This is a genomic window from Ruegeria sp. B10 (assembly GCF_056539825.1).
On sequence record NZ_JBQFVP010000012.1, the window covers coordinates 1 to 54909 of the forward strand.

Annotated in this window: 56 protein-coding genes and 1 pseudogene (1 of these 57 only partly in view); 33 read left to right on the top strand and 24 right to left on the bottom strand. The window is 58.3% G+C overall.

Translation table 11 applies throughout. The features are described 5' to 3' along the window. Nucleotides 1-93 precede the first annotated feature (93 nt). Together ACR0J4_RS16580 and ACR0J4_RS16585 are read right to left on the bottom strand one after the other, a co-directional pair. The gene (locus ACR0J4_RS16580; protein WP_480668745.1) at nt 94-270 is read right to left on the bottom strand and encodes a hypothetical protein; all 177 of its coding nucleotides are present in this window, start codon (nt 268-270) and stop codon (nt 94-96) included. Nucleotides 271-324: 54 nt separating this feature from the next. Next, nucleotides 325-1038: a uroporphyrinogen-III synthase gene (locus ACR0J4_RS16585; RefSeq protein WP_170643393.1), complete on the bottom strand. Its 714-nt coding sequence runs from the start codon at nt 1036-1038 to the stop codon at nt 325-327. Nucleotides 1039-1135: 97 nt separating this feature from the next. On the opposite strand from ACR0J4_RS16585, the gene tsaD reads away from it, so the two are divergent. Genes tsaD through ACR0J4_RS16605 form a run of 4 tightly spaced genes read left to right on the top strand, consistent with a single transcriptional unit; the run spans nt 1136 to nt 3885 of the window. Next, entirely contained in the window at nt 1136-2233 is a 1098-nt protein-coding gene (tsaD, locus tag ACR0J4_RS16590) for a tRNA (adenosine(37)-N6)-threonylcarbamoyltransferase complex transferase subunit TsaD (protein ID WP_170643490.1), read from the top strand. Continuing rightward, on the top strand, nt 2230-3192 hold the full coding sequence (locus ACR0J4_RS16595; protein ID WP_170643394.1) for an NAD(P)H-dependent glycerol-3-phosphate dehydrogenase: 963 nt from the start codon (nt 2230-2232) through the stop codon (nt 3190-3192). The genes tsaD and ACR0J4_RS16595 overlap by 4 nt, the downstream gene beginning before the upstream one ends. Nucleotide 3193: 1 nt before the next feature. Further along, on the top strand, nt 3194-3463 hold the full coding sequence (locus tag ACR0J4_RS16600; RefSeq protein ID WP_170643395.1) for a YciI family protein: 270 nt from the start codon (nt 3194-3196) through the stop codon (nt 3461-3463). Continuing rightward, nucleotides 3463-3885 (top strand): EVE domain-containing protein, encoded by a 423-nt coding sequence (locus tag ACR0J4_RS16605; protein WP_170643491.1) that lies wholly within the window; start codon nt 3463-3465, stop codon nt 3883-3885. The genes ACR0J4_RS16600 and ACR0J4_RS16605 overlap by 1 nt, the downstream gene beginning before the upstream one ends. 219 nt (nt 3886-4104) lie before the next feature. Here the strand turns inward: ACR0J4_RS16605 and ACR0J4_RS16610 are convergent, their stop codons facing one another. Further along, nucleotides 4105-4446: a DUF2853 family protein gene (locus tag ACR0J4_RS16610; RefSeq protein WP_170380170.1), complete on the bottom strand. Its 342-nt coding sequence runs from the start codon at nt 4444-4446 to the stop codon at nt 4105-4107. Nucleotides 4447-4561: 115 nt separating this feature from the next. Beyond that, nucleotides 4562-5452, bottom strand: a complete 891-nt coding sequence (locus ACR0J4_RS16615) for a LysR family transcriptional regulator (protein ID WP_170643396.1) — start codon at nt 5450-5452, stop codon at nt 4562-4564. Between the two features lie 91 nt (nt 5453-5543). Between ACR0J4_RS16615 and ACR0J4_RS16620 the strand changes: the two genes are divergently transcribed. After that, the gene (locus tag ACR0J4_RS16620) at nt 5544-6620 is read left to right on the top strand and encodes an L-dopachrome tautomerase-related protein (protein WP_170643397.1); all 1077 of its coding nucleotides are present in this window, start codon (nt 5544-5546) and stop codon (nt 6618-6620) included. 35 nt (nt 6621-6655) lie between these two features. On the opposite strand, the gene ACR0J4_RS16625 is transcribed toward ACR0J4_RS16620, so the two are convergent. The 3 genes from ACR0J4_RS16625 to ACR0J4_RS16635 all read right to left on the bottom strand — a co-directional run bounded on the left by ACR0J4_RS16625 (nt 6656) and on the right by ACR0J4_RS16635 (nt 9223). Further along, complete coding sequence (locus tag ACR0J4_RS16625) at nt 6656-7402, bottom strand: extensin family protein (RefSeq protein ID WP_170643398.1); 747 nt, start codon at nt 7400-7402, stop codon at nt 6656-6658. A gap of 13 nt (nt 7403-7415) precedes the next feature. Further along, nucleotides 7416-8804 carry an adenosylhomocysteinase gene (ahcY, locus tag ACR0J4_RS16630; protein WP_170551106.1) on the bottom strand — a complete coding sequence of 463 codons (1389 nt, stop codon included), beginning with the start codon at nt 8802-8804 and terminating at the stop codon, nt 7416-7418. 104 nt (nt 8805-8908) lie between these two features. Further along, nucleotides 8909-9223, bottom strand: a complete 315-nt coding sequence (locus ACR0J4_RS16635; RefSeq protein ID WP_170380174.1) for a hypothetical protein — start codon at nt 9221-9223, stop codon at nt 8909-8911. Between the two features lie 201 nt (nt 9224-9424). On the opposite strand from ACR0J4_RS16635, the gene ACR0J4_RS16640 reads away from it, so the two are divergent. After that, nucleotides 9425-10021, top strand: coding sequence for an HD domain-containing protein (locus tag ACR0J4_RS16640; RefSeq protein WP_170643399.1), 597 nt, complete (start codon nt 9425-9427; stop codon nt 10019-10021). 958 nt (nt 10022-10979) lie between these two features. Beyond that, a complete protein-coding gene (locus ACR0J4_RS16645; protein ID WP_480668746.1) occupies nt 10980-11339 on the top strand; it encodes a CHAP domain-containing protein in 360 nt (119 codons plus the stop codon). 44 nt (nt 11340-11383) lie between these two features. Here ACR0J4_RS16645 and ACR0J4_RS16650 read toward each other — a convergent pair whose 3' ends face one another. Both ACR0J4_RS16650 and ACR0J4_RS16655 read right to left on the bottom strand, forming a co-directional pair. Next, complete coding sequence (locus tag ACR0J4_RS16650; RefSeq protein WP_050604676.1) at nt 11384-11938, bottom strand: ActR/PrrA/RegA family redox response regulator transcription factor; 555 nt, start codon at nt 11936-11938, stop codon at nt 11384-11386. 81 nt (nt 11939-12019) lie between these two features. Beyond that, on the bottom strand, nt 12020-12646 hold the full coding sequence (locus tag ACR0J4_RS16655) for an SCO family protein (RefSeq protein WP_170643400.1): 627 nt from the start codon (nt 12644-12646) through the stop codon (nt 12020-12022). Between the two features lie 90 nt (nt 12647-12736). Between ACR0J4_RS16655 and regB the strand changes: the two genes are divergently transcribed. The 10 genes and pseudogenes from regB to ACR0J4_RS16705 all read left to right on the top strand — a co-directional run bounded on the left by regB (nt 12737) and on the right by ACR0J4_RS16705 (nt 25352). Continuing rightward, the gene (gene regB / locus ACR0J4_RS16660; protein ID WP_170470634.1) at nt 12737-14134 is read left to right on the top strand and encodes a sensor histidine kinase RegB; all 1398 of its coding nucleotides are present in this window, start codon (nt 12737-12739) and stop codon (nt 14132-14134) included. A gap of 66 nt (nt 14135-14200) precedes the next feature. Then, entirely contained in the window at nt 14201-15709 is a 1509-nt protein-coding gene (locus tag ACR0J4_RS16665; protein WP_170643401.1) for a PAS-domain containing protein, read from the top strand. Nucleotides 15710-15750: 41 nt separating this feature from the next. Then, nucleotides 15751-16224 carry a tRNA (adenosine(37)-N6)-threonylcarbamoyltransferase complex ATPase subunit type 1 TsaE gene (gene tsaE, locus ACR0J4_RS16670; RefSeq protein ID WP_170643402.1) on the top strand — a complete coding sequence of 158 codons (474 nt, stop codon included), beginning with the start codon at nt 15751-15753 and terminating at the stop codon, nt 16222-16224. After that, nucleotides 16221-17225: a phosphotransferase gene (locus ACR0J4_RS16675; protein ID WP_170643403.1), complete on the top strand. Its 1005-nt coding sequence runs from the start codon at nt 16221-16223 to the stop codon at nt 17223-17225. The genes tsaE and ACR0J4_RS16675 overlap by 4 nt, the downstream gene beginning before the upstream one ends. Continuing rightward, complete coding sequence (locus ACR0J4_RS16680; protein WP_170643404.1) at nt 17222-17908, top strand: nucleotidyltransferase family protein; 687 nt, start codon at nt 17222-17224, stop codon at nt 17906-17908. The genes ACR0J4_RS16675 and ACR0J4_RS16680 overlap by 4 nt, the downstream gene beginning before the upstream one ends. Then, the gene (gene addB, locus ACR0J4_RS16685; RefSeq protein ID WP_170643405.1) at nt 17901-20825 is read left to right on the top strand and encodes a double-strand break repair protein AddB; all 2925 of its coding nucleotides are present in this window, start codon (nt 17901-17903) and stop codon (nt 20823-20825) included. The genes ACR0J4_RS16680 and addB overlap by 8 nt, the downstream gene beginning before the upstream one ends. Beyond that, nucleotides 20822-24181 carry a double-strand break repair helicase AddA gene (gene addA, locus ACR0J4_RS16690; protein WP_170643406.1) on the top strand — a complete coding sequence of 1120 codons (3360 nt, stop codon included), beginning with the start codon at nt 20822-20824 and terminating at the stop codon, nt 24179-24181. The genes addB and addA overlap by 4 nt, the downstream gene beginning before the upstream one ends. 39 nt (nt 24182-24220) lie before the next feature. Next, nucleotides 24221-24562: pseudogene (trxA, locus tag ACR0J4_RS16695) on the top strand (thioredoxin); the annotation flags it as partial. Between the two features lie 80 nt (nt 24563-24642). Next, nucleotides 24643-24993: a Lin0512 family protein gene (locus ACR0J4_RS16700; RefSeq protein ID WP_170643407.1), complete on the top strand. Its 351-nt coding sequence runs from the start codon at nt 24643-24645 to the stop codon at nt 24991-24993. Beyond that, nucleotides 24990-25352, top strand: a complete 363-nt coding sequence (locus ACR0J4_RS16705; RefSeq protein WP_170643408.1) for a Lin0512 family protein — start codon at nt 24990-24992, stop codon at nt 25350-25352. Before ACR0J4_RS16700 ends, ACR0J4_RS16705 begins: the two co-directional genes overlap by 4 nt. 57 nt (nt 25353-25409) lie before the next feature. On the opposite strand, the gene ACR0J4_RS16710 is transcribed toward ACR0J4_RS16705, so the two are convergent. After that, on the bottom strand, nt 25410-25604 hold the full coding sequence (locus tag ACR0J4_RS16710; protein WP_170380185.1) for a DUF1127 domain-containing protein: 195 nt from the start codon (nt 25602-25604) through the stop codon (nt 25410-25412). Nucleotides 25605-25801: 197 nt separating this feature from the next. Here ACR0J4_RS16710 and hslV point away from each other — a divergent pair, with 197 nt between their 5' ends. Further along, a complete protein-coding gene (gene hslV / locus ACR0J4_RS16715) occupies nt 25802-26353 on the top strand; it encodes an ATP-dependent protease subunit HslV (protein ID WP_170462831.1) in 552 nt (183 codons plus the stop codon). Between the two features lie 95 nt (nt 26354-26448). On the opposite strand, the gene ACR0J4_RS16720 is transcribed toward hslV, so the two are convergent. Both ACR0J4_RS16720 and ACR0J4_RS16725 read right to left on the bottom strand, forming a co-directional pair. Next, on the bottom strand, nt 26449-27690 hold the full coding sequence (locus ACR0J4_RS16720) for an MFS transporter (RefSeq protein WP_170470654.1): 1242 nt from the start codon (nt 27688-27690) through the stop codon (nt 26449-26451). A gap of 105 nt (nt 27691-27795) precedes the next feature. Continuing rightward, the gene (locus ACR0J4_RS16725; RefSeq protein WP_480668747.1) at nt 27796-28194 is read right to left on the bottom strand and encodes a DM13 domain-containing protein; all 399 of its coding nucleotides are present in this window, start codon (nt 28192-28194) and stop codon (nt 27796-27798) included. A gap of 203 nt (nt 28195-28397) precedes the next feature. Here ACR0J4_RS16725 and hslU point away from each other — a divergent pair, with 203 nt between their 5' ends. Then, nucleotides 28398-29705 carry an ATP-dependent protease ATPase subunit HslU gene (gene hslU / locus ACR0J4_RS16730; protein WP_170643409.1) on the top strand — a complete coding sequence of 436 codons (1308 nt, stop codon included), beginning with the start codon at nt 28398-28400 and terminating at the stop codon, nt 29703-29705. A 181-nt stretch (nt 29706-29886) separates the two neighbouring features. Continuing rightward, nucleotides 29887-30915, top strand: coding sequence for an alpha/beta hydrolase (locus ACR0J4_RS16735; RefSeq protein WP_425084054.1), 1029 nt, complete (start codon nt 29887-29889; stop codon nt 30913-30915). A gap of 52 nt (nt 30916-30967) precedes the next feature. On the opposite strand, the gene ACR0J4_RS16740 is transcribed toward ACR0J4_RS16735, so the two are convergent. The 3 genes from ACR0J4_RS16740 to ACR0J4_RS16750 are packed head-to-tail and all read right to left on the bottom strand — an operon-like array spanning nt 30968 to nt 33248. Then, the gene (locus ACR0J4_RS16740; protein WP_170640851.1) at nt 30968-31555 is read right to left on the bottom strand and encodes a Smr/MutS family protein; all 588 of its coding nucleotides are present in this window, start codon (nt 31553-31555) and stop codon (nt 30968-30970) included. Continuing rightward, complete coding sequence (gene mltA / locus ACR0J4_RS16745; protein WP_170643410.1) at nt 31555-32592, bottom strand: murein transglycosylase A; 1038 nt, start codon at nt 32590-32592, stop codon at nt 31555-31557. The genes ACR0J4_RS16740 and mltA overlap by 1 nt, the downstream gene beginning before the upstream one ends. After that, nucleotides 32589-33248: a Tim44/TimA family putative adaptor protein gene (locus tag ACR0J4_RS16750; RefSeq protein WP_170643411.1), complete on the bottom strand. Its 660-nt coding sequence runs from the start codon at nt 33246-33248 to the stop codon at nt 32589-32591. The genes mltA and ACR0J4_RS16750 overlap by 4 nt, the downstream gene beginning before the upstream one ends. A 108-nt stretch (nt 33249-33356) precedes the next feature. Here ACR0J4_RS16750 and ACR0J4_RS16755 point away from each other — a divergent pair, with 108 nt between their 5' ends. Together ACR0J4_RS16755 and secB are read left to right on the top strand one after the other, a co-directional pair. Further along, the gene (locus ACR0J4_RS16755) at nt 33357-33857 is read left to right on the top strand and encodes an FxsA family protein (protein ID WP_170380194.1); all 501 of its coding nucleotides are present in this window, start codon (nt 33357-33359) and stop codon (nt 33855-33857) included. Between the two features lie 54 nt (nt 33858-33911). Beyond that, nucleotides 33912-34421: a protein-export chaperone SecB gene (gene secB / locus ACR0J4_RS16760; RefSeq protein ID WP_170380195.1), complete on the top strand. Its 510-nt coding sequence runs from the start codon at nt 33912-33914 to the stop codon at nt 34419-34421. Between the two features lie 25 nt (nt 34422-34446). Here the strand turns inward: secB and dnaQ are convergent, their stop codons facing one another. Genes dnaQ through ACR0J4_RS16780 form a run of 4 tightly spaced genes read right to left on the bottom strand, consistent with a single transcriptional unit; the run spans nt 34447 to nt 37181 of the window. Continuing rightward, nucleotides 34447-35169: a DNA polymerase III subunit epsilon gene (gene dnaQ, locus ACR0J4_RS16765; RefSeq protein ID WP_170643412.1), complete on the bottom strand. Its 723-nt coding sequence runs from the start codon at nt 35167-35169 to the stop codon at nt 34447-34449. Continuing rightward, entirely contained in the window at nt 35162-35755 is a 594-nt protein-coding gene (coaE, locus tag ACR0J4_RS16770) for a dephospho-CoA kinase (RefSeq protein ID WP_170643413.1), read from the bottom strand. Before coaE ends, dnaQ begins: the two co-directional genes overlap by 8 nt. After that, complete coding sequence (locus tag ACR0J4_RS16775; RefSeq protein ID WP_170643414.1) at nt 35752-36585, bottom strand: shikimate dehydrogenase; 834 nt, start codon at nt 36583-36585, stop codon at nt 35752-35754. Before ACR0J4_RS16775 ends, coaE begins: the two co-directional genes overlap by 4 nt. Further along, nucleotides 36582-37181: a nucleoside triphosphate pyrophosphatase gene (locus ACR0J4_RS16780; RefSeq protein ID WP_170643415.1), complete on the bottom strand. Its 600-nt coding sequence runs from the start codon at nt 37179-37181 to the stop codon at nt 36582-36584. The genes ACR0J4_RS16775 and ACR0J4_RS16780 overlap by 4 nt, the downstream gene beginning before the upstream one ends. 404 nt (nt 37182-37585) lie before the next feature. On the opposite strand from ACR0J4_RS16780, the gene ACR0J4_RS16785 reads away from it, so the two are divergent. From ACR0J4_RS16785 to ACR0J4_RS16815, 7 genes are all read left to right on the top strand, one after another. Beyond that, a complete protein-coding gene (locus tag ACR0J4_RS16785; protein ID WP_170550835.1) occupies nt 37586-38035 on the top strand; it encodes a CopD family protein in 450 nt (149 codons plus the stop codon). Between the two features lie 135 nt (nt 38036-38170). Further along, on the top strand, nt 38171-39442 hold the full coding sequence (gene rho, locus ACR0J4_RS16790) for a transcription termination factor Rho (protein ID WP_170462843.1): 1272 nt from the start codon (nt 38171-38173) through the stop codon (nt 39440-39442). A 30-nt stretch (nt 39443-39472) separates the two neighbouring features. After that, the gene (mnmE, locus tag ACR0J4_RS16795) at nt 39473-40759 is read left to right on the top strand and encodes a tRNA uridine-5-carboxymethylaminomethyl(34) synthesis GTPase MnmE (RefSeq protein WP_170643416.1); all 1287 of its coding nucleotides are present in this window, start codon (nt 39473-39475) and stop codon (nt 40757-40759) included. A 12-nt stretch (nt 40760-40771) separates the two neighbouring features. After that, nucleotides 40772-42640 (top strand): tRNA uridine-5-carboxymethylaminomethyl(34) synthesis enzyme MnmG, encoded by a 1869-nt coding sequence (mnmG, locus tag ACR0J4_RS16800; RefSeq protein WP_170643417.1) that lies wholly within the window; start codon nt 40772-40774, stop codon nt 42638-42640. Beyond that, nucleotides 42637-43248 carry a 16S rRNA (guanine(527)-N(7))-methyltransferase RsmG gene (rsmG, locus tag ACR0J4_RS16805; protein WP_170643418.1) on the top strand — a complete coding sequence of 204 codons (612 nt, stop codon included), beginning with the start codon at nt 42637-42639 and terminating at the stop codon, nt 43246-43248. Before mnmG ends, rsmG begins: the two co-directional genes overlap by 4 nt. Then, a complete protein-coding gene (locus tag ACR0J4_RS16810) occupies nt 43241-44044 on the top strand; it encodes a ParA family protein (RefSeq protein WP_170643419.1) in 804 nt (267 codons plus the stop codon). The genes rsmG and ACR0J4_RS16810 overlap by 8 nt, the downstream gene beginning before the upstream one ends. A gap of 20 nt (nt 44045-44064) precedes the next feature. Then, the gene (locus ACR0J4_RS16815) at nt 44065-44961 is read left to right on the top strand and encodes a ParB/RepB/Spo0J family partition protein (RefSeq protein WP_170470703.1); all 897 of its coding nucleotides are present in this window, start codon (nt 44065-44067) and stop codon (nt 44959-44961) included. On the opposite strand, the gene ACR0J4_RS16820 is transcribed toward ACR0J4_RS16815, so the two are convergent. The 4 genes from ACR0J4_RS16820 to rph are packed head-to-tail and all read right to left on the bottom strand — an operon-like array spanning nt 44951 to nt 47776. After that, nucleotides 44951-45304 carry a YbaN family protein gene (locus ACR0J4_RS16820; RefSeq protein ID WP_170643420.1) on the bottom strand — a complete coding sequence of 118 codons (354 nt, stop codon included), beginning with the start codon at nt 45302-45304 and terminating at the stop codon, nt 44951-44953. The genes ACR0J4_RS16815 and ACR0J4_RS16820 overlap by 11 nt on opposite strands. Nucleotides 45305-45307: 3 nt before the next feature. Next, complete coding sequence (hemW, locus tag ACR0J4_RS16825) at nt 45308-46462, bottom strand: radical SAM family heme chaperone HemW (protein ID WP_170643421.1); 1155 nt, start codon at nt 46460-46462, stop codon at nt 45308-45310. Next, nucleotides 46452-47066 (bottom strand): RdgB/HAM1 family non-canonical purine NTP pyrophosphatase, encoded by a 615-nt coding sequence (gene rdgB / locus ACR0J4_RS16830; protein WP_170550816.1) that lies wholly within the window; start codon nt 47064-47066, stop codon nt 46452-46454. The genes hemW and rdgB overlap by 11 nt, the downstream gene beginning before the upstream one ends. Next, entirely contained in the window at nt 47063-47776 is a 714-nt protein-coding gene (gene rph, locus ACR0J4_RS16835) for a ribonuclease PH (protein WP_170643422.1), read from the bottom strand. Before rph ends, rdgB begins: the two co-directional genes overlap by 4 nt. A gap of 112 nt (nt 47777-47888) precedes the next feature. On the opposite strand from rph, the gene hrcA reads away from it, so the two are divergent. Both hrcA and ACR0J4_RS16845 read left to right on the top strand, forming a co-directional pair. Continuing rightward, the gene (gene hrcA / locus ACR0J4_RS16840) at nt 47889-48953 is read left to right on the top strand and encodes a heat-inducible transcriptional repressor HrcA (RefSeq protein ID WP_170470711.1); all 1065 of its coding nucleotides are present in this window, start codon (nt 47889-47891) and stop codon (nt 48951-48953) included. A 10-nt stretch (nt 48954-48963) separates the two neighbouring features. Then, on the top strand, nt 48964-49527 hold the full coding sequence (locus tag ACR0J4_RS16845) for a nucleotide exchange factor GrpE (protein WP_170470713.1): 564 nt from the start codon (nt 48964-48966) through the stop codon (nt 49525-49527). A gap of 58 nt (nt 49528-49585) precedes the next feature. On the opposite strand, the gene mutS is transcribed toward ACR0J4_RS16845, so the two are convergent. Beyond that, nucleotides 49586-52201 (bottom strand): DNA mismatch repair protein MutS, encoded by a 2616-nt coding sequence (gene mutS, locus ACR0J4_RS16850; protein ID WP_170643492.1) that lies wholly within the window; start codon nt 52199-52201, stop codon nt 49586-49588. Nucleotides 52202-52362: 161 nt separating this feature from the next. Here mutS and ACR0J4_RS16855 point away from each other — a divergent pair, with 161 nt between their 5' ends. Both ACR0J4_RS16855 and ACR0J4_RS16860 read left to right on the top strand, forming a co-directional pair. Continuing rightward, nucleotides 52363-54624 carry an NADP-dependent malic enzyme gene (locus ACR0J4_RS16855; RefSeq protein ID WP_170643423.1) on the top strand — a complete coding sequence of 754 codons (2262 nt, stop codon included), beginning with the start codon at nt 52363-52365 and terminating at the stop codon, nt 54622-54624. After that, nucleotides 54621-54909, top strand: the beginning of a protein-coding gene (locus ACR0J4_RS16860) for a ribokinase (protein WP_170643424.1). Its footprint extends 584 nt past the window's final position; only the first 289 of its 873 coding nucleotides appear in the window; the start codon lies at nt 54621-54623; its stop codon lies off the right edge, out of view. The genes ACR0J4_RS16855 and ACR0J4_RS16860 overlap by 4 nt, the downstream gene beginning before the upstream one ends.

Sequence of the window (54909 nt, forward strand, 5' to 3'; positions counted from 1 at the left end):
GGTCGGTTCAGCGGGTTTCTCATCGGCCTGCATAGGTTCCGACGGCTCGACGGACGCTTCGGCTTCGGCTTCGGCTTCGGCTTCGGCTTCGCCTTAGGCTCTGGCTTGGGCCTCGGCTTCGGCTTCGGAAATCAGGTCCTCATTCGGCGCATCTTCGTCAACAGGCGACCCTTCAGTTTCACCGCCAGGTTCAACGCTTACATCTTCGACCACATCGTCTGTTTTCGGGGTTTCCACCGGTTCCTGATCGGATTTCTTTTTGCCCGCCACCGTCAAATTCCCCTTATCGATTCTAAAATCACCAGAACTACAGACTGTTCCAAGTTAATCTGCACCCGGCTCTCTCTCAACCCGCAACGCGTGTTTCACAAGCTTTTTAACGGCCTTACGCATCTTCTTGGGCGTCGGTTCCTTGGCGATCCTCAGACGTTCATACCCCAAGGATTTAAGGGGTTCCGCCGTTGCCTCGCTGATTGCGGCCAGCCATAGCGGGGCAGTGCCCGCCCAAATGTCGGCAAATTGTCGCGCGGTGCGGGGTGAGAAAATAGGCGCGATCACTGGCCTGTCGCCCTCGGATGCGGCCTTTGCCTCGGGGCTGAGAGGCAGCAGAAGTTGCTGGTACACCGCCTGTTCGCGCGTGGTTAAGCCCATCTCGGTCAGACGCTCGGCGATGTTGCCCCGGCTGTGTTCGCCGCGCAGATGCAACAGCGGGCTTGTTGGTCTGATCTGCAGTAGACCGGCCACAAGCTCTTCTGCCGTGCCACCGACCATACGCGCATCCCAGCCCGCGCCTTCGGCGGTCGCAGTCGTGGTCGGACCCACGCAATAGGCAGGCAAATCCTGACGCACACCCGCCGAGGCTGCCGCATTCACTGCATTGGAAGACGTGAATATCAGCCCCTGCGTCTCGGCCGTGCAGATCGGAACCGCCAGCGGTTTAATTTCCAGAATGGGGGAATGGATGACTTCAACACGCGATCTGACGCGGGTGGGAAGCTGCGCAACGAACCTCTCCGAGGCGGCGCGAGGGCGGGTCATCAACAAATACAACTATCGGCGCCTTCGGCCTTGGGATTGTTTGCGTCCGCGCAGGGTGGTACCCCGCTTGGCAATCATGATGCAACGGATCACGCCAATGGTGCAAACACTTACCGTCCTTGGATTGGAAAGCAGCTGTGACGACACAGCCGCCGCCGTCGTGCGCCAAACCGACGGCAAAGAGGCCGAAGTGCTGTCGTCGATTGTCCATGGCCAAACCGAGCTGCACAGCGCTTATGGGGGTGTCGTCCCCGAAATCGCTGCACGTGCCCATGCGGAAAAACTAGATATCTGCGTCGTACAGGCGCTAGAGGATGCGGGTCTAACACTGGCCAATATGGACGCTATCGCGGTCACCGCCGGGCCCGGCCTGATCGGAGGAGTCATGTCCGGCGTCATGTGCGCCAAGGGGATTAGTGCTGCGACCGGCCTACCTCTGATCGGGGTAAACCATCTGGCCGGTCACGCTCTGACCCCGCGCCTGACGGATGGAGTAGCCTTTCCGTACCTGATGCTGCTGGTCTCGGGCGGGCACTGCCAATATCTCATCGCCCACGGACCCGAGCAATTCACCCGTCTGGGCGGCACTATCGACGATGCCCCCGGCGAAGCCTTTGACAAAACGGCCCGCCTTCTGGGCCTGCCGCAACCTGGTGGACCCTCGGTTGAGGCCGAGGCGCGCCAGGGCGATCCAAAGCGGTTCCGCTTTCCGCGGCCCCTGCTGGACCGGCCCGGATGTGACCTGTCTTTCTCGGGGCTGAAAACCGCGCTGATGCGGATGCGGGATCAGATCGTCGCGGAGAAAGGCGGCCTGACCCGTCAGGATCGCGCCGATCTATGCGCCGGGTTTCAGCAGGCAGTCGTGGACACTTTGGCCGAGAAAACAAGTCGCGCCATGGATCTGTATCTGGCCGAGACCCCATCGGACCCGGTCATTGCCGTCGCGGGTGGTGTGGCTGCAAATTCGGCCATTCGTTCTGCATTAGAGTCTGTTTGTGCCGAAAAAGGCGCACGTTTCACCGCCCCACCCCTTGAGCTTTGCACCGACAATGCGGCCATGATCGCCTATGCGGGGATGGAACAGTTTCGCACAGGTGCGCGCGACGGCTTGGATCTTGCAGCGCGGCCACGTTGGCCTTTGGACCAGACCAGTCCAGCCATGCTGGGTAGCGGTAAAAAGGGCGCAAAGGCATGAGCGTTTCGGTTCTCGGATCAGGGGCGTTTGGCACGGCTCTGGCGATTTCGCTGGCCGGTAACGGGCCGGTCACCCTGTGGTCGCGAAGCGCCGAGCAGGCGAAAGCCATGCAGGATAATCGGATCAACAAGAGCCGATTGCCCGATGTCGCCTTGCCCGATGCCATCACCGTCACCTCTGATATCAAAGAAGCGGCGGCAAACGATGTCCTTCTGGTGTCTGTGCCGATGCAACAGTTGCGCCATGCACTGCAGGAACACGCGGCGGTGCTGGCCGGGAAAACCCTGGTTGCGTGCTGCAAGGGGATTGAACTGTCCTCGGGCCTCGGTCCGATTTCCGTGATCCGGGAAACCATTCCGGACGCACAACCAGCGCTTCTGACGGGCCCTAGCTTTGCGGATGACATTGCGCGTGGCCTGCCGACAGCGCTGACTTTGGCCTGTGCAGATGCCGATCTGCTCGGAACACTGCAAGCCGAACTAACTACCGCCAATCTGCGCCTCTACCGCACCACCGATGTGATCGGAGCGGAACTCGGCGGCGCATTGAAAAACGTTATGGCCATCGGATGTGGCGCTGCCATCGGGGCCGGTCTAGGCGACAGTGCCCGTGCTGCCCTGATGACGCGCGGCTTTGCTGAGATGCAGCGCTTTGCCCTCATGCGCGGCGCACAGCCAGAGACGTTGATGGGGCTCTCTGGCCTGGGAGATCTGGTGTTGACCTGCTCGTCCGAGCTGTCCCGAAATTATCGTTTTGGCTTGTGTTTGGGTCGAGACGAACCTTTTGACACCACAACAACTGTCGAAGGCGTCGCCACCGCCCGCGCCATGGCCGACATCGCCAAGGCCGAAGGTCTGGACATGCCCATCAGCGCCACTGTGGCCGACCTGAGCCAAGGCGCCTACAGTGTGGCGCAAGCCATCGAAACCCTGCTCAACCGACCCCTCAAGGAGGAATAACATGCTGATCGCCCTCATCGCCCGTGACAAACCCGGCGCGCTGCAAACCCGTCTGGACAACCGCTCGGCCCATTTGGCCTATATCGAGTCAACTGGCGTTGTGTCTCAGGCAGGCCCTTTGCTGAACGGAGATGCGATGATCGGCTCGCTGATTATTCTCGATGTCGAAGATCTGGCCGCCGCGCAAAGCTGGGCCGACAATGACCCCTATGCTAAGGCAGGCCTATTCCAGTCCGTTGAACTGATCCCATGGAAAAAGGTGATTGGCTGATGGCGTACTGGCTGTTCAAATCCGAGCCGTCGACCTGGAGCTGGGACCAGCAGGTTGCCAAAGGGGATGTGGGCGAAGAATGGGACGGCGTGCGCAACTATCAGGCGCGCAATTTCATGCGGCAAATGGCAATCGGTGATCGCGGGTTCTTTTATCACTCGCAAAAGGACAAGGCGATCGTTGGCATCGTCGAGGTCTGCACCGAGGCCCATCCCGACAGCACCACCGATGATGAACGCTGGGATTGCGTGGATATCAAGGCGGTAAGGCCGTTTGAAGTTCACGTCACGCTCGACCAGATCAAAGCGGATGAGCGTCTGGATCAGATGATACTGGTGAAAAACTCTCGCCTGTCAGTACAGCCGGTTACCGAGGCGGAATGGCAGGTGATCTGCGCCTTGGGTTCGACTGAGGCCGATTAAAGTAGAGGGAAGGCCCTGCACGGTGCAGAACCTTCCCTACCCCACGTGCTCCCTACTCACCACACGCGTACTGGAATCTGTTGGTTCTGACCGTCCTGGCCACATAAGGACCATAGCCTGTTTTCTCAGGCCGCTTCAAACACCAAGTCCTTAAAATATAACTCAAAACAAAAACGCCCGCCGATGGGGAGGCGGGCGTTTGGGTGGAAAACGTAACGTTTAGCCGTAAACCGATTCTTTGCCGAAATGCTTGGTCAGCATGTAGTAGACCACCGCGCGGTACTTGTTGCGCTCAGACATGCCATAGGTTTCCAGAACCGAGTTGATGGCCTCCATCAGCTCGGGCCCGTCGGCCAGACCCAGCTTTTTGATGAGGAAATTATTTTTGACGGTCTCCAGCTCACCGTCCTGGCTGGCTGCCACGGTCGACGCGTCGGCGTCATAGATCGCCGGACCGCACCCGATGGTGACCTTGGTCAGCAGGTCCATATCGGCATCCATGCCGCATTTGTTTTTCAGATCATCGGCGTATTTGGCGATCAGATCGTCGCGTTTTCCCATAAAACAGTCTCCCTATCAGCAGTCCTGGCTGCGGTTACTCAAATCCTAAAAACAGGTGTCGGAAGCCTAGCCATTCCTCCTATTCCCACAAAGGGAAAAATTCCGTGCTTTCCCCCTAAGCGGAGGAGCGCCTTTGCCGCGCGCCTTGAAAGGCTCGATCTGCAAGGTCCGAAAACACGCGAACCTTGCGCCCCGGCGTGCTGCTGCCCGCGTGAACAAAGGCAATTGGTGCAGATGGGGATTTCAACGCACCCGGCAAAACCTCGACCAGCGTACCCTGCTGCAATTCTCGCTGAACGGCCAGACGGGACTTGACCGCCAGCCCCAACCCCTGCACTGCGGCTTCGGTCAGCATGTCCGAGTTGGAAACGGCAATACGTCGTGTGACGGACAATTGCCCCTCATGGGTGTCGAACCGCGTCTGCCAAGGCAAACACGCCCAGCGCATCTTGCGCAGGTCTTCGACGGATTTGGGCATCTCGTATCGTGCAATGAAACCCGGCGCGGCGCAGATGATCCGGTCGTTGTCGCAAAGCTTGCGCGCCTTCAGGGTACTGTCCGCCAACTGACCGACGCGAATGGCGCAATCGACGCCCTCATCGACGAGAGAGACATAGCGGTCGACGGCCAGAAACTCGATCGTCAGGTCCGGGTGATCCTCCTGAAAGCTGTCCATCAACGGCATGATGAACCGGGACAAAATCCACGGCGACAGGGTCACACGCAGATGGCCGCGCAGCGCGCCCTTGCCGCTTCCGGCCTCCAACTCGGCCTCGCGCAGATCGGACAGCACAGGCTCGATCCGATCCAGAAAGATCAGACCTTCATTGGTCAGCTGCACCCGGCGGCTGTTGCGGTGAAAGAGTTTGAGGTTCAGCACCTCTTCTAGTTTCGCAATCCGGTGGCTGACCGTCGCCGCCGAAATGCCCAGCGCCTTTGCAGCCGATCCGACCCCTCCGGTTTTGGCGACTGAGACAAAGGTCAGCAGATCATTCACATGGTACATTCGAAAATTCCTAACACTGGTTTCGAAATTGAGCCAGTTATCCGCGAAAATTTCAAATGGTATCTGATCGGGCACATCAGAGGAGGACCCGATGAAATCGCTCTATGCAGCTACATGCGCCTTGGCGCTGGCTTTGCCCGCGGCAGCAGCCGAATTGGAAACGTATCTTGAGTTCGAGAAGGCCATGCCTCCGGGCAATCTGGCGATTGGACCGGATGGGCGCATGTTCATGTCGGTGCATGAATTCTACGGGCCCGAGTTGCGCGTGGTCGAAGTAATGCCCGACGGGTCAACCAAGCCCTACCCGACCGAGGACTGGGCCCGTGCCCCGCAAGACGATGCCGATGGGTTGAACGGCGTTCTGGGCCTGCGGGCAGATCGCGATGGTATCCTGTGGATGCTGGACGGACAGGGTGAAAACCAGACCGGGCGTATTGTCGGTTGGGACACCAAGACCGAAACACTACATGCGATCCACTATATCGGCGCCCCGGTCGCGCGGCCGACCTCGTTCCTGAACGACCTTGCAGTCGACCGCGATCATGGGGCGATTTACATCTCGGATACGGGTGACGGTCAGAACTCGGCCATCATCGTGGTTGATCTTGAGACGGGCCGCGCGCGGCGCGTTCTGGAAGGGTCCCAATACACGATCCCCGAGGATACTCCGATGGTGATTGACGGGCGCGAGATCACGCTGGGCGGCAATCCGGCCAAGATCGGTATCAACCCAATCACCGTCGATCCGACCAATACCTGGGTCTATTTCGCCCCGATGACGGCAAGCGCAATGTACCGTATCCCCACGGCGGCATTGCTGGATGAAAGCCTATCGGATGCCGATCTTGAGGCGCAGGTGGAACGTTATGGCGACAAACCGATCTCGGACGGCTCGACCGTCGATACCGGCGGCAATGTCTATATCACTGCGATGACGGACAGCGCGCTGGGTGTCACCAAACCGGACGGCAGCTATGAGGTTCTGTTCCAGTCGGATGATGAGTTGCCGTGGCCGGACGGCTTCTCGATCGGTGCGGATGGGTATGTCTATGCCACGATTAACGAGTTGCACCGCTCACCCGTTCTGAACAATGGCGAGGATGCCTCCAAGGGGATCTACAAGATCGTCCGGTTCAAGTCACTGGCGGATGCGGTCAGCGGACGCTGATCCTGGCCCGGCCCTGTTCTGCGGGTCCGGGATACCTACCGGCAATAGCCCCAGCCGGGGCCTTGAAGGTGAAAATGGTCCGCGTGCAGTCGGTTGAAATTGGGGCTTAAAACCACGCGGAACCAGTCACAGGCCCCCTTTCCGATCCGCTGTAGAAACGCAGCCTCAGACCCCGGCGAGGACCAATCCTGCAACAGGCTGAGCGTCCTCCCATCCGCCAGTTCCACCCCGATGATATCAATCGAATCCGCTGTTGCATGGCTGCTCCAACCGCTGTTCTCACCCTGCGCGGTCCGCATACGGCGGCAATTGTAGCTGCCAAGATGGCGCAGGGCGCGCACTTGAGTACCCAACAGATCCTGCGCGGCAGGTTGAACCACGTGATGCTCCCACATCGCCAGACGAAGGGCCGTTGTACAGCGGGTTTCGACCCCGCCCACCTGGGCACTGACCAGGCGGGACAGCTCACCCCGTCCGGAGATGCCACAGTTCTGATCAACCACCAGATCCTCCATCTCCGAGAACGCAACACCGGCCTCAGACATTGTGGCCCGGCACTGCGCCTCATCCGCCAATGCCCGGTTTAACTGATACTTGGTGACGGGCGTGACCGGCGCGGTCAGTGTCAAATCCCGCAAAGGATTCCAGTGATCGGGCACCGGCGATTTGGGATGCGACAGCACCACATACCCGGTCGACCCAACAAGAAATAGAAATACGATGATCGAAAAGAAAGACGCCGCCAGATACAATATCCGGCGGCGTCCTGAACGTTTGGTCATACCCGATCCGCAATCAGTAGCGGTAGTGCTCGGGCTTGTAGGGGCCTTCCGGCGCAACACCTATATAGGCCGCTTGTTCATTGTCCATCTTGGTCAGCTTCACGCCGATACGATCCAGATGCAGGCGGGCCACTTTCTCATCCAGATGCTTGGGCAGGATGTAGACCTTGTTTTCGTACTGATCCCCTTTGGTGAACAGCTCGATCTGCGCCAGAACCTGGTTGGTGAAGGACGCCGACATCACGAAGGACGGGTGACCGGTGGCGTTACCGAGGTTCAGCAGACGGCCTTCGGACAGCAGGATGATGCGGTTGCCCGAGGGCATCTCGATCATGTCCACCTGTTCCTTGATGTTGGTCCATTTGTGGTTCTTCAGGCTGGCCACCTGAATTTCGTTGTCGAAGTGACCGATGTTGCCAACGATGGCCATGTCCTTCATCGCGCGCATATGCTCGATGCGGATCACGTCCTTGTTGCCGGTGGTGGTGATGAAGATATCGGCTGTCGCGACTTCGTCTTCCAGCAGGGTGACTTCGAACCCGTCCATCGCGGCTTGCAGCGCGCAGATCGGGTCGACCTCGGTCACTTTCACGCGGGCACCTGCGCCACGCAGCGAAGCAGCCGAGCCTTTGCCCACATCGCCATATCCGCAGACCACGGCAACCTTACCAGCCATCATGGTGTCGGTGGCGCGGCGGATACCGTCGACCAGCGACTCTTTACAGCCGTATTTGTTGTCAAACTTCGACTTGGTAACGCTGTCATTCACGTTGATCGCCGGGAACGGCAGGTGGCCGTCTTTAACCAGTTGATACAGACGGTTCACACCGGTGGTGGTTTCCTCGGACACGCCTTGAATCTGATCACGCATCTTGGTGAACCAACCCGGGCTAGCCGCCATACGCTTGGCGATCTGCTTCTTGATCACCTCTTCCTCTTCCGAACTCGGAACGGGGATAATGTCTTCACCCGCTTCGGCACGAGCGCCCAGCAGGATATACAGCGTCGCGTCGCCGCCATCGTCCAGGATCATGTTAGGGCCATCTTCGAACAGGAAGGATTTGTCCAAGTAGTCCCAATGCTCTTCCAGCGTCTGACCTTTGATGGCGAAGACAGGGATACCTGCTTCGGCAATGGCCGCTGCCGCGTGGTCCTGGGTCGAGAAGATGTTGCACGACGCCCAGCGCACATCCGCGCCCAGGGCAACCAGCGTTTCGATCAGAACGGCGGTCTGGATGGTCATGTGCAACGACCCAACGATCCGCGCACCGCTCAGAGGCTTGCTTTCACCATATTCCGAACGCAGCGCCATCAGGCCCGGCATTTCAGTTTCGGCGATATCCAGTTCCTTGCGGCCAAACCCGGCCAGCGAAATGTCTTTGACGATATAGTCCCCGGCCATAAGGCGCTCCATTTTTGCGGTCAATCACAGTTCCGGCTGCCCCTAGCATCCCTTGGGGCAGGTGGCAATGTGGATGACCGAAAACGGGATGTTACGCCACAAAATCAGCTGGGCGTGCCGTCAACCTTGACCTTCGGAATCGCTTCGAAAAAATCGGTGCCAACGGCGACAATACAACTTAAGCCGTTCGCATGGGTCACCAAAACGGTGTAGCTACCCGTTTCTCGTGAGGTCCAGACCTCCATGACCGATTGTGCGCCGCGTGTTTTCTGCAAACCCCCAAAAACCAGCTCTTCCGAGTAGCTTTTCTGCAGCTTGTCAACCACATGCTCGCGCTCTGCACAATTCTGGGCAAAGGCGGGCGGGGCCGTGGCGGCCATGCCAAAGGTCAGGGCGACTGCGAATATACGTTTGAACATAGCAAACTCCTTTCGTTTTACTTTGTGAGAGGAGCGCACCGGGAGAAGCCAGTGCCCCCCTCGGTTTGAATGTCGGGATCAGTTGGTGTGGTTTCAAAGCACGAATGCTCAAGAAAACGTTGGCAGCTGGTGATCCTGACAGGTACATCATAGCAGAAACAATTTGGTTTTATTGTGTCCCACTTCACAAGGCATGGCAGAATGGCAACACAACCCCGCGCATGGCAGAGGATGCTGTCGGGCCGCAGGCTGGACCTGCTGGACCCGACCCCGGTCGATATCGAGATCGAGGATATCGCCCATGGTCTGGCCTTTGTGGCGCGCTGGAACGGACAAACGGCGGGCGATTTCGCCTATTCCGTGGCCGAGCATTCACTTTTGGTCGAAGACCTTTTTGGCCGTATCGCACCCAAAGCGCCCGTGAAATGGCGGCTGGCAGCTTTGCTGCACGACGCGCCGGAATACGTAATCGGAGACATGATCTCACCCGTCAAATCCGCCGTAGGCCCGGACTACGGCGCACTGGATGACCGTCTGGCGGCAGCGATCCACATTCGCTTTGGACTTCCCGCCGAGGTGCCTAAATCGGTAAAACGGCAGATCAAAAAGGCCGACAAGATAAGCGCCTGGATGGAGGCCACCCAGATAGCGGGCTTTTCCGAGGCGGAGGCGACGAAGTTCTTTGGCCGTCCGGATCGGGCGGTGATGGAGGGGTTGGAGATCAGGCTAAGGCCGCCTGTGGACGTGCGAAAGGCCTATACTGAGCGGCATTGCGAATTACTCAATTTGTTTTGCTGATTGAAGGCTAAGTAGAAAGTTGGAGAATGCTGGCTTTAGTTCGACGCCTCTTAGTCTACGGGCCCTTCATAGCGTTGAATTTCTGTTGCTTTATCATTTCAGCTGTTCTGTTTGATCGCTGCACCAAGTGTTATGTGGACTCAAACGCAGAGCGATGGTCGATGGCAGTTACAGCGATCAGCATTTGGGTTTGGCCGTATCTGTTCTTGACTATTTGGATCGGCACCAAAGCTTACTCTGCGCGATGCAAGAACAGACCCCTGCTGCCGCTCTTGGGTGCCTTTTTCTTTGGCTTCGTAGTTTACTCGAGTACTTGGCTAGTTTGGGCCGGAATCGCTTTGCGCTGCGGCAAGGACTGCTTTCCGCCGCATAGGCTGGCATATGTATTTGAAACGGCAGGCCATTGGGGGTTCTTCATAGGTCTGGTGGGGTTGTTTGTCTGCTACTTAAAAGAAAAGGCAATGGAGTAACCCATATGTCGCAATCAAGTAAGCTCGCAGACTGACAGCAAGTCCAAGTTGCAAACACTAGCGCGAGTTGCGCTTCGCCAAAACCAGCCGCAGTGTTTGGCGGTGCACGTTCAGGCAACGTCCAGTGATCAAAACTTCGGTTGCAGATTCGCCTAAAATCTCACCATTTTGTCTTGACGTTGTAGCAGAGAACCGGCGAAATCTTGCCGTGTGCTGACAAGCCTCTTTTCACAACACATCAGGTCACCCTAAAACTTGCGTGTCTTCAAAATGGGCAGTGAAGATTCTTGAATACGGGCAAACGCAAAACGGACACCACTTGGCCGCGCCTATCCGGCGGCGCGCGAACCGCGGTTGCGGTGGGGCTTTTGAGTCTAGTCTCTGCGTGCGCCCACGGCCCGACCGACGCGCAACTTGATCCGGAACGTCAGTCAATGGCCCTGCAAGAGGTCTCGCAAAAGCAGGCTCGGGGACAAAGGGTGTGGTGCGTGCCCTACGCACGTAGCCTCAGCGGTATCCAAATTCGCGGCAATGCCAAGGACTGGTGGGGCAAGGCGCGCAGTGCGTTTGAGCGAGGCAACGAACCGGCTGTCGGTTCGGTCATGTCGTTTCGGGCAACGCGCGGGATGCCGCTGGGCCATGTGGCTGTCGTGTCCGATGTTGTTAGCGACCGGGTCGTCATCGTGAACCACGCCAATTGGCACCGCAACAAAGTGTCGTTGAAAATGGGCGTGAAAGATGTCTCCAAGAACAATGACTGGACACTGGTCCGGGTCGAGAGCGTTCCGGGGCAATACGGCAGTTTGTACCCGGTAAACGGGTTCATCTATCCGAAGTCTGGCGAGTAGCCTGAAAGACTACCCTCTGAACATACTAGTCAAAGCTCTGCTTTTTACCGCGGGCTGCGCTTCGCCAAAATACGCTGCAACGTCCGACGGTGCATGTTCAGGCGCCGCGCGGTTTCCGAGACGTTCCTGTCGCACAGTTCATAGACCCGCTGGATATGTTCCCACCGCACGCGGTCCGCGCTCATCGGGTTTTCAGGTGGCGGGGGCAGTTCGTCGCCCTTGGCCAGCAGCGCGTTGGTGATGTCTGTGGCGTCGGCGGGTTTGGATAGGTAGTCGGTTGCGCCGATTTTGACAGCGGCGACGGCGGTGGCGATGGCCCCGTAGCCGGTCAGCACCACGACCCGACTGTCGGGGCGCTTTTCGCGCAGCACCTCGACGACATCCAGACCGTTGCCATCCTCTAGCCGCAGATCGACAACCGCATAGGCCGGCGGACGAGCGGTGGAAATGGCGCGGCCTGCGGCGACGGAACCGGCGGTTTCAACCTCGAAACCGCGTTTTTCCATGGCTTTGGCAAGGCGTCTCAGGAACGGCTCGTCATCATCCACCAGAAGCAGAGATTTATCGGGGCCGATATCAAGCTGGGAACTGTCTGCCATCGTTGAGTCTTTCCGCTATTTCATGCCTTTGGCTTTACCTAGAAGTAATAGCAGCGCGGGGCCAAAGGTCAAACTGGCTTGTCAGGACCCGGCTTGGTCCAAAAAGCAGCCGACCTTGTCTGCCATTTGCTGCGCTGTGTCTTCGCGTTTGAAGAACTCAAGAAACCCATCTTCGGGTGTGACCAGATAGGTGAAGGTGGAATGGTCGACCAGATAGTATTCGTCGCTTTTGTCATGGGCCTTGTAGTAGGTCTTGTAGGCCTGGCTGGCGGCCTTGACCTGCTCGGGTGAACCGGTCAGAGCGATCAGACGTTCATGCAGGTTAAAGGCGTAGTCTCCGACCACTTCAGGCGTGTCGCGATCGGGGTCGATCGAGATGAACAGCGGTGTCACGGATTGTCCACGCTCGGCCAGAATGTCTACTGCCTCAGCGTTGCGGGACATGTCAAACGGGCAGACATCGGGACAGAACGTATAGCCGAAATAAACCAGCGTCGGCTCGGTGATCACATCCTTGTCGGTGACCGTCTCGCCCTTGCCGTTGACCAGTTCGAACGGACCGCCAATTGCCGCCGCTCCGCCCGCGATCTGGCTGGACCGGCATTGCGCGTATTTGTCATCCGACCCAGACCCCATTGTCAAAAGCCACATGGCGCCAAGGCCGATGGCAAGAATGACAGCTGCGAGAATAGCATACAGGCGGGTCATGATCGTTTTCCGTGTGCAAGGGGTTGTTGATCGTATCAGCCGGGACACCTATCAAGATGATCAGCCGATGCAACAGGACATAAGTGACCAATGGCAGAATCCAACCAGAGTTTATGGGGCGGTCAGGAACGAAGCAGCTGGATCAGGCTGCGCACCCTTATCCTACTGCGCTGGGTGGCCATCTTTGGCCAGATCACGGCTATTACGGTGGCTCAGCACAGCTATCATGTGCAGCTTGAGGTCACCCTGTGTTACTTGGCGATCGGCGTTTCGGTGATCGGCAACCTGACGGCCAGCTTCCTGTTCCCGCAGAACAAACGCCTGACCGAGTTCCAAAACTTCCTGATGGTGCTGTTCGACCTGTTTCAACTGGCGATCCTGCTGTATCTGACCGGCGGATTGAACAATCCATTTGCCCTTCTGCTGCTGGGTCCGGTCACGATCTCGGCCAATGTCATGAGCACCCGTTCTACGCTGATCGTGGGGGCCGTGGCGATTGCGCTGGCCACGCTTCTGGCTGAGTTTCACCTGCCCTTGCGGACCGAGATTGGCCTGGTCCTGCAGATCCCCGACATTCTTCTGTTCGGCAACTGGGCCGCGATCATCATCGCCATTGTCTTTATCGGGGCCTACTCGCACCGGGTCAGCTCCGAGGCGCGTTCGATGTCCGAGGCGCTTGCAGCCACGCATATGGCGCTGGCGCGTGAACAGAAGCTGACTGATCTTGGCGGTGTTGTTGCGGCTGCCGCGCATGAGCTGGGGACCCCTCTGGCGACGATTAAACTAGCCAGTTCCGAGTTGATCGAGGAACTCGACGACCGACCCGAACTGAAAGAAGACGCCGCCCTGATCCGTGAGCAGGCGGACAGATGCCGGGACATCCTGCGCGATATGGGACGTGCGGGCAAAGACGATCTGCATCTCCGTCAAGCGCCCCTGTCGACGGTGGTCCACGAAGCGGCTGAGCCGCATATAGACAGGGGCAAAACCGTGCATTTCGCCGAAGGACCGGTGCTGGATGGAGATGTGCAGCAACCCTCGATCCTGCGTAAACCCGAGATCATTCACGGGCTGCGCAACCTGATCCAGAATGCCGTGGATTTCTCCCGCGCGAATGTCTGGGTCGAGGCGGAGTGGACCTCGGACAAGATCACCGTCTGTATCATGGATGACGGGCGCGGTTACCCCTCGCATCTGATCGGGCGGATTGGTGATCCATTGATGCGGCGTAGACGGGCCGAGACCGACCAGCGCGCGCGCCCTGAATATGAAGGAATGGGACTTGGCCTGTTCATCGCCAAAACCCTATTGGAACGCAGCGGGGCGGATCTGGAATTTGCCAACGGCTCGGACCCCTATCAGCACCTCTCGGACAAGCCTGACCGCCGGGGAGCCATCGTCAAAGTCGAATGGCCCCGCAAACGCATTGACGCGCAGCAAGGCGATACCCCGGTTCCATCCGGGCGCAACCAGCCTATCCAGGTCTGAGTTAAGACACCGTTAACCATTCTCGCCTTAGGTTGCGTTGGGGTTCCGCAGTCGTAAGGGTAGAAGATGGCAGACTGGATCATTCTGGCCGCGATCAGCTTGGTCTCGTGCTGTTTTGCGGTCATGTGGCTGCTGCCGCGTCGTGCCCGGCGGGACAACAGCTATGGCATGTTCACCGCAAGCTCCTTGTTCGACGCCGTTTTTCTGTTTGATGGCGACCGCCTGATCAGCCACTCTGACATAGCGCTCGCCGGTTTCGAACATGTTGCGGACTGGAACGATTTGCGGCGCTTGTTACAGCGTGATTTCCCCACCTTCCCGGAAACACCTGACCTCGTGCGCGATCAGGGCAACCTGGTTGTCTCAGCCATCGACTGCACGGTTGAGCGTGAGGTTCTGTGCGAATGGATTGACGGGATCGTTCGGATTCAACTGCACGAACCGGCAAGAGAAAAGAAATCCAAACTGCGCGATCCAAATGATCCGATCCGGCTGGCGATGGATCAGGCCCCTTACCCGGTCTGGCTGCTGGATCAGAACGCCAGCGTGCGCTGGTGCAACGCGGCCTATGTCGCCCTTGTCCGCAAGGCGCGCGGGCTGGATGCCGACCTGACCCTGCCCCTGTTCCCGGACACCGGGGCCGAGCCGCGGCGCAGCGGGAAATCCCGCGTCTCGATCGACGTGGCAGGAAGTGACAGCAAATTGTGGTTTGATTTGACCCAGGTGAACCATGCGGAAGGCCGCCTGTTCTATGCGGTTGATATCAATGCAATTGTGCAAGCTGAAACCGCACAGCGCAAATTCGTGCAGACGATGACCAAGACCTTTGCGCAGCTGTCGATCGGCTTGGCTATTTTCGACCGCAACCGTCAACTGGCCCTGTTCAACCCGGCGCTAATCGACCTGACCACTCTGCCGCCGGATTTCCTCAGCTGCCGTCCCAATATTTCCAGCTTTTTTGACCGGCTGCGGGATCAGCACATGATGCCTGAGCCCAAAAACTACCGGTCATGGCGCAACCAGATGAACGACCTGCTCGAGGCGGCCGAGGACGGGAACTATCAGGAGACATGGTCCCTGCCCTCGGGCTCGGTCTATTCGGTCAGCGGCCGCCCGCATCCCGATGGCGCCGTAGCATTTCTGTTCGAAGACATCACTGCCGAGATCACCCTGACCCGGCGGTTCCGGTCCGAGATGGACCTGATGCAATCCATCCTCGACAAGCTGGCCGACGCAATCGCGGTCTTTTCCGAAGACGGCACATTGGCCCTGACCAACTATGCCTACCAGCAGCTTTGGGGAACCCAGGATGAGGCCGGATTTCACAGTGAAACGGTAACCGAGGTCACGCGCATCTGGCAGGATCATTGCGTCGCTACCCCGGTCCTGGGAGAGATCCGCGATTTCGTGGATATGCGCGATGACCGTACCGAATGGAGCGCCGAGATTCAGATGCGCAACGGCACCGCGCTGGACTGTACCGTTATGCCCATGCAGAACGGTGCCACGATCGTGCGCTTTGCGACGGCAAGCAATTCTCTGACCGCCGAACCCATGGCCCAGATCAGCGCCTGAACCGGGTTGCAGCCGCTGGGGCGCAGGTCCATTGTGGCGCCATGACTTCGGCACCTGTTACCCTCACTCTGCAAAGCCCTCAGGACACCGCAGATTTTGCGGCACGTCTTGGCGCGACCCTGAGACCTGCGGATGTGGTGCTGCTGCAAGGTGAGATCGGCAGCGGCAAGACCCACTTTGCCCGTAGCCTCATCCAATCACTGATGAACCCGCCTGAGGATGTCCCCTCACCGACCTTCACACTGGTGCAGGCCTATGACACGCAGATCGGCGAGATCTGGCATTGTGACCTCTACCGGCTGACCTCGGTAGATGAGGTGGACGAGCTGGGCCTGACCGAAGCCTTCGACACTGCGCTCTGTCTTGTGGAATGGCCCGACAAACTTGGGTCGTTGACCCCCGACACCGCATTGACGCTTGCCTTCCAAACCGACCCGATTGAGACCGAGACACGCCATCTGACCCTGTCCTGGTCTGATCCGAAATGGCTTGGGAAAGTGGAGAATACTCTATGACAGATCGCACTGTGCTGGCCGAGGCCCTGATTGCACAGACGCCATGGGCCAATGCCACGCGCGCACCTTTGGCCGGGGATGCCTCGAACCGCAGGTATGAGCGTCTGACTGATCCGGCGACCGGTCGCTCGGCGGTTCTGATGGACGCCCCGCCGGATCGCGGAGAGGATGTCGAACCCTTCGTCCGGATCGCGAACCATCTGCGTGCAGTGGGCCTCAGCGCGCCCGAGATTTACGCCGAAGACAATCAGAATGGCTTCTTGGTGCTGGAGGATCTGGGCGATGATCTGTTTTCACGCGTTCTGACCAAGGACCCGAGCCAGGAACGCCGCCTATATGAGGCAGCGACGGATGTTCTTCTGCACCTGCATGAGGCCCCGATCCTGCCCCTGCCCTCATACGATCCCACATTGATGACCGAGCTGGCCGCTCTGGCCTTCACCAAATACGCACACGCCATTTTGGGCGACCTCGATGAAGACGCGCAGGAGAGGTTCGAGCTACGCTTTGCTGATATCCTGCTCCAGGAAACCTCGGGCACCAAAGTCGTCGTACAGCGGGACTACCACGCCGAAAACCTGATCTGGCTGCCAGAGCGTGACGGTGTGCAGCGCGTCGGGCTTCTGGACTTCCAACTAGCGATGCTGGGGCACCCGGCTTACGATCTGGTGTCGCTCTTGCAGGATGTGCGCCGGACCGTGCCGACCGGGATCGAAATGCAAATGGTCAATCGCTATATCGCGGTCTCTGGTATGGATGACCATGACTTCCGCACCGCCTACAGCATTCTGGGCGCGCAACGAAACCTGCGTATTCTGGGTGTTTTCGCCCGGCTGGCCACGGATTATGGCAAGCCACATTACGTCGATCTGATCCCCGCCACATGGGCGCATCTGATGCGCGATCTGGAGCATCCCGCGCTGATCCCGGTTGCCGGTATCCTGCGCGACGCCCTGCCTGAACCAACCGCAGAAAACCTCGCAAGGCTGAAAGCGTCATGAGCCAATCTCCCGATGCCGTGATGTTGTTTGCCGCCGGGTTCGGCACCCGGATGGGCGCGCTGACCAAGGACCGGCCAAAACCTCTGATTGAGGTCGCCGGGCGCCCGCTGATCGACCACGCGCTTGCGCTGGTGGATGCCGTTCATCCGTCCCGTGTGGTTGCAAACCTCCACTATCACGCCGATCAGTTGCAGGCGCATCTAGCGCCCAAAGGTATCTTGCTTTCGCATGAAACACCCGAGATTCTGGAAACCGGCGGCGGCTTGCGGGCGGCTTTGCCTCTGCTTGGCACAGGCCCGGTTTTCACCATGAACACCGATGCGATCTGGGCCGGTCCCAACCCGCTGAGCCTACTACAACAGTCATGGGACCCGGACCGGATGGATGCGCTTTTGATGTGCGTCCCGATTGGTCAAACCATCGGGCATGCGGGCGAAGGGGACTTTACCGCTGATGCCGACGGCCGGATCACGCGAGGTCCGGGTCTGGTCTATGGCGGCGTGCAGATTCTGAAAACCGACGGGCTGCGGCATATCCCGGAGCAGGCCTTCTCGCTAAACCTGTTGTGGAACCAGATGCACGACCGCAACCGCCTGTTTGCGCTGGAGTATCCCGGTCGTTGGTGCGATGTCGGACGCCCCGAAGGGATCGTACTGGCTGAGGGGATGCTGGCGGATGTTTGACCTCAGCGCTCATCCACGGGTGTTCGCAGTTCCTCCGGGCACAGATTTTCCCAAAGCGCTTGTTGCAGGGCTACGACAGCGTGCCTCCGGCCCGCCCGAGGCGTTGGCCCGTGTGCAATTGGTGGTCAACACGCGCCGCATGGCCCGACGAGTGCGCGACCTGTTCGATCAGGGGCCGCCCTGCCTGTTGCCCAAGCTTTCTCTGGTCACCGATCTGGGCGAAAGCGTTGATCTGGCACAGATTCCGCCCGCCATGCCCGCGCTGAGGCGGCGGTTGGAGCTGACCCAGCTGATCTCAAAACTGCTCGACCAACAGCCTGATCTGGCTGCACGGGCCTCCCTGTTCGATCTGTCCGACAGTCTGGCCGCCTTGATTGATGAGATGCAGGGTGAGGGCGTGTCGCCAGAGGCGATCCGCCAATTGGATGTCAGCGATATGTCCGGCCATTGGGCCCGCGCACAGGCGTTTATCGGAATCGCAGACCATTTTGTCGATGCAAGTGATCAGGCGATGGACGCACAGGCGCGGCAACGTCGAGTGGTCGAAAACCTGATCGACCGCTGGCAGGAGGCTCCGCCGCAACATCCCGTCATTTTGGCCGGCTCGACCGGATCGCGTGGTACCACGCTAATGCTGATGCAAGCCGTCGCACGCCTGCCGCAAGGGGCCTTGATCCTGCCGGGCTATGATTTCGACCAGCCGCGTGCCGTTTGGAACCGTCTGGACGAGGCGCTGACCTCTGAGGATCACCCGCAATATCGGTTCCGCAAATTGATGCGAGAGCTGGGGTTGGAGCATGACCAGATCCTGCCCTGGACGGATGAACAATCGCCCTCATCCGCGCGTAACCGATTGGTTTCGCTGGCTTTGCGCCCTGCCCCTATCACCGACGCGTGGATGTCCGAAGGCCCACAGTTGACCGAGTTGGACCAGGCCACGCGCGACCTGACACTAGTCGAGGCAGACTCGCCCCGGTCCGAGGCCCTCGCCATCGCCCTTCGCCTACGGCAGGCGGCCGAAACGGGCCAGACCGCCGCTTTGATTACACCCGATCGGATGCTGACCCGGCAGGTCAGCGCGGCATTGGATCGCTGGAACATCCTACCCGATGATAGTGCTGGTCTTCCGCTGCAATTGTCTCCGCCCGGCCGGTTTCTGCGCCATGTGGCGGGCCTTTTTGCGCGTCGCCTGGAGGGTGAGGCGCTGCTGACGCTGCTGAAACATCCTCTGTGCCATGACGGGGGTGAACGGGGGGCTCATCTGCTGCATACCCGCGATCTCGAGCTGGACCTGCGCCGCAATGGCCCTCCATTCCCGGATCAAAACAGTCTGAACGCATCCGCGATCCGCACTGAAGCGCCCGAAGGATGGGTAAGCTGGGTCAGCGCGCATTTCTGCGATCAGCAAATCACCGGGGAACTCCCCCTGTCCGAATGGGTCGACCGATTGCTGTCTCTGTCCGAGGCGATCTCGGCCGGACATGCAGGCGACCAAGGCACCTTGTTGGACAAGAACGCGGGCCAAAAGGCCCTGTCGGTGTTGACCAATCTGCGGGATGAGGCGCATCACGGCGGTCCCATGACCGCCCATGACTTCGCCGATCTGCTAGGCGCGCTTTTGGCCGGAGAAGAGGTCCGCGACCGCGACGCCCCGCACCCGCATATCATGATCTGGGGCACGCTCGAGGCCCGGGTGCAGGGTGCAGATCTGCTGATCCTCGGTGGTTTGAACGAGGGCAGCTGGCCCGAAGCCCCAGCCCCGGACCCGTGGTTGAACCGCCAGATGCGCGACAAGGCGGGTTTGTTGTTGCCCGAACGGCGGATTGGGCTTTCGGCGCATGACTTCCAACAGGCCATCGGCGCGCCCGAAGTCTGGCTGACCCGCGCCACCCGCTCAGACGATGCGGAAACCGTGCCCTCGCGCTGGCTGAACCGTCTGACGAACCTGTTGCAGGGCCTGCCCGACCAAGGCGGCCAGACGGCCCTCGCAGATATGCGCGCGCGGGGACGGACCTATCTGAACTGGGCTAAAACACTGGAGCAAGCCCCTCGGATAGAGACGGCGCATCGCCCCTCGCCCAAACCTCCGGTTGCCGCCCGACCGCGACGCCTTTCAGTCACCGAGATCAAACGCCTGATCCGCGACCCTTATGCGATTTACGCCAAACATGTGCTGCGCCTGAAACCGCTCGATCCGTTGGTGCAGGCCCCCGATGCGCTGCTGCGCGGGATCGTGATCCATGAAATTCTGGAGCATTTTGTCAAGGACAGCGTGCTGGATACCGCCTTGCTGACCCGCGAAAACTTCCTGAAACGCGCACATGACCTGCTAGAAACACACGTCGCCTGGCCGACCGCGCGCAAACTGTGGTTGGCGCGGCTAGAACGGATCGCCGACGACTTTCTAAGTGCCGAAATCAATCGCCGAGGCGACGGTGGCCCGGTTGCGTTTGAGGCCGTGATGAAACTGGTGTTGGAGCCTCTGGATTTCACCATCGCCGGACGTGCCGACCGGATCGATTGCAACAGCCGAGGCGCGTTGCGGATTGTGGATTACAAAACCGGCGCGCCGCCTACAGAAAGCCAGCAGGCGAAGTTCGACAAACAGCTGCTGATCGAAGCCGCCATGGCCGAGCAGGGCGCCGTCGAAGGGATCGACCCCAACGACGTGGCCGAGGCGATCTTCATCGGTATGGGCGGCAGCTACAAAGAGGTCGCAGCACCGTTGACCAAAGAGCCCGCCGACAAGGTGCTGGCTGAGTTAAAAGAGCTGATTTCTGCCTACTTAGACCCTGATCAGGGTTTTTCATCGCGCCGCATGCTGCACAAGGACACCGATATCGGCGACTATGATCATCTGGCCCGGTTCGGCGAATGGGATCGCACGGCCGAAACCCTGCCTGAGGATCTGACATGAGCGCCCGCAACGATGCCACCGAGCGGCAAGTGCAGGCCGCGCGCCCCGATGCTTCGACCTGGTTGGCGGCGAATGCCGGGTCGGGCAAGACCCGCGTGCTGACCGACCGCGTGGCGCGGCTGCTGCTGAGCGGGGTGCAGCCGCAGCACATCCTGTGCCTGACCTATACCAAGGCTGCCGCAAGCGAGATGCAGAACCGGCTGTTCAAACGGCTGGGGGAATGGGCGATGTTGGGGGACGCGCCGTTGCTGGCGCAGCTGACGGATCTGGGCGTCGAAGGCGCAATCGACTCGGACCGTCTCGCGCAGGCCCGCACCCTGTTTGCCCGTGCGATTGAGACCCCGGGCGGGTTGAAAATCCAGACCATCCACTCTTTCTGTGCCTCACTGCTGCGTCGCTTCCCGCTTGAGGCCGGTGTCAGCCCTCAATTTGCCGAAATGGAGGACCGCGCCGCCGCATTGCTGCGCGAAGAGATCATCGAGGATTTCGCCGAGGGCCCTCAGGCCGGTTTGATCGAGGATATTGCGCGGTTCATCACTGATACCGGGTTCGACAGGCTGACCGCAGCAGTGACTCAAAAGCGGAACCTGTTCGCGCAGCCCTTGCAGCGCTCGGACCTGCTGCAGCGATTTGGCCTGCCAGAGGGCTTTGACGACGACACCCTTGCGGGGCAGGTGTTTCTGGGCGGTGAGGTTGATCTGATCCAATCCATGTTGCCTGCGCTGATCGAAAGCGGCGGCAACAACGCCAAGGCCGCCGCAAAACTCGCAGCGTTCACTGAGGCAAAACTGGCTCATCTACCTACGCTGGAAGGCGTCTTGCTGACGGGCAAGGGCGCGAAGGAGCCGTTCACCGCCAAGATCAACGGCTTCCCGACCAAAGCCTTGCGCGAAGGGGTTCTGGCGGATCGCATGCCACAGCTGGAATCGCTGATGTTGCGGGTTGAGGTTGCGCGCGAACAACGGCTGGCTCTGGTCGCTGCGCAAAAAACCACTGTTTTGCATCGCTTCGCTGCAGCTTTCCTGCCGGAATATGAACGCCGTAAGCAGCTGCGCGGATGGCTGGACTTTGACGATCTGATCCTGCGCGCGCGACAGGTTTTGAACGACCCGGCGGTCGCGGAATGGGTTCTGTACCGGTTGGACGGCGGCATCGACCACATTCTGGTGGACGAGGCGCAAGACACCAGCCCGGACCAATGGGACGTGGTCGAGAAGCTGGCGCAAGAATTCACCAGCGGGGAAGGGGCCCGATCCGAGGTTGAACGCACGATCTTTGTGGTCGGCGACAAGAAACAGTCGATCTATTCCTTCCAGGGCGCCGACCCTCAGGCCTTTGACCGGATGCAGGCCGAGTTTGGGCGAAAGCTTGATGAATCAGGCTCTAAACTGTGGGATTCGACGCTTGAATACTCATTCCGATCCTCCAGTGCGATCCTGTCATTGGTTGATCTTCTGTTCGAAAATCAGGCCGAGGCCGGGTTTCACAAGGAAAGCCAGCACCGTGCTTTCAAGGCAGACCTGCCTGGACGCGTAGACCTCTGGCCCGTGGTGGAAAAGGTCGAGGATGACGAGGATGGCGATTGGACTGATCCGGTGGATCGGCCCGGGTCGCGCCACCACACCGTCATTCTGGCCGAGCAGGTGGCGCAGTCTATCAAGCACATGATCGACACTGGGGCCACAATCCCCGAGGATGGCGAAACGCCCGGCACATTCGTGCGCCGCAGGGTTCAGCCGGGGGATTTCCTGATCCTGGTCCAGCGCCGCTCGGACCTGTTTGCTGAGATCATCCGCGCCTGCAAAGCCCTGCATCTGCCCATCGCCGGGGCCGACCGTTTGAAAGTCGGAGCCGAGCTGGCCGTGAAGGATTTGGCGGCGCTGCTGAGCTTTCTGGCCACGCCCGAAGACAGCCTGTCGCTGGCGACGGTCCTGAAATCCCCTCTGTTCGGCTGGTCCGAGCAGGCTCTGTTCGATCTGGCCCATCGCCGGCAAGAGAAATTCCTGTGGGCCGCGCTGCGCAATCGCTCGGACGAGTTTCCTGAGACGCTTGCGATCCTCAACGATCTGCGCGGACAGATCGACTTTCTGAGGCCTTTTGACCTGATCGAGCGCATCCTGACCCGCCATGACGGGAGGCGAAAGCTGCTGGGTCGGCTGGGGGCCGAGGCCGAAGATGGGATCAACGCGCTGCTCTCGCAGGCTTTGGCTTATGAGCGGACCGATATTCCCAGCCTGACCGGCTTTCTGATCTGGATGCAGACCGACGATCTGGAGATCAAACGCCAGATGAGCGGCGTGGGCAACATGATCCGGGTGATGACCGTGCATGGCTCAAAAGGGTTGGAAGCGCCCATCGTGATCCTGCCGGATACCGGCAAACGGCAGGCCCCGCGCGATGCCGAGATCATGGTGGCTGATGGAACGCCCCTGTGGAAAGTCCCTGCCGATGTCTCGCCCAAGCTGATCTCAACCGCCCGCGAGGAGGCCCGAAACCGCGAGGAGAATGAGCGCCTTCGATTGCTCTATGTGGCTCTAACACGGGCGGAAAGGTGGTTAATCGTGGCCGCTGCTGGGGATGTCGGAAAGGATGGAACCAGCTGGTATCAGATGGTCGAGGCCGCGATGGAGCGCGCGGGCGCGACACAGATAGAGGGGTCGCAGACACGGCAACTGGCCCATGGCGATTGGGAGGGGTTGCCGCTGGTCGAACACAGCGAACACGTCGAGCCTAGTCAGGACCTGCCTGCGTACTTCCAGCATCCCGCCGAGGATCCGCCTGCAGAATCAGAATCCCTCAGCCCTTCTGATCTTGGTGGGACAAAGGCGCTGCCGGGTGATGCGGGGCAGGATGAAGAGGCCGCAAAGCTGCGCGGCACCCGATTGCACTTGCTGCTGGAACATCTTCCCAGCGCGCCTCGGGATGACTGGCACATGCTGTGCGCTCGGGTTCTACCCGATATGCAGGATCAGGCGAGAGCCGAGTTGTTGTCTGAGGTCACCAAGGTTCTGACAGCAGATCACCTGAAACCAGTCTTCGCGCCGGATGCGCTGGCCGAGGTCCCCGTTTCAGCGGAACTGAACGGGCGGCGGATGCATGGCATCATCGACCGGCTGATCATAACGGATACCGAAGTACAAGTGATTGATTTCAAAACAAATGCCACGGTGCCCGACCAGCCAGAAGCCTGCCCCGAAGGCCTGTTGCGACAGATGGGGGCCTATGCGCAGGCGTTAAGCCAGATTTACCCGGACAAAACCATCCGTACCGCCATCCTGTGGACGCGGACGGCCGCGTTGATGTGGCTGCCACACGATCTTGTGACGCAATCGCTGACCCGCGCCCAGATATCTTGACCTTACCCGACGCGGCACCTACGTTCCTTTCCCGAGTTTACCCCATTCAGGAGACAGAATATGTCGACCGTAGCCGTTACCGACGATACCTTTGATGCCGAAGTCAAGAACTCGACCGTTCCCGTGGTTGTGGACTTCTGGGCGGAATGGTGTGGTCCTTGCAAACAGATCGGCCCCGCACTGGAAGAACTGGCCGCTGAGTATGGCGACAAGGTGAAAATCGCCAAGGTGGACGTGGACAGCAACCCGAACGCAGCCGCTGCGATGGGCGTGCGCGGCATCCCGGCACTGTTCATCTTCAAGGACGGTCAGGTTGTCTCTAACCGCGCAGGCGCAGCACCCAAAGCCGCGCTGCAAAGCTGGATCGACGAATCCATCTGATCCGGATTGGAATGCGATTGATCAAAGGCGCCCCGAACCGGGCGCCTTTTTTATGACCCTTTTTTGACCCTGAGGTTTTGATGGCAAAAACACGAGTACTTGTGGAATTTGGTATGGGCACGTCCCTGCGGCGTGAGGACTATACCGAGGCCGCCGTGCGCGCGATCAAGGATGCGCTGTGGCACAACTCGGTCAATATGGCTGAGCTGTTCGATTTTCCCAAAGAGGCAATGATCATTGATGCCGAGATCGGCGTGCAGCAACCCGATAAAGTGGACCGCGAGGCGTTGAAGGCCGTGTTCCCATACGGTCAACCGAACATCACAGTCACCCGCGGTGGGCTAGACATCGAAAAACCGCACGCCGATGGCCACACAGTGATCGCAAACGCCGCCATCATCGTCTCATTCGACATGGAGCCCGCGCAATGATTGAAAAACGTATCATTCTTGAGATGGGCACCGGCAACGACCTCTATGGTCAGGATTACACCAAAGCCGCACGGCGGGCGGTGCAGGACGCGCTGCATCATTCCTCGATCACTCTGTTTTCGCGCTTGGGCGTGGACCACAAGGAGATGCGCGTCGTGGTGACGATTGGCGTGCAACAGCCCGAGGCCGTGGATTGTGATCTGGTCGCGCAGGATTTGTCACGGGGCAGGGCCGAGGTGCAGGCCGTGTTGGGCGGGCTGGATGTCGAGGACAGCGATGCAGGCACCCGCCACGTCATCGCAACCGCAGCGATTGAGGCCTATCTGCCTGATATATCGGGTAAATACAGGCTGGTTTAAAAAGAAAAAGCCGCTCGGACGAGCGGCTCATCTTTACTACGGCTGATCTGAAACGGATCAGATGGTGATGATGTCTTTGCGGGTCAGACCGATATCTTCCAGCTGAGCGTCGCTCAGTTGCGACAACGCCTTGCGTGTCTTACGAGTTTCGTTCCACTCAACCGCTTTTTCGAAAGCCACAGTGAACGCGTCCACTACGTGCAGGATGGTAGCTGCTCCGAGCGGCGCAGTGTTTTGTGCAGTATTTGCCATTTGCGCAGTCCTTCAAACTGAAACAGCCGACCCAATGTCGGTTGTAAGCCTCATGTAGTGCAGGGGTCTGAGTCTCACAATTGCCAGTCTGGTAGACCCGATCTGCGTTTCTTGCATATCTTTTGGGCAGTTTGTGAACAGTTGCGTTGGCGCTGGCTCCGGCCCATATAGGGTGCCAGTGATGAACGGAGGCCCTGATGGCAGACAGCGATTTTCCCGGTTGGCATGGCACAACGATCATTGGCGTCAAGAAAGACGGCCAGGTGGTGATTGCCGGCGACGGACAGGTCAGCCTAGGCCAGACCGTGATCAAGGGCACCGCCCGCAAGGTCCGCCGCTTGTCACCCGGTGGATTCGAGGTCGTGGCAGGCTTTGCCGGATCGACGGCGGATGCGTTCACTCTGCTCGAGCGGCTGGAGGCCAAGCTTGAGGCCACCCCCGGCCAACTGGCCCGCGCCTCGGTCGAGCTGGCCAAGGATTGGCGCACCGACAAATACCTGCAAAAGCTCGAAGCGATGCTGATCGTCACCGATGGCAAGGACTTGCTGGTGATCACCGGGGCAGGGGACGTGCTCGAGCCGGAACACAACGTGGCCGCCATCGGATCGGGCGGCAACTTTGCCCTCGCCGCTGCGCGCGCGATGATGGACAGCGACAAGCCCGCCGAAACGGTTGCACGCGAAGCCATGGCGATTGCCGCTGATATCTGCGTCTATACCAACGGCAACCTTACGGTCGAGACAATCTAGGGCGTTCTGCGTTTCACCAAAACACTGTATCGAAATGCAGCTTTGACCGAAGGGAAAGGCAGCGCATTTCGATTCAAATCAAACGCAGACCTGCCTCAAGCTAACAGCGCCTTGATCTCTTTGCCTTTCCATCGGCGGTGCATCCCGATCAAGCCGAAGATCGCGGCGATGATCACGATGTAGTAGGGCACGCGGATGTCGATGCTCATCAACCCACCGCCGATCAGGGACATGACCCCTCCGGCCAGGCAGAAGACTGCGGTGGTCACGCCCATGACCCAACCTTGATCCGCCTCACTGACGCTGGATGAAAACAGGCCCAGAAGGGTCGGGTATGAAACACCAAAAAAGAAGTAGAAGAAAAAGACCGGAATGTAACTCAGCGCGCCGCTGGGGCTGAAGGCAAAGGCAAGCCCGCAGATCACCATCGTGATCAGTGAGACATAGATGATCTTGTGCTTGCTGAACCTCTCTTGCGCGGGTTTCACAAGGAAGGTGCTGGAAAAGGCCAGCGCAAAGCCGATGACGACCATGGCCATACTGCCTCCGATCACGCCATAGCCGAACCGGCTGGTCAGGAAATTGTCGACGAACACATAAAAGGTGACGTTGGCGATCATGAAGAACGAGTAGACCGGCAGGATTTTCAGAACCATCGGATGGCCACGTACAGCGATCAGGCTGTCGGTGATATCGCGCGGGCGAAAGACAAAGGGCGCGCGTTCGCTGCGGGTGTCCTTGAAGAAGGCCAGCACGAGGAAGATGGCGATCAGCACCAGAACAAAGGCGCCATAGAAGGGTGTCCTGAGCGTGGCAAAACTACCCAACAGGGCGGAATCCGACAGGACGGCGCCGATGATCGGTCCTCCGACAAGGCCAAAGCTGACGCCGGTCACGATATACCCCATATTGCGGTCACGATCGGCAGCATCGGTACTACCGTCAATCATCGCCGCTTGCGCGATAGGCTGGTTGCCAGCCGTAAAACCAGTGATCGACCGGCCCAGGATCAGCAGCAACAGACTGTCGAGGTAGAGCGAGGCGATGGTAATGGCGTAGCCTGCCAACGCTCCGCCCAGACAAACCAAAAGCGCGTTCTTGCGCCCGATGGAATCCGAGACTTTCGATACGTAAACGACCCCAAGAAACCACGACAGGAAGAAACACCCGATCACCAGCCCATAGTAGAAATGGCGACGGCCGTCGGGTGTGCCTTCCGGCAGGAACCCGGATTTCGTCTCCATGATCAGAGAGTTGATGATCGGAAAGACAAGCCCCTGTCCGATCAGGTCCACAAACACCACAAACAGCAGGGTGATCTTGGCAATCTTTGTCATGAAAAACGCCCCCGGTTCCAATAACTTGGGGCGAGTGTAGCAGACACTTGTGCCGTTACCTAACGATGTGTCAGAGGCCGGAGAACCCGACCTCTGACGACGCGATTACTTCAGCGATGCTACGCCCAAAGGTACTCCGGCGACCTCGCACCAGATGTATACTTCGTTGTATCCCGACACATCCATGGTCGGCGGGACTGCATAGGATTGCTTACCTGCAAGGTGCAGCAGCGCCCCGAGTTTGCTGTCAGGGGCGTAAGTGCCGTCTTTCCCAAATGCGACGCGCGGGTCGGGGCCGTTGTCCAGCGAAAAGTCCTCGCCCAGTTCAACAATGTAGCGGTCGCCATCCTTGACCAGTTTTACCGAACCGGTGGTGATGTGGTTCGAACGGCCCTCGAACGTGCCTTTCTTTTTGGCTCCACCAGCCACAGCACTGGTGGTGCTAGCCAAGGTAAGGGCCGCGCCGGTGGCAGCAGCTTTCACGAAAAGAGAACGACGAGTCATCATGATCAGGTATCTCCATAAGATCGATACGGGCCTGTTTGCCCGTCGCCATTTTTTATGCCGCACGCGACCCTCGCATGGCGATTCACATCACTACGAATATCCGTGTGTCTTCTGTGAGTTGTCGTGATGTTTTCGTGATCGGCTTGTGTTTTCGCGGCGTATGATTAGGTTCCGCTTCGAAACAGACGGATAAAACACATATGACCGACCTGACCCCGCGCGAGATTGTCTCGGAACTGGACCGCTTCATCATCGGGCAAAAAGACGCCAAACGCGCCGTGGCCGTAGCTCTGCGCAACCGCTGGCGACGCAAGCAGTTGGCCGATGATATCCGGGATGAGGTCTACCCCAAGAACATCCTGATGATCGGCCCCACCGGCGTCGGAAAAACCGAAATCAGCCGCCGTTTGGCCAAACTGGCCCGCGCGCCCTTCATCAAGGTCGAGGCCACCAAGTTCACCGAAGTCGGATATGTCGGTCGTGACGTGGAACAGATCGTGCGCGATCTGGCTGATGCCGCGATCATCCAGACCCGCGAATACATGCGTGAAGATGTGAAAGCCCGCGCCCATCAGGCCGCGGAGGATCGCGTGATCGAAGCCATTGCTGGCACCGATGCCCGCGAAGCGACCCGTGAAATGTTCCGCAAGAAGTTAAAATCGGGTGAGCTGGACGACACAGAGATCGAGCTGGAGTTGTCTGACACCTCAAACCCGATGCCAATGTTCGACGTACCCGGCCAGCCCGGCAGCCAGATGGGTATGATGAATCTCGGCGATATCTTCGGCAAGGCCTTCGGCGGACGCACGGTGAAAAAGAAAGTAACCGTGGCCGAAAGCTATGACCTGCTGATCGGGGAAGAGGCCGACAAGCTGCTGGATGATGAAACCGTCAACCGCGTGGCGCTGGAGTCGGTCGAACAGAACGGCATCGTGTTTCTGGACGAGATCGACAAGGTTTGCGCGCGCGCGGAAGCGCGTGGCGGCGATGTCAGCCGTGAAGGGGTTCAGCGCGACCTGCTGCCTCTTATCGAGGGCACGACGGTGTCCACCAAACATGGCCCGGTGAAAACCGACCACATCCTGTTTATTGCCTCGGGTGCGTTCCACATCGCGAAACCCTCGGACCTGCTGCCGGAACTCCAGGGCCGTTTGCCGATCCGAGTGGAGTTGCGCGCGCTGACAGAAGAGGATTTCGTCCGCATCCTGACCGAAACGGACAACGCGCTGACCCTCCAATACAGCGCACTTATGGGCACCGAAGAGGTTACCGTCAGCTTCACCGATGACGGCATCGCGGCGCTGGCCAAGATCGCTGCGGATGTGAACCAGAGCGTTGAAAACATCGGCGCCCGGCGGCTTTACACAGTGATGGAACGTGTGTTCGAAGAACTCTCGTTCACCGCGCCCGATCAGGCCGGGACCGAGATCACGGTGAACGCGCAATTCGTAGATGACAATCTGGGTGAGTTGACGAAATCAACTGACCTCAGCCGTTACGTATTGTAACAAATCCAGCTGTATTTCGCCGCCGATTTGGCGGCGAATTTTCGTTCCGGCTGGACCTTGCACCAGAAACTGGTAACCGTGACTCAAACTCTGTTTCTTTGAGGGTTGAGCCGTGTTGCGTTTGAGTATTGCCTTTCTTGCTGTTGCTACACTGAGCGCTTGCGTCGACAGAACTGCGCAGGTGACAGTGCCATCCGCGTTGAATGTGGGATCCGCAGAAACCGTCTACGCGGCCACAACCCGGGGGCGGAACCCCGACGGAACGTTTAACGCCGACCGGGGCGAGCGGGTTCAGTACCACAAAATGACGGTCTCAATCCCGCCAAACCACACGCCAGGCACGTTGGAGTTTTCTTACGCAAACCCCAATCCGGAAAAGCAGTTTGTTTTGGCCAACACAACGGACCTGTCCGGCCCGCGTGAGTTGGCAAACCAGCTGCGCGGAGAAGATGATGTGTCGATCTTCGTGCACGGGTATAACTCAACCCATACCGAGACCGCGTTTCGCGCGGCGCAGTTGGCGCATGACCTTGATATTCCCGGATCGGTGCTGATTTATTCCTGGCCCAGTCAGGCGCGCGGGGCAGGGTATGCCTATGATCTGGACAGCATGTTGTTCGCCCGTGACGGGTTGGAGAAGACAATCCGCGACCTGAAATCCATCGGCGTGAAACGGGTTGTGCTGGTCGCCCACTCCATGGGCGGTGCCCTGTCGATGGAGATGATGCGTCAGGCAGAGCTACGCTCGCCCGGCTGGTCGCGGCGCAACCTTGATGGCGTATTCCTGATCTCACCCGATCTGGATATTGACGTATTTCGCTCGCAAATGGACAGCATCAAAACTCCGCCTGATCCCTTTGTCGTGATGGTATCGCAAAAGGACAAAATCCTGAATATCTCGGCCCGGATTCGCGGTACACCGGGGAGTGAACGGCTGGGCAATATCAGCACCATCGAGGCGCTGGCCGAATATCCGATCGAAGTGATCGACGCGACCGCGTTCAACAGCGATGCCGAGTCCTCGCATTTCGTTGCTGCAACCTCACCCGCCTTGCTGTCGCTGCTCAGTTCGGCCCGGCGTGTTGGAAACACCCTTGGAAACCGACGCCGGGGCATCGACTATTTGATCCCCAACAGTCAACGCAACCCCTCGGGTGCGACCGAGGTTGTTCTGTCTGAGACCGGACAGGCGCAGGTCGCTACTCAGTAGGATTCAAGGGTTTGCCAGAGGGTCTCTAACTATTTCGGTCGGTGGGCGAAGCCTAGCGGACACGTCTGAGATAAACGTAGTAGGCACCATCCCCGCCGTGACTGATATGCGCAGGTGTCACCTGCATTACCGCCTGCGCCAAAGGCGGGATCGACAGCCAATGCGGCACCTGATTGCGCAACACACCGCGCGGGGTCGGGATCGGCCCTGGCTCGTCGCGGTCTTTCCCCTTGCCCGTGATCACCAGAACCAGGCGTTTACCCTGCGCTTGCGCCGTTAGCACAAAGCGCACGAGCGCCGGATGCGCGGTGTCAATCCGCATCCCATGCAGGTCAAGCTTGCCCTCGGGTTTGAGCTTACCACGCTTCATGCGGCCAAAGGCCTTTGTGTCCATCTGAACGGGGGCGGCGCGCAGCGTCTCGGTGATCGACGGCTTCAACCGGTTGGAAGAAGGCTTGGGAGGTTGGTTCTGCCCCAGCTCAAACGCCTCAATCCGCGGTTTTGGCAGTTTCTTGGGCGTGGGTTTGGGCAGAGTTGTCGGATGCACGGTCTGAGGGATCTCGGGGTGCAGCCGCTCAGCCTGTTTGGCGACCTTGCGCCACAGCTCGATCTCATCGCTGGTCAGTTTGCGCCGGGTCATCAGTAGTCATCCGTCGCCATGGCAAAGGCGCGCTGGATCGGCAGCAACACGACCATGCGACCTGGGTCCTTTAACCGACCGGCAGCTTGCCCGGCCTCATCGCCGGTTCCAAAGAAGATATCAGCGCGTTGCGCGCCCTTGATCGCCGCGCCGGTATCCTGCGCGATCATCAGGCGGCGCAAGGGCTTCTTGCCGTCTTTCTCAACCCAGACTGGAGCACCTAGCGGCGTATAGGCAGGATCGGCCGCGATGCTGCGCATGGTCGTGATTGAGCGGTTCATAGCACCTAAAGGCCCCAGTTCCGGCGCGACGCGGCTGACCTCGCGGAAGAACACGTATGAGGGATTGTGAAACAAGAGCTCAGCCCCAGCTTCGGGGTTCTTGCGTACCCAGGCCTGGATCATCTGCGCGCTGACCGCGTGGGCACCCAAAGCGCCGCGCCGGACCAACTCAACCCCGATGGAACGGTAGGGCTGCCCGTTCGCGCCACCATATCCCACACGCAAGGCACCGCCGTCCGGCAGGCGCACCCGGCCAGAGCCCTGAATTTGCAGAAAGAACAGCTCAACCGGGTCATCGACCCAAGCGATCTCGAGCCCCCGGCCCTGCATCACGTCGCTGGTCAGGATCTCGCGCCGGCTGAGCCACGGCCCGTCCCGCGCCTCGGGCGGCATCTTGTAGATCGGATACTTGAAACGATCCGTCCGGGTTCTGGAGCCGTCGAGCTCGGGTTCAAAATACCCGGTAAAAAGACCGTCCATACCATCTTCGACCAAAACGGGCCGGAAGAAGAGTTCAAAGAAAGACCGCGCGGCATCCCCCTCATAGGTCCGGGCGACACCGCAAAGCGCACGCCAATCCGGGTCGTTCAGATCACCGCACGTGTTCAGAAAAACGGAAAGGGCCGCGCCGTGGTCATCCTCGGCCCAGCCCTGAAGGTCATCAAACGACAGAACGGATCGCGTCGCCTCGGCTCCGGCGGCGCTGGCAGAGGTCATCGCACCCACCAGAATAAGCGACCGGAGCGTGGCAATCATGCGTCCGTGGCGACAAGCAGCCAGTTCGGATCGTCCTTGCCCATCACGCGGGCAAAGGTCCAGCTGTCCTTTTGGCGTTTTACGGTGTTCGGGTTGCCTTCAATAATGTCACCACCACGATCCCGCACAACTGAGGTCAGCTCACCAATGAACTTCATGGTGATTTCGGCCTCATTCGTATCCTTGTCAAAGGACACATCGGTCAGGGTGGTTTCGCGCACTCCGATAAATTCGGCCTCGATCGTCAGGCCTTGATCTTCGCGCGCGGACACAACCGAGACGAAGGTTTCGAACACATCTTCGGCCAGGAAGGGCTGGATCTCATCCAGATTGCCCTTCTCAAACCCCATCACGATCATCTCATAGGCACCACGGGCGCCCTGAACAAATTCACTGACCGAAAAACTGGGCTCGACCCGCTTCATCGCAGCCAGAGTTTGCGCTTGCTCGCTGTCTTCGGGGACGTGGTCAGTGATGTCATGATCCGGACCACCTTCGATCACCTCGAAATCACGACGGGACGTACCCGCATCGGGCTGATGCGGAACAGGGGGTTTTTCGAAACCTTCACGCGTTCCCAGCACGCTTTTCAAACGCAGGATCAGGAAAACGGCAATTCCGGCCAGTACCAGCAGCTGGATCATGGGTTCGTTCATTTCATCCTCTTTTCAGAACCGAGACTTTGTGTACGCGGCCTCCTGCCACTATGTAGGTGACAGTTGGTGGCAAGTCCACAGTTCGGCCATAGGTAAAGGATAACGCAAATGTACCTGTTCTTGGCATTTTTATTGGTTCCGATCCTCGAGATCGCCCTGTTCATCCAGGTTGGCGGTCTGATCGGCCTGTGGCCAACCCTTGCCATCGTGGTTCTGACAGCGGTTCTGGGCACTACATTGGTGCGGACACAAGGTCGCATGGCGCTGGGGCAATTGCAGCAATCCTTCGCCACTCTGGACGACCCAACCGAGCCCTTGGCACATGGCGCAATGATCCTTCTATCCGGCGCGTTGCTGCTGACACCCGGCTTTTTCACCGATGCCGTTGGGTTTGCACTGTTAATCCCCGGCGTGCGGATCGCCGTTTTCCGCTATCTGAAGACCAAAGTGACCGTGACCCAGTTCCAGATGGGGCCCGGCGCGGGCTTTCAACAGCCGCGCGAACCGTTTGATCAGGGCGACGTGATTGACGGCGAGTTTACCGAAGTGCGCCCACGCAAAGACCCCTCGAAACCGTCAAAATGGGTGGAAGGTCCCCACCAGCATTGAGGTGCCGCGCGCAACTTGCTAAGCAGTGTCGAATTTCATTTTTGGAGTAGATCCATGGCCGAAGAAAACGCTGCAGAAAACACTGCGGCTCAAGCCGCCCCTCAGGTTCAGATGCGCGTTCTGGGACAGTTCATTCGTGATATGTCCTTTGAAAACGTCATGGCGCAAAAAGGCGTGTCCGGTGACGTACAGCCCGAGATTCAGGTTCAGGTAAACCTGGACGCGAAAAAGCGTCAGGTCGAGCATCAGTACGAAGTTTCGATCAAGCTGAAGCTGACCTCGAAAGCCAAGGGCATGGACGATGTCCTGTTCCTGTGTGAGCTGGACTATTGCGGGCTGTTCCACGTGGAAGGCGTGCCAGAAGATCAGCTACACCCGTTCCTGATGATCGAATGCCCGCGCATGCTGTTCCCGTTCCTGCGCCGTATCGTCAGCGACGTCACCCGTGACGGTGGCTATCCGCCGGTGAACCTGGACAACATTGATTTCGTTGCACTTTACCGCAACGAGCTAATGCGCCGTCAGGCCGCTCAGGCGGAACAGGCCGAGCAGACCGACGCCTAAATCCCTTGACCCGTGCCTGACCGGATCAGGCGCGGGTCCACAGGGCGCTTTCGCCCAGTTTCTCGACAAATGCCTCATGCGCTGCGCGCTCATCCTCGGTGATCCGGGATGGCAGAGGCGTTGTGCGCGGTGTCGGACGCCAGTCATCTGCCCCACCCGCGCCGGACACGGCGGAAGTGGAGAGGCCGAAATCCGGTTGGCGTCCTCCGATCAGCTCCAGATAGACCTCAGCGAGTATCTCCGAGTCCAAAAGCGCGCCGTGCAGCACTCGGTTCGAGTTGTCGATATTGAATCGCCGGCACAGCGCATCCAACGACGCCGGAGAACCCGGAAACCGTTTCCGCGCAATGGCGAGCGTATCGAGCGCCTGATCCATCGGAATCGGCGGCAGGCCCATCCATTTCAGCTCGGCGTTCAGGAACTTCATGTCGAAAGACGCGTTGTGGATCACCAATTTCGCGTCGCCAACAAAATCGCGAAACCCCTGACCCACTTTGGCAAAAACCGGTTTGTCTTTCAGCGTCACCTCACCCTTTTCGGGCGGGCGCGGGGTTTCCAGCAGGTCGGGACCGATGCCATGTACGCCAAACGCCTCTTCCGGCATGCCGCGTTCGGGGTTGATATAGACATGATAGGTCTCGCCTGTGGCCACGTGGTTCCACAGCTCAACCGCGCCGATCTCGACAATCCGGTCACCGCTTTCAGGATCAAAGCCCGTGGTTTCGGTATCGAGTACAATCTCACGCATCTGCCATCCCCGCCCGTATCTGCCTGATCACATCCTGCACCTGCGCGCGGGCATGGTCCAGTGTGTCGGTGTCTATCACATAGTCCGAGCGCGCGCATTTCTCGTCATTCGGCATCTGCTTGGCGCGGATCTGTTCGAACTGAGCCTCGGACATCGTGCCGCGTTCCATCACGCGGCGCTTTTGTTCGTCTGGCGATACCCGAACGCAAGCGACCGCATCCATCGCGGCCTCACCGCCCGTTTCAAACAGAAGCGGAATGTCGAACACCAGAATATCGGCCGCAGCACTTTCGCGAAACGCCGCACGGTCCGCGGCGACTAGGGGGTGAACGATCCCTTCGATCCGTTTCAACGCAGACCTGTCTTCGGAGATAATCCGTTTCAATGCCTCGCGGCTGACTGCGCCCTCGACGATGGCCGAGGGAAAATCCTCACCCATCGGCCCAACCGCCGCGCCACCTTTGGCATAGAGACGATGCACCGCTGCATCCGCATCCCAAAGCGCGCAGCCTTCATCGACGAACATCTGCGCCGTCGTACTTTTGCCCATCCCGATCGAGCCTGTCAGGCCGAGCGCAAACCTCATGCCAGCACAGCTGCGCGCAATGCGTCATTGACCTCGGGGCGCACGCCGAACCAACGTTCAAAGCCCGGAACTGCCTGATGCAGCAACATGCCCAGCCCATCGACCACGGTGCATCCGGCCTCTTCCGCCGTTTCCAACAGGTTGGTCTTGAGCGGCGCGTAGACCAGATCGGTCACCACGGCGCCCGGCTGCAACCCATCCAATGGCACCCTCAGCTCGGGCTGGCCCTGCATGCCCAGAGATGTCGTGTTGACCACAAGTTCCGCGTTTTCGATCACGTTTCCGGCCTGTACCCAATCCACAACGGTGATGCGCTGGCCGAATTCTTCTTTCAGATGATCGGCACGGGCACGGGTCCGGTTGGTCAGCAGGATCTCGGGCACGCCTGCATCCGCGAGCGCCTGCAACACAGCGCGTGCCGCTCCGCCCGCGCCAAAGACCACCGCCGGGCCATCCTTCGCGTTCCAATCCGGAGCGCCCGCGCGCAAGTTCTCCATGAACCCATACCCATCGGTGTTGTCCGCATGGATCGAGCCATCCTCGCGGAAAACCAGCGTATTCGCGGCCCCGATCACGGTCGCCCGGTCCGAGACATGGTCTGCAATACGCAAGGCAGCCTCTTTATGCGGTACCGTCACGTTGGTTCCTACAAAACCGGCCTTGGGCAGGGTGCGCAGGACAGTTTCCAGATCAGCCGGGGCGACATCCATGGGAACATAGTGCCCCTCTAGCCCGTAGGTCTTCAGCCAATGCCCATGCAATTTGGGCGAGCGGGAATGGCCCACAGGGTGCCCGATCACTCCGGCCAGAGGAATCTTGTGGTCCGTCATTGATCAATCACCCCTTTGACAGCCAGATAGTTGAGCAACTCCAACAGTGGCATACCCAAAACGTTAAAGTAATCACCGTCAATGGTGGCGAACAGGCGCACGCCTTCTTCCTCGAGCTTATATGCACCCACCGCATGGCGGATGCTGTCCCAATTGCGGTCGATATAGTCTCGCAGGTAGGCATCCGAGCTCATCCGCATCCGCAGGCGCACCTGACCGACATGGCGCCAGATCGGCTCACCATCCTGATAAATCACCGCTGCGGAGAGCAACATGTGCCGTTTGCCCCGCATCATCTTCAACTGGGCAAAGGCATCCTCAGGGGTCTGAGGTTTCGACAATAGCTCTCCGTCGAAATCCAGAACCTGATCGCAGCCCAGCACCATCGCTCCGGGTGTCTTGTCACTCACCTTGCGCGCTTTCATTTCCGCCAGCGCATCGGCAATATCACGCGGCGAGGCGCCTTCGGCCAACAAGGCACGCTTTATGCTATCCTCGTCCACGCGCGCGATCTGAACAGAGAAAGGCACGCCTGCGTTTTCCAGCAGTTGCGCGCGAATGGAGGATCCTGAGGCCAGGACAATGGGGACAGACATGTGGACAACCCCGTGGGCAAATCGTTGAGCGGTCTTGGACGCTTTGTATGGTTTTCAGATTGACACGCAAGCCCGGGAATTTCGCCAAAAACTTCCCTGAGTCGCTCAAACATCATCCAGCCGGGGTAAGGATAACTTCGAAACAGCGGATAACCGGGAAATCTGGATTTATTCAAGGTGTTATCCCCAGATACATCCTCGGAATTTAGATCTAACTGTATGTTTTAACTTGATTATTTTTGACATTCACAGAATCACTCATATCTCGTGCGAAACTGTCCACCTGGGGAAAACCAATGGGTAAAAAAGTAATCCACGGATTTTACCCACCCTACAAAACCATCTTCCTTTCTTCTTTCTTATTTTTTTATTAGGGAGAGTTCCGAGCAACACCCGGAGCCAAGATGACTGATCTTCTTTTCACGATTTACCCGTGGGTGAAGTCCCTTCATATCATGGCGGTGATTTCGTGGATGGCAGGACTGTTTTACCTTCCCCGTCTGTTCGTCTATCACGTAGAAAAGGCACAATCGGTTAACGGGGCCGAGACCATCTTCTTTGAAATGGAAGAGAAGCTGCTACGCGTGATCATGCGCCCTGCGATGATCGCGGCCTGGGTTTGTGGCCTGATCATGGTGTTCACGCCCGGCATCGTCGGCTGGGATTTTGCATGGCCCTGGCTAAAAGGCGCAGCCGTGATTGGCATGACCTGGTTTCATCATTGGCTGATGGCCCGCCGTAAGGATTTCGCTGAGGGGCGAAATAAGCTCACTGGGCGGCAGTATCGCATGATGAACGAGGTTCCCACCGTTCTGATGGTTATCATCGTTCTCGCGGTCATTCTGAAGTTCTGAGAGCCATTCCAGCAAGGGCCTGTTTGACTCCGTAGATCGACGCAACTATGTAGGGGTCAACACGCCCGTCCGGGCGGCGTCTTTTCCGTACTAAAATTCCACTTCGAACCGCAGTCCGCGGTGAAGGTATGCATCATGTCTAATGAATCCCTGAATCTGGCCGATCTGAAAGCCAAGAGCCCCAAAGACCTTCTGGCGATGGCCGAAGAGCTGGAGATCGAAAACGCCTCGACCATGCGTAAAGGCGAGATGATGTTCCAGATCCTGCGCGAACGCGCGGATGAGGGCTGGACTGTTGGCGGTGATGGCGTTCTTGAGGTCCTGCAAGACGGCTTCGGCTTCTTGCGTTCGCCTGAGGCGAACTATCTGCCGGGTCCGGACGACATCTATGTCTCGCCTGACATGATCCGTCAGCACTCGCTGCGAACCGGTGACACCGTTGAAGGTGAAATCAAAGCGCCCGACGATAGCGAGCGTTACTTTGCGCTAACCAAGGTCACCAAGATCAACTTTGAAGATCCAGAGAAGGCCAAGCACAAGATCCTGTTCGATAACTTGACGCCACTTTACCCGGATGAACGTCTGAAGATGGAGATTGAAGATCCGACCATCAAAGACAAGTCGGCCCGTGTGATCGATCTGGTCTCACCCATCGGTAAAGGCCAGCGGTCGCTGATCGTGGCTCCGCCGCGGACCGGTAAAACGGTGATCCTGCAGAACATCGCGCATTCTATCGAACAGAACCACCCGGAGTGCTACCTGATCGTCCTGCTGATCGACGAACGCCCGGAAGAGGTGACGGACATGCAGCGCTCGGTGAAGGGTGAAGTTGTGTCCTCGACCTTTGACGAACCTGCAACGCGCCACGTCGCCGTGTCCGAAATGGTGATCGAAAAAGCCAAGCGTCTGGTCGAACATAAACGAGATGTTGTTATTCTTCTCGACTCGATCACAAGACTTGGTAGGGCTTTTAACACTGTTGTGCCTTCTTCGGGTAAAGTTCTGACCGGCGGTGTGGATGCGAATGCTCTGCAACGGCCCAAGCGGTTCTTTGGTGCCGCGCGGAACATTGAAGAGGGTGGCTCGCTGACCATCATCGCTACTGCGCTGATCGATACCGGCAGCCGGATGGACGAGGTGATCTTCGAAGAATTCAAAGGCACAGGTAACTCGGAAATCGTTCTGGATCGGAAGATTGCAGACAAGCGTGTATTCCCGGCCATCGACATCCTTAAATCTGGTACCCGGAAAGAGGACCTGCTGGTGGACAAGGGCGATCTGGCCAAGACCTTCGTTCTGCGCCGTATCCTCAACCCGATGGGGACCACCGATGCAATCGAGTTCCTGTTGTCCAAGTTGAAACAGACGAAGACAAACGGCGAGTTCTTCGATTCGATGAACACCTGACACAGGTCTTAACTGACGCGAGGCCTTCGAATGGATACGATATTCGCCTTGGCCAGCGCGCAAGGCAAAGCAGGGGTGGCGGTCATCCGCCTCTCTGGTCCTGACGCGCATAGTGCCGCGGCTGGGATGACTGGCGGCGCGCTTCCGGCGCGTGGGATGTCTCTGCGGGTTTTGCGGGATGCTGACGGTGCTCGTCTGGATGATGGTCTGGTGCTGACCTTCAAGGCTCCGGCTAGCTTCACCGGTGAAGATGTAGCTGAGTTGCAGATTCACGGAAGTACGGCCTCGGTTAATGCTGTCATGCGCTGCTTGTCGGAAACGGACGGTTTGCGCCTTGCCGATCCGGGAGAGTTCACCCGCCGTGCGTTGGAAAACGGTAAGATGGATTTGGCCCAGGTCGAAGGCCTTGCCGATTTGATCGACGCCGAGACGGAAGCCCAACGCAAACAGGCGCAAACGATCCTCGCTGGTGAGTTGGGAAAACTTGCCGAGCGATGGAGGAGGGACCTGATCCGAGCGGCTTCTCTGTTGGAGGCCTTAATCGACTTTGCTGATGAAGAGGTTCCAACCGATGTCACTCCCGAGGTGCGCGAGTTGATCTCGGGCGTCATGGCGGATTTGAAGCGCGAAGCAGATGGCGTTCAGATCGCGGAACGCATCCGAACCGGGTTCGAAGTTGCAATCGTCGGCCTTCCCAACGCGGGCAAGTCTACCTTGCTGAATGCTTTGGCAGGTCGAGATGCCGCGATAACATCAGAATATGCCGGGACAACGCGGGACGTCATTGAGGTTCGTATGGATCTGGCAGGGCTTCCGGTGACACTTCTGGACACCGCCGGGCTACGCGACACCGATGACCACGTCGAAAGCCTTGGTATCGCACTGGCTAAGAAACGCGCTGAAGCTGCCGATCTGCGTGTGTTCCTGTCTGACGAACCGTTGCATCTTGGTGTAGATATTCAGCCGGATGATATTCAGGTGGCACCGAAAGCGGATCTTCGTAGACCCCAAGTCGGTGGGGTTTCCGGGAAAACGGGTCAGGGGATTGATCAGCTGATATCCAACATATCGCGTGTACTGAGTGATCGAACCACTAGCCATGGTATTGCGATACGAGAACGCCATCGCATTGCTTTGACTAAAGCACTGGACGCTCTGACTGCGGCAATGTCGGTTCTGGAATCGGGTCCGGACCTGTATGATATAGCAGCAGAAGAGATGCGCACTGCGATCCGCGCACTTGAAACTTTGGTGGGCAGAATAGGTGTCGAGGATCTATTGGATGAAATATTCTCGAGTTTCTGCCTGGGAAAATAAGGAGTGTTTCACGTGAAACATTCAGACTTCGATGTAGTCGTCATTGGCGCGGGGCACGCGGGCACCGAGGCTGCGCATGCTGCAGCCAGAATGGGCGTTTCGACAGCATTGGTCACGTTATCCGCCGCAGATATCGGTGTGATGTCCTGCAATCCTGCAATCGGAGGTCTGGGAAAAGGCCACTTGGTTCGCGAGATAGATGCCCTGGACGGCGTCATGGGTCGTGTTGCAGACCAGGCAGGGATCCAGTTCCGACTGTTGAACCGTCGCAAAGGGCCAGCTGTACAAGGTCCAAGGACGCAAGCGGATAGGGCGCTTTACCGAGCTGCGATGCAAAAGGAAACGGATAGGCAAGAAAACCTGTCTGTTATTGTTGGCGAAGTCGTAGACTTTCTGATGAATCAGGATCGAGTTGCCGGCGTTAGGTTGGGCGACGGATCAGAAATCTCGACAAAGTCTGTCATTCTTACGTCCGGCACGTTCCTTCGAGGTGTCATTCACATCGGAGATGTCTCGCGACCCGGAGGTCGCATGGGAGATCGCCCTTCTGTCAGATTGGCGGAACGTTTGGATGCATATGACCTTCCAACTGGACGGTTGAAGACGGGAACCCCACCGAGGCTGGATGGACGCACAATTGATTGGTCAGGGTTGGAGCGTCAGGACGGCGACGACGAGCCAACCTTGTTCTCGTTCCTATCGACTTCAGTTGTTGCGCCTCAGATTTCGTGTGGGATTACCCATACGAATGCTCAGACACATGAAATAATTGAAAAGAACCTAAGCAAGTCAGCAATGTATGGCGGCCAAATCGATGGAGTCGGTCCAAGATACTGCCCGTCGATCGAAGACAAGATTGTTCGATTTGCAGAGAAAGATTCGCACCAGATCTTCCTTGAGCCCGAAGGGGTGAATGATCACACGATATACCCCAACGGTATTTCAACGTCTCTGCCGCAGGATGTGCAGCTACAATATGTTCGTTCGATAAAAGGTCTGGAGAATGCTGATATTCTTCAACCCGGTTACGCCATCGAGTACGACTATATAGACCCCCGTGTCCTATCAGCGACTTTGGCCTTGCCCGAGATTCCAGGCCTATATTTAGCGGGTCAGATCAACGGAACCACAGGATATGAGGAAGCTGCCGCTCAGGGTATGGTTGCTGGTCTCAATGCGGCTTTGGCTGTTCAAGGTAAAGACCCGGTCCATTTCACCCGCGCCGATAGCTATATCGGTGTCATGATAGATGATCTTACCACCCGAGGCGTTGCTGAACCGTATCGAATGTTCACCTCTCGCGCTGAATTCAGATTGTCGCTTCGAGCAGATAATGCTGATCAGCGTTTGACGCCTATCGGATTGCAGTTGAGTTGCGTTGGAAGCAGGCGTCGACAAGCTTTCACAGAAAAGATGGATCAATTGAGCGACGCGAAATCGCTTTTGAGCGAAAAAACCTATACGCCAAAAGAGGTTTTGGCCGCTGGCATCAATGTTAATCAGGACGGCAATAGGCGTGATGGCATGGCGATTCTGGCTTTTCCGGATGTGGCTTTTGAGGACCTGCTGCCCTTGATACCCGAGCTGGATATGGTGACGCCAGATATCCGGCTTCAGGTCGCTAGGGATGCGCTTTACGCAAACTACATCGCACGGCAGCAGCGGGATGTCGAAGCGATGAAGAGGGATGAATCCTATCAGATTCCCAGGGATTTCGACTATTTTGCTTTAGATGGCCTTTCATCTGAAATGAAGCAAAAGCTGTCTCAGACAAAACCCGGAAATATTGCTCAGGCCAGTAGGGTAGAAGGCGTTACACCCGCGGCCTTGACCTTGGTTTTGGCAAAACTTCGGCGCGATCAAAAAGTTAAACAAGCATGAAGCCTGAATTTTCCAAGTTCGATGTTTCACGTGAAACATTCGACCGGCTGGATACGTATGTGGAGCTGCTGAAGCGTTGGAATCCCAAGATCAATCTAGTCTCAAGGAACAGTCTGGAGGATATCTGGGATCGACATATTCTGGATTCCGTCCAGGTATTCCGATGTGCAATGGCCGCAGAAACCTGGGTTGATATCGGAACTGGAGGCGGATTTCCGGGGATGGTGTGTGCGATTATGGCACTGGAAGAGTCGCCAAACACCCGTTTCCAATTTGTTGAAAGTGATCAGAGAAAATCAGCATTCCTGAGGAACGTTGCTCGCGAATGCGGGGTGACGTGTCAGGTCATCTCAAAGCGAATCGAATCCGTTGAGCCACTTGAAGCGGATATTCTATCGGCCCGTGCTTTGGCAGATCTGCGCACATTATTGTCCTTTTGTGACAGGCATTTAAGCGAGAACGGAACTGCTTTGTTGCCGAAAGGCGCGAACTGGAAAAAAGAACTGTCAGAGGCTCAGGAAGAATGGAAATTCGATGTTGAGCCGATTACAAGTTTAACAGAGCCCCAAGCCGTAATCCTTAAAATCAAAGGAGTATCTCGTGGTTGATCTTTCTCGTCCTTCAGGGCCCCGGATAATTGCGGTTGCCAATCAGAAGGGCGGAGTTGGGAAAACCACGACGGCGATCAATCTGGCTGCGGGTTTGGCCGAAGCTGGCTGCCGGGTTCTGGTTGTTGATCTCGATCCGCAGGGCAACGCGTCGACTGGATTGGGTGTCGAAGACCGAGATTGGACCACGTACGATCTTATTTTGGACGACGCACCGCTCGAGGCGGTCATACAAGAGACTGAGATAGGTGGTCTTTTCGTCATTCCGGCCACTGTCGATCTGAGTTCGGCGGATATCGAACTGATTTCGAACGAAAAACGCAGCTACTTGTTGCATGATGCATTGCGACAAACCTCAATAGATGGATTCGAGCTGGATTTCGTGTTGATTGACTGCCCACCGTCCTTGAACCTGCTGACGGTGAACGCGATGGTCGCCTCGCATTCGGTTCTTGTTCCATTGCAGAGCGAGTTCTTCGCTCTGGAGGGTTTGTCTCAGCTGATGCTGACGATCCGAGAGGTTCGCCAAACTGCGAACCCGGATCTGAGAATCGAAGGTATTGTGTTGACAATGTATGACAACCGCAACAACTTGTCCCGTCAGGTCGAAAAAGACGCGCGTGACAATTTGGGTGAGATGGTCTTTAAGACCAAGATACCCAGAAATGTGCGGGTCAGTGAGGCACCATCTTACGCGTTGCCAGTTTTGCAATATGACTCGGGCTCGCTTGGGGCGATGGCATATCGCCATCTGGCCCGCGAAGTCATGCAAAAGAACAACAAAGTCGCCGCTTAAGCGACAATGAGGAGGGCGACATGAGCGCCAAAAAAGCGAAACCCAGGGGTCTTGGTCGTGGTCTTTCGGCCCTTATGGCGGATGTCACGCAGGAAACGGATGGACGCTCACCAGCTGAGCCGCGCCGGCCAGATATGACGGTTCCCATCGAAAAGCTGAAGGCGAACCCAAACCAGCCGCGCCGGACTTTCCAGCCTGAACAACTGGATGAGTTGGCATCCTCGGTTAAGGAAAAGGGAATCATCCAACCATTGATCGTGCGGTCGATCGGAGCCGGAGAGTATGAAATCGTTGCGGGGGAACGCCGTTGGCGTGCAGCGCAGATGGCGCAACTGCATGATATTCCAGTTATTATTCGCGACTTTGATGATACCGAAGTTCTGGAAGTCGCGATTATTGAGAATATCCAACGGGCGGACCTGAATTCCGTCGAAGAAGCGGCTGGTTACAAGCAGCTCATGGATCGTTTCGGCCACACGCAGGAAAAACTGGCCGAGGCTTTGGGCAAAAGTCGCAGCCATATCGCTAACCTCTTGCGGCTTTTGTCTCTACCAATGGATGTGCAAACCCTTGTGATCGAAGGGAAATTGTCCGCGGGCCATGCACGAGCTTTGATCACAGCTGAGAAACCATCCGAGCTGGCCAAACAGGTCGTGAAAGAGGGGCTTTCGGTGCGAGCCACAGAAGCCCTGGTGAAAAAGCAACAGCAGGCCTCAGGTGATCGTCCCGCACCGAAGCCTCGGGATCTGAATGCAGGCAAAGATGCAGATACCCGCGCGTTGGAGAAAGACCTCTCGGCCATTTTGGCTATGAAGGTTTCGATCAATCACAAGGCAGGGACAGAAACGGGTCAGGTTGTTTTGACCTATGAAAACCTGGATCAGTTGGACGATCTTTGCGCCAAGCTCAGCCGTTAGGGCGGGTCCAGATAAAGATCATGACGCCGGACAGAACCACGGCCTGAATGATCAGGACATGGGACGGTAAAGACAGCAGAACCGAGATACCAAAAACGGCGGCAACCGACACGGTGGCCGCCTTTTTTGCGCTCGGGCGGATCGCGCCGGAGCTTTGCCAATCGATAATCATCGGACCAAACACCTGATGTGTTAGAAGCCAATTGTGAAGCCGGGACGATGAGCGGGCAAAGAAAAACGCCGCCAGCAGCAGAAAGGGAACGGTTGGGAGAAGCGGCAAGACCACTCCGACCATGGCGAGCGCGACGCAGAGCAAACCAAGACCGGCCCAAAGGTACTGCATCGGTTACTCCAACAACTCGCGGATCACCGCGTTCAGAACGGCACGCCCGTCTTTGGTTGCCCTTAGGCGCGTGTTTGACAGCTCGATCATGCCAAGGTCAGACAGAGAGACGAGTTTATCATTGGGAAGAGGGTGTCCGGAGAGAGCGCTAAACCTTTCCATATCTAGGCCTTCAGTGAGTCGGATACACATCATAAGGTATTCAGCTGCCTGTTCGACTGGAAGAACCTCAGTTCGATCACTTTCTCCGGATCCGTTGGAAACCGCCTTTAGCCAAGTATTTGGCGACAAATGGGTCTCCGTCGCGAATTTACGCCTGTTCAAAGTGACACGACCATGCGCGCCAGGTCCGATCCCAATATAGTCGCCGTAGCGCCAATAGATCTTGTTGTGCTGCGACTCGGCGCCGGGGCGGGCATGGTTGGAGACTTCATAGGCTGGTAGGCCGTGCGCCTCGCAGATCTCTTGCGTCACCAGATACATGTCAGCAGCGTGGTCATCCTCGGGCAAACCGCGCAATTTACCGACTGCATAGCGATCCCCAAAGGCGGTGCCTTCCTCGATCGTCAGCTGATAGAGCGACAGGTGATCGACAGCCATTGACAGTGCTTCGGTCAACTCGGCCTGCCAAGCTTCAAGGGTTTGGTGTTGGCGCGCATAGATCAGGTCAAAACTGACGCGGTCGAAACAGGCGCGCGCGATGTCGAAAGCGGCGCGTGCTTCGGAGACGGTGTGGATGCGGCCCAAGCGGCGGAGGTCTTCATCGTTCAGCGCCTGCACACCCATCGAAATCCGATTGACGCCAGCGTCACGATAGGCGGCAAAACGCCCAGCATCGACCGAGCCAGGGTTTGCCTCGAGCGATATTTCCATGTCGTTGGCGGGTCGCCAGAGGCTGCGGGCTTCGTCAATGACGGCTAAAACGGTGTCGGGGTTCATCAATGACGGGGTGCCACCGCCAAAAAAGATCGTATTGAGAACCCTGTTAGGCGTTTCACTGGCCGAGCGGCGCAGTTCGGCTAGATAAGCATCAAGCCATTGTTTTTGATTAATATTTTTAGAAACATGGCTGTTGAAATCGCAATAGGGGCACTTGGCCTCGCAAAAGGGCCAATGCACATACAGGCCAAAGCCCCCATTGCGCCAATCATCCGTCAAAGCAGCCCTTCACGAACATCTCCACCGCGCGGCCGCGATGGCTGATCTTGTTCTTTTCCCAACGATCCATCTCGGCAAAGGTAATGTCGTGACCTTCGGGGACAAACATAGGGTCATACCCGAAGCCGTCCTTACCTCGGATTGGCCAGACGAGATGACCGGGTGCGATGCCTTCGAACACTTCATCATGACCGTCGGGCCAGGCCAGAACCAGCGTGCAGCGAAATTGCGCGGTGCGCGGATGCGCTGCGTTCTTGGCCTCTAGTTCGTCATGTGCACGGGTCATGGCCATCATGAAATCTCGGCCATTGTCGGTTTCGGCCCAGTCGGCCGTATAGACGCCCGGCGCACCGTCCAGCGCGTCGATGGTGATCCCGGAATCGTCCGACAGGGCAGGCAGGCCGGTGGCCTTGGCGGCAGCATGCGCTTTAATCCGGGCATTGCCGACAAAGGTATCTTCAGTCTCGTCCGGTTCGGGCAGGTTCATTTCTGCCGCGCCAACCACGGTCACGCCAAAGGGGTTGAGGAGATGTGCCATCTCCTCAAGCTTGCCTTTGTTATGTGTGGCGACCAACAGCCTGTCGCCGTCGAACTTGCGGGTCATGCGGTGGCTGCCTTTTGGGCGGCAGCCAGCTCACCCGCGCCTTTTTCGGCCAGATCCATCAGTTGATCCATCTCTGCGCGGCTGAAGACCGAGCCTTCGGCGCTCATCTGGACTTCGATCAGTTTGCCCGAGCCGGTCATGATGAAGTTGCCGTCCACGCCCGCCTCGCTGTCTTCGGGGTAGTCGAGGTCCAGCACTGGCTGACCGGCGTAAATTCCGCAAGAAACCGCCGCAACAGGGTCTACCAAGGGATCCGAGATCACATCGCCCGCTTTCATCAGCTTATTCACGGCCAGACGCAGCGCCACCCAGCCGCCGGTGATCGAGGCGCAGCGGGTACCGCCATCCGCCTGGATGACATCACAATCGACGGTGATCTGGCGCTCACCCAATGCAACCCGGTCGACGCCGGCACGCAGGGCGCGGCCGATCAGGCGCTGGATTTCAACGGTACGACCGCCTTGCTTACCCGAGGCCGCCTCACGCCGCATCCGTGTGTTGGTTGCGCGGGGCAGCATACCGTATTCGGCAGTGACCCAACCCAGGCCCGAACCCTTGATGAAGGGCGGCACGCGATCCTCGATCGTAGCGGTGCACAGCACATGGGTGTCGCCCATCTTGATCAGGCAAGACCCTTCGGCATGTTTGGTGAAGCCCGTCTCGATTGAAACGGCGCGCATTTCGTTTAGATCACGTCCTGAGGGTCGCATGGGAATTCCTTTGTTTGCTGGGTTGGGGATAACGTCCTGCGGCATTACGATGCAACCCCGATTGACCTTTCATTTACCTGCGATTTAATGGCAGTCCAGCAGGGGACCGAGAATGAGCGAAGCCAGCAGAATTCTGTCAGAGATGAACGACCGGTCGCGTGAGGTGTTTCGGCTGATCGTGGAAAGCTACCTGGAAAGCGGTGAGCCGGTGGGAAGCCGCACCCTGACGCGGACTCTCTCAGAAAAAGTCAGCGCAGCGACCGTGCGCAACGTGATGCAGGATCTCGAGTTTCTGGGTTTGCTTGACAGCCCCCACGTGTCTGCAGGGCGAATTCCGACGCAGCAGGGGCTGCGGATGTTCGTGGACGGATTGCTTGAGGTCGGCGATCTGGGTGCCGATGATCGGCAGAAATTGGATGAGACTTTAGGCTCTAACGCAGGCGATGTTGGCGGAATGTTGGATCGCGTGGGCTCGGCCTTGTCACACGTGACACATGGCGCTTCGCTGGTTCTGACGCCAAAACACGAGGCCGAGATCAAGCATATAGAGTTCGTTTCCTTGGCGCATGACCGGGCGTTGGTGGTTCTGGTGTTCTCGGATGGGCATGTTGAAAACCGGCTGTTCACGCCGCCGCCGGGTCAGACGCCCAGTTCGATGCGAGAGGCGGCAAATTTCCTGAATGCGCTGATCGAGGGGCGAACCCTCAGCGAAGTGCGCCGTCAAATGCTGTCGCAGATTGATGCGCGTCGGCAAGAGATCGACGTTTTGGCCCGCGAGATGGTGGAAAGCGGGATTGCGGCCTGGGACGGGGATGGAAGCGACTCAGCCCGCCTAATCGTGCGCGGTCGGGCGAATCTTTTGGCGGATTCGGGTGAGGCCGAGGAGTTGGACCGCATTCGCACCCTGTTCGATGATCTTGAACGCAAGCGCGACATTGCCGAATTCCTTGAATTGACCGAGGAAGGCGAGGGTGTGCGCATTTTTATTGGCTCCGAGAACAAACTTTTCTCACTTTCGGGTTCCTCTTTGGTGGTGTCTCCTTATATGAACGCTGATCGTAAGATAATTGGTGCGGTTGGGGTCATCGGGCCCACACGTTTGAATTATGGACGGATCGTACCGATCGTGGATTATACGGCGCAACTGGTCGGCAAGCTGATATCCGACCGGAGCTAGAGGGTAAGAGATGGCAGAGCCCAAGAACGAAGAATTTCTGGACGACATCATGGCGGCCGAAGCGGAAGAACTGGCCGAAGAGTTCGCTGAGATCAGCGATGAAGCGCTGGAACTGGATGAGTTGCGCGCCGAGCGGGATGACTACAAAGACAAGTTCATGCGCGCTTTGGCTGACGCGGAAAACGCGCGCAAGCGTGGCGACAAGGCCCGCCGGGACGCGGAGCAATATGGTGGGTCGAAACTGGCCCGCGACATGTTGCCGGTTTATGACAACATGAAGCGCGCACTTGAAGCAGCGACCGATGAGCAGAAAGAAGTGGCTGCTGGTTTGCTAGAAGGTGTTGAGCTGACCATGCGCGCGCTGAAGGACGTATTCCAGAAGCACGGGATCGAAGTGATCACGCCTGAGGTTGGGGATCGGTTCGATCCGAATGTGCATGAAGCGATGTTTGAAGCGCCAGTGCCGGGAACGCGCGCCGGGGACATCATTCAGGTTTCGGCTGAAGGGTTTATGTTGCACGACCGTTTGCTGCGCCCGGCGCAGGTTGGGGTGTCGTCGACACCTGCGAGCTGATTGGCCTCTGCGAGGCCAAGCCTCCGGCGGAGGTATTTTTGAACAGAAGAAGGGGCGGTCAGGATTTGGCCGCCTCTTTCAGTTTGTAGATCAGGTCGAGTGCTTCGCGAGGGGTCAGCTCGTCTGGCAGGATGTCGTTCAGCATGTCTGCGACCGGTGAGGCTTTCGGTGCAGGCGGCAGCGGTGACGGAGCGGCAGAGAAGAGCGGAAGGTCGTCGATCAGGGATTTTTGTTTACCGCCCTCACGCTCGGTTTTTTCCAGTTGATCCAACACGATGCGGGCACGCTCGACGACTGAGGCAGGCAGGCCCGCGAGTTGGGCGACCTGCACACCGTAAGACCGGTCGGCGGCGCCTTTGTGGACCTCGTGCAGGAAGATGACCTCACCTTCCCATTCCTTCACGGCGACGGTGGCGTTGTCGACGCCTTTGAGCTTTCCAGCCAGCGCGGTGAGTTCGTGGTAATGCGTGGCAAACAAGGCACGGCATTGGTTGGCGGCGTGTAGATGCTCCAGCGTGGCCCAGGCGATGGAGAGGCCGTCATAGGTGGCGGTCCCGCGGCCGATTTCATCCAGAATGACCAGGGCGCGGTCATCGGCTTGGTTCAGAATGGCGGCAGTTTCGACCATTTCGACCATGAAGGTCGAGCGGCCTCGGGCCAGATCGTCTGATGCTCCGACACGGCTGAAAAGCTGGCTGACAAGGCCGATTTGGGCCTGTTCCGCAGGGACGTAGCTGCCCATTTGGGCCAGTAGGGCGATCAGAGCGTTCTGGCGGAGGAAGGTTGATTTACCGGCCATGTTGGGCCCGGTCAGCAGCCAAATGGCGGCCCCGTCTTCGGCACTGAGATCGCAGTCATTTGCGACGAAGGCATCGCCAATTTGCTGGCGCAGCGCGTGTTCGACCACCGGGTGGCGTCCGCCCTGAACCTCAAAGGCGCGCGAGGTGTCGACTTGTGGGCGGCACCAGTTCTCACCGCGTGCGAGATCGGAAAGGGCTGTGGTTAAATCAAGTTCGGCTAGTCCTCTGGCAGCTTGGTTGAGGCGGGCGGCGAGAGCCAGAATTTCGTCAGAAAGCCTTTTATAGAGCCGCTTTTCGATCTCAAGCGCCAAGTTTCCAGCATTCAAGATACGGGTTTCGATCTCCGAGAGTTCGACGGTGGTAAACCGCACTTGGTTGGCGGTGGTTTGGCGATGGATATAGGTCTCAGAGAACGGCGGGTTCAGCATCTTCTCGGCATGCGTAGCCGTGGTTTCGATGAAATAGCCCAAGACGTTGTTGTGCTTGATCTTCAGCGAGGTAATGCCCGTGTGTTCCGCATATTTCTGCTGAAACCCGGCGATGACAGATCGGCCCTCGTCGCGCAGGGTGCGCGCTTCGTCCAGTTCGGGGTCAAAACCGGGAGCGATGAAACCTCCGTCGCGGGCCAGCAGGGGCGGTTCGGCCACCAAAGCCTCATCCAGCAAGTTCAGGAGGTCGTCGAAGCCAACAAGGTTTTGCAAGGCAGTTGCCAGCAGGACCGGCATATCTTGTCCCTCGCAGATGCCGGCAATTGCGGCGGCTTGGGTCAGGCCGTTGCGGATGGCGGCTAGATCGCGAGGCCCGCCACGTTCAAGCGACAGGCGAGACAGGGCGCGGTCCAGATCGGGGGTTTTGCGCAGGGCCTCGCGCAGGTCCGAGGCGATCAGGTTGTCTTCGGCGGCAAAGCTGACAGCGTCCAGACGGGAATGGATCACATCCAGATTGCGGGACGGACTCGAAAGACGCTGTTCCAGCAACCGTGCCCCGCCCGGCGTGACTGTGCGGTCAACCACCGACAACAACGATCCGGCGCGACCGCCCGACAGAGATCGGGTTAGTTCCAGATTGCGGCGCGTGGCGGCATCGATCTGCACCGCACGGTCTTCGGATTCCTTCAAGGGTGTTTGCAGGAGGGGCAGTTTGCCCTTCTGCGTGATCTCAAGATAGTCGATCAGGGCACCCATCGCGGATACTTCAGCCCGGCCAAAGGACCCGAACGCCTCCAGCGCGCCCACGTGAAACAACCCGCAGATGCGTTTTTCCGCTGCGGTACTGTCGAAACTGGCCCGCCCGACTGGTGTCAGCGAAATCCCCAGATCGCGGACGGTTTCGTTCAGCGACTGTTCCATTCCGTCGGCAACGATCAGCTCGGATGGGGCGAGCCGGGCCAGCTCGGGGCTGAGCCGCACGGAGGTCAAAGGCATCACGTGAAACGCCCCGGTCGAGATATCGGCCCAGGCCAATGCGGCCTCGTCCCGGACTTCGGCATAAGTGGCCAGAAAGTTGTGGCGGCGGGCTTCCAGCAGGGCGTCTTCGGTCAGCGTGCCGGGCGTTACCAGACGCACGACATCGCGCTTTACCACCGATTTAGAGCCTCTTTTCTTCGCTTCCGCCGGGCTTTCCATCTGTTCGCAGACGGCCACGCGAAACCCTTTGCGGATGAGGGTCAGCAAATAGCCCTCGGCCGCATGCACCGGGACACCACACATCGGGATATCGTTACCATTGTGTTTGCCGCGCTTGGTCAGGGCGATGTCCAGCGCTTCGGCGGCGTTGACGGCGTCCTCGAAGAACATCTCGTAGAAATCGCCCATACGGTAGAACAGCAGGGCGTCGGCATGGGCCTCTTTGATCTCGAGATATTGCGCCATCATCGGCGTGACTGTTAACAAAAGCGGCCCCCTTCTGGCGTGTTCCGGACGTGACCTTACAAATCCCCCATCTTCTGTAAAAGCCGAAAACTCATTCTCGTTGAGGCCCGCGCGTGGCTGCGCTATGACGCATCAGCCCCGAAGTCATGGAAACGACATTTAAGATGCCCAAAGCGAAGATCACCAAAGAAGAGGCGCTGGCCTTTCACCTCGACCCGACCCCCGGCAAGTGGGAGGTGCAGGCCACCGTTCCCATGACCACACAGCGCGATCTTTCGCTGGCCTATAGCCCCGGCGTCGCTGTTCCATGTGAAGCAATCGCCGAAGCGCCCGAGACCGCTTATGACTATACCAACAAGGGCAATTTGGTCGCTGTGATCTCGAACGGGACCGCCGTGCTGGGTCTTGGCAATCTGGGTGCGCTGGGGTCGAAGCCGGTAATGGAGGGAAAATCCGTCCTGTTCAAACGGTTCGCCGACGTGAACTCGATCGATATCGAGTTGGACACTGAGGACCCAGATGAGTTCTGTCGCGCTGTTCGTCTGATGGGGCCGACCTTTGGTGGTATCAACCTCGAAGACATCAAGGCGCCGGAATGTTTCATCATCGAACAGCGCCTTAAGGAAGAGATGGATATCCCGGTCTTCCACGATGACCAGCACGGCACGGCGGTGATCTGCGCGGCGGGTCTGCTGAACGCTTTGCATATCTCGGGCAAAAAGATTGAAGACGTTAAGATCGTGCTGAACGGTGCGGGTGCCGCTGGGATTGCCTGTATCGAACTACTCAAGTCGATGGGCGCGCGGCATGAGAACTGCATCGTCTGTGACACCAAAGGCGTGATCTATCAGGGCCGGACCGAAGGGATGAACCAGTGGAAATCGGCTCATGCGATCTCAACCGATTTGCGGTCGCTTGAAGATGCTATGAAGGGTGCGGATGTATTCCTGGGCGTTTCGGTCAAGGGCGCCGTGACGCAGGATATGGTTGCCAGCATGGCCGATAATCCGGTGATTTTCGCGATGGCGAACCCGGATCCCGAGATCACGCCGGAAGAGGCGCATGAGGTTCGCGTGGATGCGATCGTTGCCACCGGTCGCAGCGATTATCCGAACCAGGTGAACAACGTTCTGGGCTTCCCCTACCTGTTCCGCGGTGCGCTGGATATCCATGCGCGCGCCATCAATGACGAGATGAAGATCGCCTGTGCCCATGCTCTGGCCCGTCTGGCGCGTGAGGATGTGCCGGATGAGGTCGCCATGGCCTATGGCAAATCGCTGACCTTTGGCCGCGACTACATCATCCCGACGCCGTTTGACCCGCGCCTGATCCACCGCATTCCGCCTGCTGTGGCAAAGGCCGGGATGGATACCGGAGCGGCCCGCCGTCCGATCATCGACATGGAGGCGTATGAGCTGAGCCTCAAGTCCCGTATGGATCCGACCGCCAGCATTCTGCGCGGCCTGAACGCCCGTGCCCGCCAGGCACAAAGCCGCATGATCTTTGCCGAGGGCGACGATCCGCGCGTGTTGCGCGCGGCCGTGACCTATCAGCGCTCGGGCTTTGGCAAGGCGCTGGTTGTGGGCCGTCCAGATGACGTGAAACAGAAACTGGAAGAGGCTGGTCTGGGCGATGCCGTGCGCGAGCTTGAGGTGGTGAACGCCGCCAACACCTCGCATCTCGAGACTTATTCGAATTTTCTGTATAACCGTTTGCAACGCAAAGGTTTTGACCCCAAGGATATCCACCGTCTGGCGGCTCGGGACCGGCATGTGTTCTCGTCCCTGATGCTCGCACACGGGCATGGCGACGGCCTGGTAACGGGGGCGACGCGCAAATCGGCCCACGTGTTGGACCGGATCAACCATGTATTTGACGCCGATGCCGCCCACGGCGCGGCGGGCGTGACTGCGTTGCTGCACAAGGGGCGCATTGTTCTGATCGGTGACACTCTGGTGCATGAATGGCCGGATGAGAACGATTTGGCCAATATCGCTGAACGCTCGGCCGACGTCGCCCGCCATATGGGGCTTGAACCCCGCGTGGCGTTTGTCAGCTTCTCGACCTTTGGCTATCCGGTCTCAGAGCGGGCCGAAAAGATGCACCGCGCGCCTGCGGTTCTCGACCAGCGCGGCGTTGATTTCGAATACGAAGGCGAGATGACCGTCGATGTTGCCCTGAACGTGGATCAGCAGGCCGGATACCCGTTCCAGCGCCTGACCGGGCCGGCCAATATCCTGATCGTGCCCGCACGGCACTCGGCGTCGATCTCGACCAAACTGATGCAAGAAATGGGCGGCGCCACCGTGATCGGCCCGATCCTGTCTGGTGTCGATAAACCGATCCAGATTTGCTCGACCGTGTCGACGGCCAATGATATCCTGAACATGGCCATTCTGGCCTCCTGCGATATTGGCAAGTCATGACGATCTGGAACCTGGGATCGATCAATGCCGACATGGTTTACGGCCTGCCGCACCTGCCTGCGGCGGGTGAGACCTTGGCGGCAGAGGGGCTAGAGCGGTTTCTCGGCGGCAAAGGGGCCAATATGTCCGTTGCCGGATCGCGCGCGGGATCCCGGGTCAGCCATATCGGTGCTGTCGGTCCTGATGGGCGCTGGGCCAAGGATCGACTGACTGAATATGGCGTCGACACGCGGTTCATTGCCGAGGTGGATGTGCCGACCGGTCACGCGATCATTGCTGTGGACG

What these genes read in the sequence shown, in the direction of transcription:
- mnmE (WP_170643416.1), top strand. Translation starts at nt 39,473, where the DNA reads ATGGATACGATATTCGCCTTGGCCAGCGCGCAAGGCAAAGCAGGGGTG.
- ACR0J4_RS16755 (WP_170380194.1), top strand. Translation starts at nt 33,357, where the DNA reads ATGTACCTGTTCTTGGCATTTTTATTGGTTCCGATCCTCGAGATCGCC.
- ACR0J4_RS16600 (WP_170643395.1), top strand. Translation starts at nt 3,194, where the DNA reads ATGCTGATCGCCCTCATCGCCCGTGACAAACCCGGCGCGCTGCAAACC.
- ACR0J4_RS16610 (WP_170380170.1), bottom strand. Translation starts at nt 4,446, where the DNA reads ATGGGAAAACGCGACGATCTGATCGCCAAATACGCCGATGATCTGAAA.
- hslU (WP_170643409.1), top strand. Translation starts at nt 28,398, where the DNA reads ATGACCGACCTGACCCCGCGCGAGATTGTCTCGGAACTGGACCGCTTC.
- ACR0J4_RS16750 (WP_170643411.1), bottom strand. Translation starts at nt 33,248, where the DNA reads ATGAACGAACCCATGATCCAGCTGCTGGTACTGGCCGGAATTGCCGTT.
- addA (WP_170643406.1), top strand. Translation starts at nt 20,822, where the DNA reads ATGAGCGCCCGCAACGATGCCACCGAGCGGCAAGTGCAGGCCGCGCGC.
- mutS (WP_170643492.1), bottom strand. Translation starts at nt 52,201, where the DNA reads ATGATGGCGCAATATCTCGAGATCAAAGAGGCCCATGCCGACGCCCTG.
- dnaQ (WP_170643412.1), bottom strand. Translation starts at nt 35,169, where the DNA reads ATGCGTGAGATTGTACTCGATACCGAAACCACGGGCTTTGATCCTGAA.
- ahcY (WP_170551106.1), bottom strand. Translation starts at nt 8,804, where the DNA reads ATGGCCGGGGACTATATCGTCAAAGACATTTCGCTGGCCGGGTTTGGC.
- ACR0J4_RS16595 (WP_170643394.1), top strand. Translation starts at nt 2,230, where the DNA reads ATGAGCGTTTCGGTTCTCGGATCAGGGGCGTTTGGCACGGCTCTGGCG.
- addB (WP_170643405.1), top strand. Translation starts at nt 17,901, where the DNA reads ATGTTTGACCTCAGCGCTCATCCACGGGTGTTCGCAGTTCCTCCGGGC.
- ACR0J4_RS16705 (WP_170643408.1), top strand. Translation starts at nt 24,990, where the DNA reads ATGATTGAAAAACGTATCATTCTTGAGATGGGCACCGGCAACGACCTC.
- ACR0J4_RS16710 (WP_170380185.1), bottom strand. Translation starts at nt 25,604, where the DNA reads ATGGCAAATACTGCACAAAACACTGCGCCGCTCGGAGCAGCTACCATC.
- ACR0J4_RS16675 (WP_170643403.1), top strand. Translation starts at nt 16,221, where the DNA reads ATGACAGATCGCACTGTGCTGGCCGAGGCCCTGATTGCACAGACGCCA.
- ACR0J4_RS16845 (WP_170470713.1), top strand. Translation starts at nt 48,964, where the DNA reads ATGGCAGAGCCCAAGAACGAAGAATTTCTGGACGACATCATGGCGGCC.
- ACR0J4_RS16620 (WP_170643397.1), top strand. Translation starts at nt 5,544, where the DNA reads ATGAAATCGCTCTATGCAGCTACATGCGCCTTGGCGCTGGCTTTGCCC.
- rph (WP_170643422.1), bottom strand. Translation starts at nt 47,776, where the DNA reads ATGCGACCCTCAGGACGTGATCTAAACGAAATGCGCGCCGTTTCAATC.
- hslV (WP_170462831.1), top strand. Translation starts at nt 25,802, where the DNA reads ATGGCAGACAGCGATTTTCCCGGTTGGCATGGCACAACGATCATTGGC.
- regB (WP_170470634.1), top strand. Translation starts at nt 12,737, where the DNA reads ATGGCAGAATCCAACCAGAGTTTATGGGGCGGTCAGGAACGAAGCAGC.
- ACR0J4_RS16650 (WP_050604676.1), bottom strand. Translation starts at nt 11,938, where the DNA reads ATGGCAGACAGTTCCCAGCTTGATATCGGCCCCGATAAATCTCTGCTT.
- rsmG (WP_170643418.1), top strand. Translation starts at nt 42,637, where the DNA reads ATGAAGCCTGAATTTTCCAAGTTCGATGTTTCACGTGAAACATTCGAC.
- ACR0J4_RS16615 (WP_170643396.1), bottom strand. Translation starts at nt 5,452, where the DNA reads ATGTACCATGTGAATGATCTGCTGACCTTTGTCTCAGTCGCCAAAACC.
- ACR0J4_RS16665 (WP_170643401.1), top strand. Translation starts at nt 14,201, where the DNA reads ATGGCAGACTGGATCATTCTGGCCGCGATCAGCTTGGTCTCGTGCTGT.
- ACR0J4_RS16740 (WP_170640851.1), bottom strand. Translation starts at nt 31,555, where the DNA reads ATGACCCGGCGCAAACTGACCAGCGATGAGATCGAGCTGTGGCGCAAG.
- ACR0J4_RS16680 (WP_170643404.1), top strand. Translation starts at nt 17,222, where the DNA reads ATGAGCCAATCTCCCGATGCCGTGATGTTGTTTGCCGCCGGGTTCGGC.
- ACR0J4_RS16635 (WP_170380174.1), bottom strand. Translation starts at nt 9,223, where the DNA reads ATGTTCAAACGTATATTCGCAGTCGCCCTGACCTTTGGCATGGCCGCC.
- ACR0J4_RS16720 (WP_170470654.1), bottom strand. Translation starts at nt 27,690, where the DNA reads ATGACAAAGATTGCCAAGATCACCCTGCTGTTTGTGGTGTTTGTGGAC.
- ACR0J4_RS16725 (WP_480668747.1), bottom strand. Translation starts at nt 28,194, where the DNA reads ATGACTCGTCGTTCTCTTTTCGTGAAAGCTGCTGCCACCGGCGCGGCC.
- ACR0J4_RS16700 (WP_170643407.1), top strand. Translation starts at nt 24,643, where the DNA reads ATGGCAAAAACACGAGTACTTGTGGAATTTGGTATGGGCACGTCCCTG.
- ACR0J4_RS16775 (WP_170643414.1), bottom strand. Translation starts at nt 36,585, where the DNA reads ATGACGGACCACAAGATTCCTCTGGCCGGAGTGATCGGGCACCCTGTG.
- tsaD (WP_170643490.1), top strand. Translation starts at nt 1,136, where the DNA reads ATGGTGCAAACACTTACCGTCCTTGGATTGGAAAGCAGCTGTGACGAC.
- tsaE (WP_170643402.1), top strand. Translation starts at nt 15,751, where the DNA reads ATGACTTCGGCACCTGTTACCCTCACTCTGCAAAGCCCTCAGGACACC.
- mltA (WP_170643410.1), bottom strand. Translation starts at nt 32,592, where the DNA reads ATGATTGCCACGCTCCGGTCGCTTATTCTGGTGGGTGCGATGACCTCT.
- ACR0J4_RS16585 (WP_170643393.1), bottom strand. Translation starts at nt 1,038, where the DNA reads ATGACCCGCCCTCGCGCCGCCTCGGAGAGGTTCGTTGCGCAGCTTCCC.
- ACR0J4_RS16820 (WP_170643420.1), bottom strand. Translation starts at nt 45,304, where the DNA reads ATGCAGTACCTTTGGGCCGGTCTTGGTTTGCTCTGCGTCGCGCTCGCC.
- ACR0J4_RS16785 (WP_170550835.1), top strand. Translation starts at nt 37,586, where the DNA reads ATGACTGATCTTCTTTTCACGATTTACCCGTGGGTGAAGTCCCTTCAT.
- ACR0J4_RS16855 (WP_170643423.1), top strand. Translation starts at nt 52,363, where the DNA reads ATGCCCAAAGCGAAGATCACCAAAGAAGAGGCGCTGGCCTTTCACCTC.
- ACR0J4_RS16815 (WP_170470703.1), top strand. Translation starts at nt 44,065, where the DNA reads ATGAGCGCCAAAAAAGCGAAACCCAGGGGTCTTGGTCGTGGTCTTTCG.
- rho (WP_170462843.1), top strand. Translation starts at nt 38,171, where the DNA reads ATGTCTAATGAATCCCTGAATCTGGCCGATCTGAAAGCCAAGAGCCCC.
- ACR0J4_RS16605 (WP_170643491.1), top strand. Translation starts at nt 3,463, where the DNA reads ATGGCGTACTGGCTGTTCAAATCCGAGCCGTCGACCTGGAGCTGGGAC.
- rdgB (WP_170550816.1), bottom strand. Translation starts at nt 47,066, where the DNA reads ATGACCCGCAAGTTCGACGGCGACAGGCTGTTGGTCGCCACACATAAC.
- ACR0J4_RS16780 (WP_170643415.1), bottom strand. Translation starts at nt 37,181, where the DNA reads ATGTCTGTCCCCATTGTCCTGGCCTCAGGATCCTCCATTCGCGCGCAA.
- secB (WP_170380195.1), top strand. Translation starts at nt 33,912, where the DNA reads ATGGCCGAAGAAAACGCTGCAGAAAACACTGCGGCTCAAGCCGCCCCT.
- ACR0J4_RS16640 (WP_170643399.1), top strand. Translation starts at nt 9,425, where the DNA reads ATGGCAACACAACCCCGCGCATGGCAGAGGATGCTGTCGGGCCGCAGG.
- coaE (WP_170643413.1), bottom strand. Translation starts at nt 35,755, where the DNA reads ATGAGGTTTGCGCTCGGCCTGACAGGCTCGATCGGGATGGGCAAAAGT.
- hrcA (WP_170470711.1), top strand. Translation starts at nt 47,889, where the DNA reads ATGAGCGAAGCCAGCAGAATTCTGTCAGAGATGAACGACCGGTCGCGT.
- ACR0J4_RS16625 (WP_170643398.1), bottom strand. Translation starts at nt 7,402, where the DNA reads ATGACCAAACGTTCAGGACGCCGCCGGATATTGTATCTGGCGGCGTCT.
- ACR0J4_RS16655 (WP_170643400.1), bottom strand. Translation starts at nt 12,646, where the DNA reads ATGACCCGCCTGTATGCTATTCTCGCAGCTGTCATTCTTGCCATCGGC.